The organism is Acinetobacter sp. 161(2023) (genome assembly GCF_037027805.1).
GTDB lineage: Bacteria > Pseudomonadota > Gammaproteobacteria > Pseudomonadales > Moraxellaceae > Acinetobacter.
In genome coordinates, this window is record NZ_JAZEYD010000007.1 from 173014 (window position 1) to 227197 (window position 54184).

At 34.9% G+C, this 54184-nt stretch carries 54 protein-coding genes and 4 pseudogenes (1 of these 58 cut by a window edge); 18 read left to right on the forward strand and 40 right to left on the reverse strand.

Annotated elements, in window-relative coordinates; all coding sequences use genetic code 11:
• On the forward strand, window positions 1-793 hold the 3' portion of the coding sequence (locus WA249_RS08795) for a DMT family transporter (protein WP_336167952.1). The gene continues 104 nt to the left of window position 1, outside the view; the window shows 793 of its 897 coding nt (coding positions 105-897); its start codon lies off the left edge, out of view; the stop codon is at window positions 791-793.
• A gap of 15 nt (window positions 794-808) precedes the next feature.
• Here WA249_RS08795 and WA249_RS18945 read toward each other — a convergent pair.
• The 3 genes and pseudogenes from WA249_RS18945 to WA249_RS08805 form a co-directional block, all read right to left on the reverse strand.
• Window positions 809-883: pseudogene (locus tag WA249_RS18945) on the reverse strand (hypothetical protein); the annotation flags it as partial.
• 17 nt (window positions 884-900) lie between these two features.
• Window positions 901-1341 carry a hypothetical protein gene (locus WA249_RS08800; protein WP_336167954.1) on the reverse strand — a complete coding sequence of 147 codons (441 nt, stop codon included), beginning with the start codon at window positions 1339-1341 and terminating at the stop codon, window positions 901-903.
• Between the two features lie 65 nt (window positions 1342-1406).
• Window positions 1407-2477 carry an AraC family transcriptional regulator gene (locus tag WA249_RS08805; RefSeq protein WP_336167956.1) on the reverse strand — a complete coding sequence of 357 codons (1071 nt, stop codon included), beginning with the start codon at window positions 2475-2477 and terminating at the stop codon, window positions 1407-1409.
• Between the two features lie 129 nt (window positions 2478-2606).
• Between WA249_RS08805 and WA249_RS08810 the strand changes: the two genes are divergently transcribed.
• The gene (locus tag WA249_RS08810) at window positions 2607-4067 is read left to right on the forward strand and encodes a coniferyl aldehyde dehydrogenase (protein ID WP_336167959.1); all 1461 of its coding nucleotides are present in this window, start codon (window positions 2607-2609) and stop codon (window positions 4065-4067) included.
• A gap of 80 nt (window positions 4068-4147) precedes the next feature.
• Here WA249_RS08810 and WA249_RS08815 read toward each other — a convergent pair whose 3' ends face one another.
• From WA249_RS08815 to WA249_RS08890, 16 genes are all read right to left on the reverse strand, one after another.
• A complete protein-coding gene (locus WA249_RS08815) occupies window positions 4148-7060 on the reverse strand; it encodes a calcium-binding protein (RefSeq protein WP_336167962.1) in 2913 nt (970 codons plus the stop codon).
• 22 nt (window positions 7061-7082) lie between these two features.
• Window positions 7083-7607, reverse strand: coding sequence for a hypothetical protein (locus WA249_RS08820; protein WP_336167963.1), 525 nt, complete (start codon window positions 7605-7607; stop codon window positions 7083-7085).
• Between the two features lie 266 nt (window positions 7608-7873).
• Window positions 7874-8443: a hypothetical protein gene (locus WA249_RS08825; RefSeq protein WP_336167965.1), complete on the reverse strand. Its 570-nt coding sequence runs from the start codon at window positions 8441-8443 to the stop codon at window positions 7874-7876.
• A 93-nt stretch (window positions 8444-8536) separates the two neighbouring features.
• On the reverse strand, window positions 8537-8692 hold the full coding sequence (locus WA249_RS08830) for a hypothetical protein (protein ID WP_336167966.1): 156 nt from the start codon (window positions 8690-8692) through the stop codon (window positions 8537-8539).
• Window positions 8693-8716: 24 nt separating this feature from the next.
• Window positions 8717-9286 carry a hypothetical protein gene (locus tag WA249_RS08835; protein ID WP_336167969.1) on the reverse strand — a complete coding sequence of 190 codons (570 nt, stop codon included), beginning with the start codon at window positions 9284-9286 and terminating at the stop codon, window positions 8717-8719.
• A 618-nt stretch (window positions 9287-9904) separates the two neighbouring features.
• Complete coding sequence (locus tag WA249_RS08840; RefSeq protein WP_336167971.1) at window positions 9905-10252, reverse strand: DUF192 domain-containing protein; 348 nt, start codon at window positions 10250-10252, stop codon at window positions 9905-9907.
• Window positions 10239-11114 (reverse strand): type II secretion system F family protein, encoded by an 876-nt coding sequence (locus WA249_RS08845; protein WP_336167973.1) that lies wholly within the window; start codon window positions 11112-11114, stop codon window positions 10239-10241. The genes WA249_RS08840 and WA249_RS08845 overlap by 14 nt, the downstream gene beginning before the upstream one ends.
• Before the next feature lies 1 nt (window position 11115).
• Entirely contained in the window at window positions 11116-11952 is an 837-nt protein-coding gene (locus WA249_RS08850; protein WP_336167975.1) for a type II secretion system F family protein, read from the reverse strand.
• Window positions 11953-13662 carry an ATPase, T2SS/T4P/T4SS family gene (locus WA249_RS08855; RefSeq protein WP_336167977.1) on the reverse strand — a complete coding sequence of 570 codons (1710 nt, stop codon included), beginning with the start codon at window positions 13660-13662 and terminating at the stop codon, window positions 11953-11955.
• On the reverse strand, window positions 13640-14989 hold the full coding sequence (locus WA249_RS08860; protein WP_336167979.1) for a type II and III secretion system protein family protein: 1350 nt from the start codon (window positions 14987-14989) through the stop codon (window positions 13640-13642). Before WA249_RS08860 ends, WA249_RS08855 begins: the two co-directional genes overlap by 23 nt.
• Window positions 14982-15824, reverse strand: a complete 843-nt coding sequence (cpaB, locus tag WA249_RS08865; RefSeq protein ID WP_336167981.1) for a Flp pilus assembly protein CpaB — start codon at window positions 15822-15824, stop codon at window positions 14982-14984. The genes WA249_RS08860 and cpaB overlap by 8 nt, the downstream gene beginning before the upstream one ends.
• On the reverse strand, window positions 15824-16012 hold the full coding sequence (locus WA249_RS08870; protein ID WP_336167983.1) for a hypothetical protein: 189 nt from the start codon (window positions 16010-16012) through the stop codon (window positions 15824-15826). Before WA249_RS08870 ends, cpaB begins: the two co-directional genes overlap by 1 nt.
• Window positions 16005-16640, reverse strand: coding sequence for a hypothetical protein (locus tag WA249_RS08875; protein WP_336167984.1), 636 nt, complete (start codon window positions 16638-16640; stop codon window positions 16005-16007). The genes WA249_RS08870 and WA249_RS08875 overlap by 8 nt, the downstream gene beginning before the upstream one ends.
• Entirely contained in the window at window positions 16637-17368 is a 732-nt protein-coding gene (locus tag WA249_RS08880; RefSeq protein ID WP_336167986.1) for a hypothetical protein, read from the reverse strand. Before WA249_RS08880 ends, WA249_RS08875 begins: the two co-directional genes overlap by 4 nt.
• A gap of 8 nt (window positions 17369-17376) precedes the next feature.
• Complete coding sequence (locus WA249_RS08885) at window positions 17377-18741, reverse strand: Tad domain-containing protein (RefSeq protein WP_336167988.1); 1365 nt, start codon at window positions 18739-18741, stop codon at window positions 17377-17379.
• A gap of 58 nt (window positions 18742-18799) precedes the next feature.
• A complete protein-coding gene (locus tag WA249_RS08890; RefSeq protein WP_336167990.1) occupies window positions 18800-19081 on the reverse strand; it encodes a Flp family type IVb pilin in 282 nt (93 codons plus the stop codon).
• A gap of 124 nt (window positions 19082-19205) precedes the next feature.
• Here WA249_RS08890 and WA249_RS08895 point away from each other — a divergent pair, with 124 nt between their 5' ends.
• From WA249_RS08895 to WA249_RS08915, 5 genes are all read left to right on the forward strand, one after another.
• Complete coding sequence (locus tag WA249_RS08895; RefSeq protein WP_336167992.1) at window positions 19206-20288, forward strand: TadE family protein; 1083 nt, start codon at window positions 19206-19208, stop codon at window positions 20286-20288.
• Between the two features lie 25 nt (window positions 20289-20313).
• Window positions 20314-25893, forward strand: a complete 5580-nt coding sequence (locus WA249_RS08900) for a DUF6765 family protein (protein ID WP_336167994.1) — start codon at window positions 20314-20316, stop codon at window positions 25891-25893.
• 11 nt (window positions 25894-25904) lie between these two features.
• Window positions 25905-26993 carry a hypothetical protein gene (locus WA249_RS08905; RefSeq protein WP_336167996.1) on the forward strand — a complete coding sequence of 363 codons (1089 nt, stop codon included), beginning with the start codon at window positions 25905-25907 and terminating at the stop codon, window positions 26991-26993.
• A gap of 33 nt (window positions 26994-27026) precedes the next feature.
• Window positions 27027-27497 (forward strand): hypothetical protein, encoded by a 471-nt coding sequence (locus tag WA249_RS08910; RefSeq protein ID WP_336167998.1) that lies wholly within the window; start codon window positions 27027-27029, stop codon window positions 27495-27497.
• A gap of 452 nt (window positions 27498-27949) precedes the next feature.
• Window positions 27950-28093 (forward strand): hypothetical protein, encoded by a 144-nt coding sequence (locus WA249_RS08915; protein WP_336168000.1) that lies wholly within the window; start codon window positions 27950-27952, stop codon window positions 28091-28093.
• Window positions 28094-28256: 163 nt separating this feature from the next.
• On the opposite strand, the gene WA249_RS08920 is transcribed toward WA249_RS08915, so the two are convergent.
• From WA249_RS08920 to WA249_RS08930, 3 genes are all read right to left on the reverse strand, one after another.
• Window positions 28257-29720 (reverse strand): amino acid permease, encoded by a 1464-nt coding sequence (locus WA249_RS08920; RefSeq protein ID WP_336168002.1) that lies wholly within the window; start codon window positions 29718-29720, stop codon window positions 28257-28259.
• A 400-nt stretch (window positions 29721-30120) separates the two neighbouring features.
• On the reverse strand, window positions 30121-31215 hold the full coding sequence (astA, locus tag WA249_RS08925) for an arginine N-succinyltransferase (RefSeq protein WP_336168004.1): 1095 nt from the start codon (window positions 31213-31215) through the stop codon (window positions 30121-30123).
• Window positions 31212-32447, reverse strand: coding sequence for an aspartate aminotransferase family protein (locus WA249_RS08930; RefSeq protein ID WP_336168005.1), 1236 nt, complete (start codon window positions 32445-32447; stop codon window positions 31212-31214). Before WA249_RS08930 ends, astA begins: the two co-directional genes overlap by 4 nt.
• 136 nt (window positions 32448-32583) lie before the next feature.
• Here WA249_RS08930 and WA249_RS08935 point away from each other — a divergent pair, with 136 nt between their 5' ends.
• From WA249_RS08935 to WA249_RS08975, 9 genes are all read left to right on the forward strand, one after another.
• On the forward strand, window positions 32584-33006 hold the full coding sequence (locus tag WA249_RS08935) for an Lrp/AsnC family transcriptional regulator (protein WP_035366510.1): 423 nt from the start codon (window positions 32584-32586) through the stop codon (window positions 33004-33006).
• Between the two features lie 329 nt (window positions 33007-33335).
• Complete coding sequence (locus WA249_RS08940; RefSeq protein WP_336168009.1) at window positions 33336-34766, forward strand: gamma-aminobutyraldehyde dehydrogenase; 1431 nt, start codon at window positions 33336-33338, stop codon at window positions 34764-34766.
• A gap of 28 nt (window positions 34767-34794) precedes the next feature.
• Window positions 34795-35565 carry a nuclear transport factor 2 family protein gene (locus tag WA249_RS08945; RefSeq protein ID WP_336168011.1) on the forward strand — a complete coding sequence of 257 codons (771 nt, stop codon included), beginning with the start codon at window positions 34795-34797 and terminating at the stop codon, window positions 35563-35565.
• A 55-nt stretch (window positions 35566-35620) separates the two neighbouring features.
• On the forward strand, window positions 35621-36340 hold the full coding sequence (locus WA249_RS08950; protein WP_005303556.1) for a FadR/GntR family transcriptional regulator: 720 nt from the start codon (window positions 35621-35623) through the stop codon (window positions 36338-36340).
• A gap of 65 nt (window positions 36341-36405) precedes the next feature.
• Window positions 36406-37113 (forward strand): cache domain-containing protein, encoded by a 708-nt coding sequence (locus tag WA249_RS08955; protein ID WP_336168014.1) that lies wholly within the window; start codon window positions 36406-36408, stop codon window positions 37111-37113.
• Between the two features lie 188 nt (window positions 37114-37301).
• A complete protein-coding gene (locus tag WA249_RS08960) occupies window positions 37302-38633 on the forward strand; it encodes an APC family permease (RefSeq protein ID WP_336168017.1) in 1332 nt (443 codons plus the stop codon).
• Between the two features lie 18 nt (window positions 38634-38651).
• The gene (locus WA249_RS08965; protein ID WP_336168019.1) at window positions 38652-40097 is read left to right on the forward strand and encodes an NAD(P)/FAD-dependent oxidoreductase; all 1446 of its coding nucleotides are present in this window, start codon (window positions 38652-38654) and stop codon (window positions 40095-40097) included.
• 147 nt (window positions 40098-40244) lie between these two features.
• A complete protein-coding gene (locus WA249_RS08970; RefSeq protein WP_336168021.1) occupies window positions 40245-41603 on the forward strand; it encodes an amino acid permease in 1359 nt (452 codons plus the stop codon).
• Window positions 41604-41980: 377 nt separating this feature from the next.
• Window positions 41981-42340 (forward strand): hypothetical protein, encoded by a 360-nt coding sequence (locus WA249_RS08975; protein ID WP_336168023.1) that lies wholly within the window; start codon window positions 41981-41983, stop codon window positions 42338-42340.
• Between the two features lie 157 nt (window positions 42341-42497).
• On the opposite strand, the pseudogene WA249_RS08980 reads toward WA249_RS08975, so the two are convergent.
• The 5 genes and pseudogenes from WA249_RS08980 to WA249_RS09000 all read right to left on the reverse strand — a co-directional run.
• A pseudogene (locus WA249_RS08980) lies at window positions 42498-42700 on the reverse strand (hypothetical protein); the annotation flags it as partial.
• Window positions 42700-43461: a 4,5-DOPA dioxygenase extradiol gene (ygiD, locus tag WA249_RS08985; RefSeq protein WP_336168025.1), complete on the reverse strand. Its 762-nt coding sequence runs from the start codon at window positions 43459-43461 to the stop codon at window positions 42700-42702. The pseudogene WA249_RS08980 and the gene ygiD, both read right to left, overlap by 1 nt.
• Window positions 43462-43644: 183 nt before the next feature.
• Complete coding sequence (locus WA249_RS08990) at window positions 43645-44211, reverse strand: ester cyclase (protein ID WP_336168027.1); 567 nt, start codon at window positions 44209-44211, stop codon at window positions 43645-43647.
• 250 nt (window positions 44212-44461) lie between these two features.
• Entirely contained in the window at window positions 44462-44818 is a 357-nt protein-coding gene (locus WA249_RS08995) for a winged helix-turn-helix transcriptional regulator (protein WP_336168028.1), read from the reverse strand.
• 304 nt (window positions 44819-45122) lie between these two features.
• Window positions 45123-45677, reverse strand: coding sequence for a TetR/AcrR family transcriptional regulator (locus tag WA249_RS09000; RefSeq protein ID WP_336168030.1), 555 nt, complete (start codon window positions 45675-45677; stop codon window positions 45123-45125).
• A 50-nt stretch (window positions 45678-45727) separates the two neighbouring features.
• On the opposite strand from WA249_RS09000, the gene WA249_RS09005 reads away from it, so the two are divergent.
• Complete coding sequence (locus tag WA249_RS09005) at window positions 45728-45868, forward strand: hypothetical protein (protein ID WP_336168032.1); 141 nt, start codon at window positions 45728-45730, stop codon at window positions 45866-45868.
• Between the two features lie 591 nt (window positions 45869-46459).
• Here WA249_RS09005 and WA249_RS09010 read toward each other — a convergent pair.
• From WA249_RS09010 to WA249_RS09055, 11 genes and pseudogenes are all read right to left on the reverse strand, one after another.
• Window positions 46460-47719 (reverse strand): ParB/Srx family N-terminal domain-containing protein, encoded by a 1260-nt coding sequence (locus WA249_RS09010; RefSeq protein ID WP_336168033.1) that lies wholly within the window; start codon window positions 47717-47719, stop codon window positions 46460-46462.
• A gap of 95 nt (window positions 47720-47814) precedes the next feature.
• On the reverse strand, window positions 47815-48090 hold the full coding sequence (locus WA249_RS09015; RefSeq protein WP_336168035.1) for a hypothetical protein: 276 nt from the start codon (window positions 48088-48090) through the stop codon (window positions 47815-47817).
• Window positions 48091-48129: 39 nt separating this feature from the next.
• Window positions 48130-48462 carry a hypothetical protein gene (locus WA249_RS09020; RefSeq protein ID WP_336168037.1) on the reverse strand — a complete coding sequence of 111 codons (333 nt, stop codon included), beginning with the start codon at window positions 48460-48462 and terminating at the stop codon, window positions 48130-48132.
• A gap of 232 nt (window positions 48463-48694) precedes the next feature.
• On the reverse strand, window positions 48695-49159 hold the full coding sequence (locus WA249_RS09025) for a DUF6334 family protein (protein ID WP_336168039.1): 465 nt from the start codon (window positions 49157-49159) through the stop codon (window positions 48695-48697).
• Window positions 49160-49317: 158 nt separating this feature from the next.
• On the reverse strand, window positions 49318-49623 hold the full coding sequence (locus tag WA249_RS09030) for a hypothetical protein (protein ID WP_336168041.1): 306 nt from the start codon (window positions 49621-49623) through the stop codon (window positions 49318-49320).
• Window positions 49624-49835: 212 nt separating this feature from the next.
• Window positions 49836-50213: a hypothetical protein gene (locus WA249_RS09035; protein WP_336168043.1), complete on the reverse strand. Its 378-nt coding sequence runs from the start codon at window positions 50211-50213 to the stop codon at window positions 49836-49838.
• A 27-nt stretch (window positions 50214-50240) separates the two neighbouring features.
• On the reverse strand, window positions 50241-50993 hold the full coding sequence (locus tag WA249_RS09040; protein WP_336168044.1) for a barstar family protein: 753 nt from the start codon (window positions 50991-50993) through the stop codon (window positions 50241-50243).
• A gap of 48 nt (window positions 50994-51041) precedes the next feature.
• The gene (locus WA249_RS09045) at window positions 51042-51812 is read right to left on the reverse strand and encodes a hypothetical protein (protein ID WP_336168046.1); all 771 of its coding nucleotides are present in this window, start codon (window positions 51810-51812) and stop codon (window positions 51042-51044) included.
• A 90-nt stretch (window positions 51813-51902) separates the two neighbouring features.
• Window positions 51903-52079, reverse strand: a complete 177-nt coding sequence (locus WA249_RS18950; protein WP_442891956.1) for a hypothetical protein — start codon at window positions 52077-52079, stop codon at window positions 51903-51905.
• Between the two features lie 6 nt (window positions 52080-52085).
• Window positions 52086-52208: pseudogene (locus tag WA249_RS18955) on the reverse strand (DUF6334 family protein); the annotation flags it as partial.
• Complete coding sequence (locus WA249_RS09055; RefSeq protein WP_336168051.1) at window positions 52166-52348, reverse strand: hypothetical protein; 183 nt, start codon at window positions 52346-52348, stop codon at window positions 52166-52168. The pseudogene WA249_RS18955 and the gene WA249_RS09055, both read right to left, overlap by 43 nt.
• 278 nt (window positions 52349-52626) lie before the next feature.
• Between WA249_RS09055 and WA249_RS09060 the strand changes: the two genes are divergently transcribed.
• Complete coding sequence (locus WA249_RS09060) at window positions 52627-53238, forward strand: hypothetical protein (protein WP_336168052.1); 612 nt, start codon at window positions 52627-52629, stop codon at window positions 53236-53238.
• Window positions 53239-53284: 46 nt separating this feature from the next.
• Here WA249_RS09060 and WA249_RS09065 read toward each other — a convergent pair whose 3' ends face one another.
• A complete protein-coding gene (locus tag WA249_RS09065) occupies window positions 53285-53665 on the reverse strand; it encodes a hypothetical protein (protein ID WP_336168060.1) in 381 nt (126 codons plus the stop codon).
• 191 nt (window positions 53666-53856) lie between these two features.
• A pseudogene (locus WA249_RS09070) lies at window positions 53857-54060 on the reverse strand (MetQ/NlpA family ABC transporter substrate-binding protein); the annotation flags it as partial.
• Window positions 54061-54184 lie beyond the last annotated feature (124 nt).

Consider the following 54184-nt stretch of genomic DNA (forward strand, 5'->3'; position numbering starts at 1 on the left):
TCGTTTTGCTTCACAAACGGTAGATAATGCGACCGTCGTATTTTTTAGAAATGCAGTAGGTTTATTTATTTTTATTCCTATGCTTTTAAAGCAGGGCTTAGATTTCGTTAAAACCGATAAACTCTGGATGCACACTTGGCGAAGCTTAGTGGGTCTTGCTGCAATGTATGGTTTTTTCTATGCAATTGCGAACTTAAAACTATCAAATGCGATGGTTTTTAGCTACTCATCACCTATCTTTATCCCACTGATTGCATGGCTTTTCTTAAAAGAAAAAATTACCAAATCGATGATTTTTGCTGCTGTCATTGGTCTAGTTGGGGTTTTATTTGTCGCTAAACCCGACCAAGGTTTATTTAATGCACTATCTTTTATTGGCTTGGGTGCATGCTTTTTATCAGCAATGGCTTTTGTGACTGTAAGAGCTTTAACCAGTACAGAACCGCCTGAGCGTATCGTTTTTTATTTCTGTATTTTTGGTAGTTTGATTTCTTCTATTCCGATGTTCTGGCATTGGCGCATTTTTACTTGGCACGAATTAAGCCTACTGATTGCCGCAGGACTTTTAGCAAACATTAGCCAACTTTTTATGTCTTATGCTTATAGCTTAGCGCCAGCAGGACAAATTGGCCCAATGAATTATATTGCTATTATTTTTGCAGGAATTTGGGGATTTGTTTTTTGGCATGAATTACCCGATCTATTCAGCATTATTGGCATATTTATTATTTTATTTGCCATATTGCTCTGCAATCCATTTTTGCAGAAAAAGTTACTCTCTCGATTTAAATAGCAGACAAACCCGATTCTAATTTAGGTACTGTATTCGATACTCATTTGGTGAAGTGCCTGTCCAGTGACGATAGGCTTTTCTAAAATTAGTTTTTATTCAATTGAAAACTAATCAATTGTTATAAAAATCTCACCATATTCAATCTCTTCATAAACTCTAGCTCTACCGTGTGCATTTAACCCCTCATATTTAATTTTTGCATTCCAAGAATCAACGATTTTCTTCGCGATTAATAAAGCCTGCTCCGCTGTCATCTCGTCATGTAAACTTGTCAACTCTATGAGATTCATCCAAAACTGAGTTCTATTTGTCTCTTCTACCTTTTGCAAATCATTAAATTTGTCTTGATCAAACTCACTCGCTAAAAAAATATGATTTCCAATTATAAGGAAATCAGGAGAAACCAAATTTAGAATCTTAAAAAGTAAATCTATGGGTAGTTCTTTAATTTTAAAAATTGAGTAAATATACTCAATATCCCCAAAGAAGTTTGGTTTATTTATATTTTTAAAACTCTCAAAATTTAAATCACTATTCTTTTCATACATACAATTCAACTCATTAGGCCAATCATCATTTCTTAAATTAATTAAATTATTTTCAGCTATTTAAATTATAAAATTAATTTCTCACGATACTCATTTGGTGAAATGCCTGTCCAGTGACGATAGGCTTTTCTAAAATTAGAAGTATCTGAAAAGCCTATTCTCTCCGCAATTTCATCTATGATTAAAGTCGTCTCTCGCAAATACTCATCAGCAAGACGGCGCCGAGTTTCATCTAACAGTTCTTGATAGGTTAAATCAAAACCCGCCAAGCGCCGATGTAAAGTACGCTTTGACATATGTAAGCGTTCAGCCATTTCTTGAGCTGATGGAAAAAGCCCTGTTCCATCCAATAATATTAAACGAATTGTTTTTACTAACTCAGGCTCTTCGGCTACTGCCGCACCTAACATCCGCTCACAAAAGGACTTACACATGTCCGCGGTAATCGGGTTGGCATTTGGGCAAGGTACGTCGAGCCATTTTAAATCAAAGTGCCATTGCATCACCCCAGCATTAAACTGAACGGGGCAATGAAAAACTTTTTCATATTCTTCTGCGTACTCAGGTGCTGGATAAGGCAATAAAAGCTTCTTTGCTTGAAATGGTCCTTCCAGCACACGTTCAATTAAGGTTTGCATTGAGCTAAACCAAAATTCGCACACCAAAGGCAAAAGCTTACCTAGTGCAATAATATCTTGCCCTTCAAAAACAGCAGCATCATCTCGAATATAAAAAGACTTCTTTAAAATAGGCCCTGCAAGCTTAATGTGTCGAATGCCGAGCTCTACCGCTTGCCTAAAATTACGCGAAGAATAGAGTGCGTAACCATACACTCCAAAATCTGACAGCCGCTGCTTTTGTCCTGCACGTAATCCAATTAACGGATCATGAGATAAACGTTGAATATTTTGAAATAACTGGATTTTTTGAACTTGAGAAATATATAAAGAGGATTGATTCATCGTATCTGGTGAAATATTTGCACCAGATAGAACATCTGATATTGAATGACCTTGCGAACCCATTTCATCAAATAAACTGGTCAAACCTAGCAAATATGTATTCGAACCCAGAGATGTATTATCATAATTTCCTTCGATAACACTATTTGCATTTTTATAAATATTTTTAGGCATTTAACTCACACCATCCCTAGAGTGACGTGCATAATGGCACTAAACTACCTCTTGTTGTCTCAATTTAACATCGACCATACGACGCTTCAAGCATAAAGTATGATAAGCAAAAGTATGGAAGGAACAATAATGGAAAGCTCCACTTTAAAAGAATATAGCGGCTCTGCCACCGAACATATGGAACTTATTTTTTCCAAACAACGTGCCAATTTCGACGCAGATCCCTACCCAAGTCTTGAGGCACGTCGCACAAAGCTGCATCAACTCAAAAAACAAATTATTCGTTATCAAGATGCTTTAGCTGCTGCGATTAATTCCGATTTTAGTTCAAGATCACTGGATGAATCTAAACTATTAGATTTACTTGGCTCTGTGTTGGAAGCCGATCATGCGATTCATCATTTACGTCGTTGGATGCGTCCAAGTAAACGCCGTACCGAGCTTTTATTTTTATCAAACCGTTTAAGTGTGCAATATCAGCCTAAAGGCGTAGTTGGTGTGATTGTGCCTTGGAACTTCCCCGTTTATTTAGCACTCGGGCCACTCATTGCCGCCTTAGCTGCGGGCAATCGAGTCATGATTAAACTCCCTGAAATTACCCCCAATACCAATGCAATGCTTCGACGCATGCTTGCTGAAGTCTTTAATGAAGATGAAGTCGCAGTTTTTGGTGAAGAAATTACAGACCCAGCAAGATTTACCTCTTTGCCATTTAACCATATTGTCTTTACTGGCTCTCCTGCGATTGGCAAAGTCGTCATGCGAGCTGCTGCTGAAAATCTAACACCTGTTACACTCGAATTAGGTGGTAAATCACCTGCAATTGTAAGCCGCAACTACCCGCTTGCCGATGCAGCAAAACGTATTACACATGGTAAAGCAACAAATAGTGGTCAAATCTGTGTAGCACCTGATTATGCGTTGGTTCCCAAAGAAAGTATTGATGAATTTGTGGATGCTGCAAAATCAAGCTTTGTAAAAATGTTTGGTCAAAACATTGAAAATAATGAGAATTACACATCCATTGTCAATGACCGCCATTTAAAACGTATTCAAGATATTTTGACCGATGCGCAAGAAAAAGGTGCCCGCATTATTCCTTGCGACACTTACAGCTTTGACCAACAAGGTCGCAGAATGCCTGTACAGATTGTGCTGAACTGCACGCCAGACATGCGCATTATGAAAGAAGAACTCTTTGGCCCTATTTTACCTGTGGTGGCTTATGATTCTTTAGATGATGCGATTACCTATGTGAAATCGGACGAACGACCTTTAGCACTTTACTTCTTTACACATAGCTCGGTAGAACGTGATCGTATTTTACGTGAAACTCATTCGGGTGGTGTGACCATCAATGACTGGGGTTGGCATGTAGTCAACCATGATGCTCCTTTCGGTGGTATCGGAAACTCAGGCATGGGGTCATATCATGGAGAAGAAGGTTTCCGCGAACTTTCACATGCAAAAACTGTATTTATACGTCATCGGTTTTTCCCGACTCAGCTTTTCCACCCACCTTATGGAACATTCCTACAAAAGTTAGCAATTCGCTTTTTCTTAAAAAAAGGTGATCCAAATATTAAATAAAGATTATAAAAAAAGCCTCGTAATGAGGCTTTTTTTTATGGGTTAAATAAACAAGTTATTTCAAGATAATAATAAAAAAATCAGGCTATAAACTGTTGATTAAATGATGTATTCCATAAACCAATGTTATTTGGCATTGAAAATGAAGTGTTATCAAATACGATTTGATCATCAACTTCATCAAGCTGATATTTTTGAGTCAAACTATTTTTAACATTTTGAGTATCTTCACTTTCACTATTCGCATTGGCACTTCTCAATAATTTATCAACATCAATATTAAACTTTTGCATATCTTCAATTGTTAAAAGATTAAATGGATAGTCAACGTCAGAACTTTCTTCTAATATCAAAGAGTCTGTCAGCACTTGCGTATTATTTCCTTCAAGTTGTCCAACTAATGATTGGTTATCGGACAATTCATCAAACAAATAACCGTACTCTTCGTAGTTAGAATTGTCAGCTAAACCATTCAATAAATCTGTTAATGATTCATCCTGATTACTGTCTATTGAAGCGGAATTCTGTAAATCTTGAATAGTCCATACAGTTTGATCTGCAAAAGTAATCGTTTTAAAAGCTGATGACTCCTGAAATACTCCAAGAATTTCCAAGAAATCGCCAGTATCATCAATACTAACAAAAACATTCGTATATGAAATTTCAACCGAAATATCGCTTGGTAATACATCCATTAAAATATAGGTTTCTGTTGGAAGTGAGTTTGCACCAACCGCAGAACTAACTATATCATCACCATAGCCACGGTTAAAAACATAAGTATTGACTCCATCGCCACCATCTAAATAATCATCACCTATACCGCCATCTAAATAATCATTACCTGTGCCGCCATCTAAATAGTCATTACCGATAGAACCATACAAATGATCATTTCCAGCAAGACCATAGATTGTTGCATCATAGGCATTCATATTAACTAAATAGTCATCATCTTCGGTGCCTAACAAGGGGTGAGCTAAAATATCGGTAATGGTCCAGACAGTTTGATCTGCAAAAGTTATAGTTTTTAAACCAATATTAGCATTCCATGGATCTTTGATATAAAGCTGATCAGTTGTATCTTTAATTCTTAAAAAAACATAGTCTGCCGATGCATTTACCCAAATATCATCGGGTAAAACATCAAGAATAATATGTGTCTCAGCGATATACTGAGATTTACCTTCATAAAAATCATAACTTCGGATCTCATCTACACCATCTCCTTTATTGAAGATATAAGTATTTATACCTGAGCCACCCTCCAGCTCATCACTCCCTCGCCCACCAATAAGCGTATCATCTCCATCCTCCCCAAATAAATAATCCTCTCCATCCCCACCTTCTAGTAGATCATTGCCATAGTCACCCTTTAAATAATCATTACCACTCCCACCAACTAAATAATCGTTACCTGTATCCCCATGAATCAATTTATCCCCAATATCAGTAGATATAATATTATTTCTATTTTCCTCTACTATTGGGACAGTTTCAGCACCAAAGTTATTTTTAGCAAGGTCACCTTCAGATAACCCTGTATCTGTACTTGCGTGTGTGTTTGTTTCTATATGGTCCAACATAATCGATGAACTTTTAAATGGGACTCTGGTGCCTAATCCACCATGGTTTAAATATAATGAAAGTGAATCACCTCTATCAATTTCTTGAACCAAGTCTAAATCAGCACTTTCTTCAAAGTTACCCATTCCTGTATCACTGAGTAATTTTTCCCATAACAACCACCACGTTTTAATGTCATCCAATAAAGCATTTACGCCATTTTTAATATAGTCATAGACCGTGTCACCACCCACAATCGAACCAACTATTCCACCCACAATCGCTAAAGCTAAAGTCACAGGTGCAGATACTGCTGTAAATGCTGCCACACCTCCTACCACCAACGCACTACCAATTGATCCTGCAATCCACTCTGCCGTGGTATGAGCCACCCAATCGTCTATAATTTGTTGTTTTTGTTCTGACGTTTCGGCTGCTTGGACTTGAGAACTTAAAGCAATTAATCCCAATACCGTTAAAGCTGATCCCAAAACCCCTCCAGTTTTTCCTGCTACCTCCAAAAAGTGTGATTTTTGTATGTCTGTTAAATAAGGGCTATTTTGTATATGTGTTTCCCTAATTAAACCTAACTGAGAATTATAGATCTCTGAATATCCATAGGCTTCATATTGAGGCCGAATTTCATAAGTCGGATTTTGTATTGTAATAAATGGGTCTATCGTGACATCTTCCACACCAAAATATTTGGATAAAACCTGACCGGTATCCACAGCGGCAATACGCCCCGTGCTAGTATCTCGAACATATTGGAATTCAGACATTATCAACACAGACTGTGTTTTTATATCCTCAAAAACCTGGTTATATCCATTACTTTGTAAATTGGTACGCAACTCATCTATTGGTATACCATTAATACTGGTTACATTTGGATTATCCAATAATGTTGGTAATTCCGTTTGTGCCCAAATACGGTTATCATCAGCAAAGGGAACTAAAGCTAGAACATCTCCTTTGGTATCTCTGGCATACACTTCTGAAATCGTGTTCCATATACTTGGTACATGTTCCCCTGTACTCGGGTCTATGCCACCAGAACCATTCCAAAACTCATAGGCTGCCGTACCTTCTTTATTAAATTGATAAGAATCAATAACCCCCATAGAGTCCAAAGTGTTTTCTAAAGCATCACGAAAAGATTGTTCCCGAGATAAATAAGAAACTTCAGTTTGTCCAATGCGACCTATATCACCATAAGAATTTGTACTAATAGGCTCTTGATACAATCCGGTACTTACATCTTGATCTAAAAATGCGCTACCTGAATAATAGGATGTGAGTGTTGTATTCTCGCTCAAACTTCCTGATGCTTGTCTCACCAAATCATGCAGTTCATTTAAACTATAAATATAGCCTGAAGCATTAGCATTGCTAAGCTCTGTAATTATTTCATTATAAGTTTTCATGATTTATTTCTTTTTTAATAAGTTACCAAGCATAATGTTCAAATGGATGATTTAAAAATAATTGTACGTCTACAAATTGCTGATTTATTAATCTGCGATTTTTTAATTTTGCTAAAAAAGCCTCTCTTATTAACTCTATTAAAATATCCTCTCGACCAATGAATTTAGGTGGCATGACAAAAGGAGTTAAATAAATTTTTCTGCCATATATTTTTTTTTCTATATCAATTGGATAACTAAGCATATCCGATACTTGTAACAATACGAGCTCATCTTCTGCATAGAACACATAGGCAGCTGGAGCATGTTCTACTCCCGCAGCAATAAAATCATGAATCAAAATTAAACCAATATGACGCTCATCATCAGCATAAATATAAAGGTCTCTATTAAAAATTCGATCATTTTTTCTATCTCTTTGCCAATGACCATAAAGGTAATTATGCTCTTTTAAAACCTCATGAGGTAGTTTCCAATAGCGTTCATATATAGCTACATGTTCGGGTTTACTTTCAGTAATTTTGTTTTGATATGCAATAAAACTCATTTCTTCTTAATCGCCTTTCACTACTTGTTAGTTCAAATTTTTCAAATATTATAATTTATATATACAATAAAATCACTTAATATATTCTCCACCACCTTTAATAAGATAAAATATATTAATTTACCAATTATATACATTTACTTTAAAATAAAATATCGATCTTACATTCCAAATTATCTATTCACCTTCTCAACAACAGCAAGTTGATTAATAATATTTTTGGTTTCTAATGATCTTACCATATCTCTATTTTCTTCTATTAATTATTAGTTTCTTAAGCCCTTGAGCATATCTACACCAAAGTTATAATAAAGCTGTGTAGTCACTGCCCATCTATCCATTATTTCTTTTTCATAAATATCTAAAACTTCAGCAATAAGATTATTTATGTCTTGAGGAACTTCAGTCTCTGAATGAATATGGATAATATTCGGGTTATTTAAAGATTTAACACTCAGTGAAGATACATAAAATTCACTATGTGATCTATGATCTTGAACTGTTGAAACTGAAAACTCAAAAGACGTAAACAATATCGCTTGTGTAGGGGTTACAATTGCCTCTACTGCGGGCCAATGAAATGGGGTTACAGGGTTATTTTCATAACCGTCAAAATAATACGGTCCCTCTTTTTCTAATATAATTTTTTCAGCAGGTGACAAATAACCACTACCTACAAAGAATGATAAATAATAAATATTCCGTTCATCATCAACCATCAAGCTGTCATCAATCCTAATAGGAAAGTCTAGATCCAAATCTTGTATGAGTGGTTCAACTAAACTCACAAGGTGATCTAATTTTTCACCTACTATATCAATTTTCTTAAAAGTCATAAATTTTACTCTTTTACATATCGCTATTCATTTAAACCATACAATCTATATTCATTAATTGTATGGGTTAAATCACTCTTAATTATATTCACATTAAAACAAAGTAGTTTTATTTACTAAATCTTCATAAACTATAGGCACAAGATTAATGAATGCCTGCCGTAAGTCCTGAATAGTAACTTGTCCATTTGTCTGCTCAATAGCAGCAAGTTGATTAATAATATTTTGGGTTTCTAATGATCTTGCCATGTTTCTGTTTTCTTCTTTTAATTATTAGTTTCTTAAGCCATTGAGCATATCTACGCCAAAGTTATAATAAAGCTGTGTAGTAACTGTCCATCTATCCATTATTTCTTTTTCATAAATATCTAAAACTTCACCAATAAGATTATTTATGTCTTGAGGAACTTCAGTCTCTGAATGAATATGGATAATATTCGGGTTATTTAAAGATTTAACACTCAGTGAAGATACATAAAATTCACTATGTGATCTATGATCTTGAACTGTTGAAACTGAAAACTCAAAAGACGTAAACAATATCGCTTGTGTTGGGGTTACAATTGCCTCTACTGCGGGCCAATGAAAGGGAGTTACAGGGTTATTTTCATAACCATCAAAATAATAAGGTCCCTCTTTTTCTAATATGATTTTTCTTGGGGGAGATAAAAATCCACTACCTGTGAAAAATGATAAATAATAAATATTCCGTTCTTCATCAACCAACAGGCTGTCATCAATCCTAATGGGGAAATCAAGATCCAGATCTTGTATGAGTGGTTCAACAAAACTCACAAGGTGATCTAATTTTTCACCTACTATATCCATTTTCTTAAAAGTCATAAATTTTACTCTTTTACATATCACTGTTCATTTAAACCATACAATCTATATTCATTAATTGTATGGGTTAAATCACTGCTATATTTAAAAACATTCTTTTAAAATATTTTAAAAACCTTTTTATCAAATAAAAAAGAACAATCAGTCCAATTATCACAGTTTCGCTGTAAGAATTGATACTAATCATCTCATATTTATTTTAGTACTAAGTATTTTTCTCTAAAGGTACGATCTGAACAATAGAAAGTTAATATTGTATTATCGCTCAAACTTCCTGATACTTAACGAACTAAATTATGTAGTTCCGTTAAACTATAAATATGCCATGAAGAATTCAGCACTATCAAGTTCTGTAATATATTCATTATAAATTTTCAAGATTTATTCTGCTAAAATTTTACATCTAATTTAAAATTCAACAAACACTTTGTTTATCTTCTTAATAAAATTATAATAATTGAATAATATCACATCAACTTATTTTAATAGAATAAATTTTACATATACTTTATTTACAAAAACCAATTCAACATCATTCAACACAAACATTATTAAATAAACTTAAAATATACATTAACTAAATATTTTAAATTTATTTAATAAATATTTTAATATACTTTACAATTTCTTAGTAAACAAATGATTATCATTTATTGATAAATCTTTTAATGTACCTCCTAAAAACTCAACCACTGAACAAGCTTGGCTTGAGCCAGATACAACTTTAAAAGGTTTAACATCATAATGAATATCAGTTACATAACCAAAAGCATCGATAAAAACAATATCTATATTATACCTCATACCAATCGTATGGATTGAGGTACATGGGCTAATCAATAAACACTGGTTTTCTTTTAATTTCTTTCGAAATAAAAGCCCAGCAGCTCTAGAAAAAAAACTTGTAGCAGAAAATACTTCAAACTTTATATTAAAATTATTTAAGTACATATTATCCAAATGCATCCTTCATCATGATATATATTGGAAATCCAATAACAATAAATGTACAAGGGAAAATAAAAACAACTAATGGAAATAGCATTTTTACTGGGGCTTCCAATGCTAATTTCTCAGCACGTAAAAAGCGCTCAACACGCCGCTGCTCAGCTTGACCTCGTAGAATTGGACCAAGATTCATACCCATATTTTCAGCCTGAATAATTGCAGATACTAAATTTTGTACGGATGGTTGTTCTACACGTTGCGCCATATTTCGTAGAGCTTCATTTTTTGGAATACCTTTGCGAATGTCTGCCAATACTCTAGAAAATTCGTATCGGGTAGGACTTTTAATTGACTTTGTTACAGCCTGATCCAATGCATTTACTAAGGTAAGACCTGCTTCCACACAGAGTACGATAATATCTAAAAAAAATGGAATTTCTTTGAGAATAATATTCTCTCTTTTCTTTTTTTCACTTTTTAACCATAACACTGGATATAACAATCCATATAGTGCAAATGCAATACTATAAAGAACATCTATATTGGATAAGTACAATAAAACCAATGCTAAGATAAAAAATATCCCCCCGAAAGTAATCTGTGAAGCAACAATCTCTTGTGGTTTAAAAACATATTCATAACCAGCATAAACAATTTTCTTGTTTAAACTTTCTTCAGCTTTCTTCGATATTAAAGGCTCAATATAAAAGGCAATAGTTTTGATAAGCACCCAATTTATATAAAATATAAAGGGAGGTTTATCTAAATACTCACGATTCTCATCCGGTACAGCATTGATAAAGCTAAAGAGCTGCCAAGATAAAAAAGAGATGACTGCTCCAAACCCAATGAAGCAGGTATATAAGATTATATTATTCATGCTATACATCAATATTAACAATTTTTCTGATAAAAATCATACCCATTACTTCAAATAAGGCGATTCCTGCTAGTGCAATCCAACCTGCTGGCGTAGACCATAATTTATCCATAGCTTCAGGTTCCATTTGGCATAACACTAAAATCAATCCAATTGGCATCAGACCAACCACCCATGCCTGCATTTTTCCTTGTGCCGTTAATGCCTTGATTTTCCCTTCTGATTGATTAATTTGACGTAGAGTCTCAGCCGCTTTGGTTAAAGTCTCAGCTAATTCTCCCCCCGTCTCTAAAGCAATTCGGATACTAGTTGTCATTAGCACGACCGAATTGATCGGCATACGTTTTTGGAAGTTGAGCAATGCATCATTTAAAGGTAGGCCAACCTTTTGTTCTTTAATAATTAAACCAATCTCATTTTTTAACGGAGGTAAACATTCATGTGTCAATTGAAACAAAGAAGTACTCAAACTGGCTCCTGATCTCAGCCCCCCAGAAATTAACATTAAAGCATCAGGTAATTGCTGTTCCATTTTTTCAACTTGCACTTTTTTAAATCTTTTAATTAAAAGAAAAGGTAAGATAGAAAAAAAGATAGCCACCAATATATAAATCACGCTAAATTTAAAAACTAACAGTATTGAACTTAAAGTTACTATCAGCAATACAAAATAAATAAAGAGAATTCTCTTTAAATTTAAAAATATATAGCTGAGATTTAACTGTTCTTCTAATTTGTTAGTCTTTTTTAAAAAAATCTGGCTTAAGCTTTCAGAAACGATTAGATAATAAGTTAATGCAACAATAACAGCAGCAATTAATATTAAATAAATATACATTTAGAACCCATTACTCTGAAATTTAGTAATATCTATCTTGAATCCAGATTCATTTAGCTCCTGTAAAAATGTTGGTATAAGCCCTGTTGCAGCAAATTGACCTTTAGTTTTTTGTGAATCTAGATCAATTCCTGTTTTATCAAACCTATAGATATCCTGAAGCTGGATTTTGCCGCTTTCAATACCAGTTACTTCAGTGATATAAGTGATTTTTCTAGAGCCACATGAAAATCTTGACTGTTGTATTAAGACATCAACTGCTGATGCAATTTGTTCCCGGATGGCAGTCAGTGGCAAATCCATACCCGCCATCATAATCATGGTTTCAAGACGAGCTATCGCATCTCGCGGAGTATTTGCATGTAGTGTACTAAGCGAACCTTCGTGACCTGTATTCATGGCTTGGAGCATATCTAGAGCTTCGGCTCCTCGACATTCCCCGATTACGATACGGTCAGGTCGCATACGTAATGAGTTTTTAACTAAATCACGTATATTTATCGTTCCTTTACCTTCATTATTACCAGGTCGAGCTTCCAAAGAAATCAAATGATCATGATCCAGCTTTAGCTCTGCTGCATCTTCAATTGTAATTACGCGCTCACCATTCGGAATGAAACCTGCAAGTACATTTAATAAAGTGGTTTTCCCTGAGCCTGTTCCACCAGATATCAAAATGTTCTTTTTTGCTGCAACACACAGCTGAAGAAAATCTGCCATGTCATCATTCAAACTGAAAAAGCTAACTAGATCTTCAATTAATATTCTTTTTTCTGGAAATTTACGAATGGTTATGGTCGGTCCCTTAATTGCTAACGGCGGAATGATGGCATTTACCCGAGAACCATCTTTTAACCGTGCATCTACCATAGGGGAACTTTCATCAATTCTTCGCCCTAATGGCGTTACGATCCGTTCAATTACATCTAAAATTGCTTTATTACTGGTAAATTCCAAATCGCTTTTGATAATTTTTCCGGATTGTTCAATAAAAATTTCATCCCTAGCATTCACCATAATTTCAGTGACTTGAGGATTACTTAACAACTCCTCTAGTGGTCCCAGACCAATCGCTTCATTAATAATTTTTTGCTTTAATCGATCTACATTTAGGACTTGCGGAAGCTCTTCATCAACATCAAATAAAACTTGTTCTAAGCATGTTAAAGTTTCTACCCTTAACTCTTCTGGCGTCATGGTATTAATATCCTTGCGCCTTAGATCCATTTGCTTAACTAGCTTTTCTCTTAATATTTGAATCCATTCAACCTCTAAAACCTTATAGGTTTTAGAGTTATAAGGGATATTGGTAACTTGAGTACTATAGACAACCTCATCATCTTTTGTATCTTTCAAACCATCCAATACTATCGGATCAATCGCTTCAGAATTGATAACTTTTATAGATTGATCAATTGAATCATCCTCTAAAAGTTGAATTGTATATCCGCCAATAACAATAGTATCCACTTGTAAATTGATAGGTCCATAAAAATCAATTTTTCGGCCATTTACAACTGTCCCGTTGGCACCACGGTTTAAATCTTCAACAACATATCCTCCACTTAACTTTTTAAGTGAACAATGTTGTTCAGCTATAAACCATCCCTTTAGTTGTAAATCACATTTCTTTGACTTACCAATTAGAATTTCTGTGGTCTCAAACGTGAGTATTGATTCCTGATTTTTATTTGTTATTTTCAGTTTCATCAACATTCTCATCTTGCAAATTATAGTTTTTAGGAAGCATTAATCCAGAACCCAACTCAGCTTGAACAACACTATCTGAACTTTGACCTATACGCTGCATTTTGGATTCAAAATCTTTTTCATATACATAAGGTGTCACAAAAAAGACCAGTTCATTTTGTTTTAATCGATTTGATCTGGTTTTAAATAAATTACCCAATACCGGAATTTTTCCTAAACCAGGAACTGCACTTCCAGTACTATTTTTCTCAGCTCCGACCAAACCGCTTAATACAAGTGTCTGTCCTTGACCAACCACAAACTCTGTCTCTGTTCTTCTTGTTAAAAATCCAGGTACGCCAGATACTTGTACTGATGAATCAATAGTACTCACTTCAGCTAAAATTTTAGCAACAATCCCCTCATTAGAAATTGTAGGATGAATATCTAGCTTAATACCATAGTCTTTAAATTCGATCGAAGGTGTTCCTGTTGCTCCTGACGATTGGTAAGGAATTTGCCCACCAGATAAGAAAGTTGCATTACCACCATTTTTACAAGATAAAAGCGGTCGAGCAATAATCTTAGCCGTTCCATTCTCTTGTAAGAGATTAATCTTACTATCTATATAACTAGCTAAACCAAAATATGTTTGGAATGGATCAATCTTAGGTAATGGGAGAATATTATTAGCAAGGGGATTATTAGCTGAAGTAAAAGCGGCACTTCGTTTGAAGTCTCCGAGAATCCCAAATTTTGGACCATCAATAGAGGAAGTATTCCAATTAATTCCTATTTCTTTACTAGAGGAAGTTGAAATCTCTACAACACGAACATCCAAATAAATCATTTTTTGTTTTTCTTGGACATTATTTTCTTTAGTCTTAGCTAAATTGACCACATTCTTAAAAAGACTGGCATAGTTATCAATCTTTTCCTTATCATCTGCGCTAATATTCGCTCCCTGCAGAACAACATTATCACCAATAATATTAATACTCAGATTTGGAATAGTACCTAGAACTGAACGTAAATTTTCTAACGTCTTTTTTAAATTACTTGGAAAAACATGAACTTCAGATGAAATATACTGTTTACCATTCCAAATTTTAACCGTGGTATCTCCCGCAGTCACCCCTGTTAATGCTATACCTTTACGCCCCACATTTTTTGCTTTAACAATTTTGTCATTACCAATGACAACATCTGTGATAGCTGGATCATTCAGATAAAGTGTTTCCCCAATATACAACTCATCAGACATTGCGCTGACATGGCATACTGTAGTACTTGCCACAAAAGCTAAACATGTGCTCTGTATTGTTTTTGATAAAGTTGACTTATTCATCTTTATTTCCATAAATAATATTAAAACCTGAAGATTTTTGATTTTCTTGAATATGCGAATTAACCTCAGGTCTTACCATAGGCGTAGAAACTGGAACCGTTGGGGTCTTTACAACCGTATTTCGTTTTTGTGTATTCACTAATTGCATAAAACCAGAAGTATCACTCATCACCTGATCATCAGGATTTCGCAGCACGGCTGAAATTCGCCCCATACTTGCAGCCATGGTAATATTTTTAGCATCTTCAGCACTTACATCTAAAGTGATGTTGGTATAACCAGTAGCATCACCAGCCTCATGATTAACATCAGTTTGCTTACCAGTCGCTAAAATTTTAACGCCCTGCATTAAAGGTACAGTTGCTGTTTTCTCATTACTTTGCAAAGTCACCATGAGATCAATCAAATCACCAGGTTTCAGCATGGTGGAAATAGAACTTTCATCATCTACAGGAATTGTTAAAGCTCTTCTTCCTGGTGGAATAAGTTTTGAAATGTCTTTTTTCATCTCAACCATGGAATACATAATAATATCGCCAGGTTTTAAGTCGACCTTTAAAGGAAGGCCATCAATTGAGTTATAATCAGAAGCCAAGACTGCATTAGATTGCTGATATTCCGATGGAACATTTCTTTGTGAAACAATATTAGTTGATATCACATTTCCAGCACTTAGCTCTTTACTCGCCACAACATAGGCAACCTCTGGCCCTTTCTGAGTAAGAGTTTCAACTTTATGATCAAAAGCTTTTTTAAACCCCCAGATACTGAATAAACCGATTAAAATTGAAATAATAAAGGCAAAAACCTTTTTATTAATAGGAGGTAAATTCATTACGGTATCGCATCCAAATTCAAAACTGTTGCATTAAATCTATTCATAAATAAGTCGTAAGTATTTTTAAATATCCCAAAAAAGCTACCATCTCCAAAAATACCATTCCCAGCAACCAATATAGTCAGAACAAAAGCCATACATATTAAGTATTCGGTTGCGGTATTTCCTTTAATTGAATTACGCATGTGATGTGCTCTTTTTAATATAAACAATAACTAAATGATCAATTGATTTTCTCATATCAAAAACCAGATTTACTTCACTACCATCTCTTAATTCAAAATATGAAAATGAAGAATTTAAGTCGCTCGTTTTTGCTTGCTTTTGTATTTGATGAATTAAGTTCAGATAATCATTTTTATTAAAATTCTTAAACATCATGGTACGGCTAATTGAACCATTATCTTCACTTTGAAAATCGGTAGAGGGCTTATTTAGTTTTATATAACCAGGTAGTTGGATATATTTTGAGTTATTCTTGGATTGACAAATTACCCGACCAGTCATCGCATTATTAGAAATACTTAACAATTGCAAAGTAACTCCACCATTGACTGTAATATAAAACAAAGAACCTTGTTTAGTGAACCTTAAGTTTTTTTTATTTAAAATATTCATATAACACTCCAAACCACAACTTGGAGAAAATAGATCAAACATTTGAATTGATGACCCATTTAATAAGGAATTTTTACCAATTGGAATTAACCGCATATTCTTTTCTTTTAAATCACCGACCAAACATGCATTTACATCTGTAAAAATAAAAAGCATTAAAATCACAACTAGCATCAACTTTATTTTTTTCATCATTTTAGAGTAGCTTTTCGATCATTTGGAACAATATCCATTTTATAAATACCATCTTCTTGAATCTTTTTTTCAAACCCCATAGAAGCAACAGCAACGTTATATACTGTATTAATATTGGCTTGTATGAGCTCATAAGGAAGTAAATATGTGGATTTTTTTACAGTTTTTTTAATTTCATTCGAGTTATTTGCAGCCCAGTTATTTCTTAATGTTCCTGATGAACTTCTAATATTAAATGTATCTGGTACTCCAAAATCAGGGATACCGGTTACAAAATTAACGGGGATAGTAACCTCAACGTTATATTGACCATTAGATTTTAAGTTTCCAAACGGTTTAGCAGCCACTTTTAATGGATCGAAACCTAAGGTTTTACTATAATTTTCAACTTGTTGTCTGGTAGATACATCTATAGAGTCCCAATGTACTAATGACTGACCAGCCATATCTTTATCTGCTGTATCGTCACAATCAGCGTTCCGCGCACTTAAAACATCAGCACCCGTTCTAGCAAAAAACCGTTGTCCCACTTCCCTTGAAAGCGTAGCAGGATCATCCGTATTAATTCCTTTATTAACTCTCCAGGCCACATAATCTGCAGCTTGTTCCGATTTTAATTTTACGGTGGCTAACTTAGAAACCATAGGTATAGCAATTAACAACATGCTAAGTATTCCCGCACCAATGGCAAATTCAGCAATTGATTGACCTTTTTGATTGTTTTTCATTAATATTTTCAATCCAATAGAGCAGTTTCAGAGACAACTAAAGCACGTTTATTAACTCCCATATCATCGGATAATCGTACTTTCCAGTAAGGGCTAAATAATGAACCATATTCATGATTGATTTGATTTCCAGCCACTTCTAGTTCCCAAGGACGTTGAAAATAAACTTCAGCCTGAGTTATAGACTGCATATCGCCATTGCGGAGCATACCGCCTTCTAACTCATCATAATTATCAAGTACCGTAAAATTAGATGACATTCTTAAGTTAGAATTTCTATTCACGGTTTCCAATTTATTACGAGCTTTTCTAACCGAAATAACAAATGGAAAATTCATGTCTTTATTATTTAAATCGTTCAACTCATAAAACTTTGGAATTCCAACACCAGTGATTTTCCCACCATTATTCCGAACATCCCACTGCGGAGTATTATTTTCAGCATAACCTCGAGCACGTGGATTAGTTAAACTCGCCTCTCCATAGCTACCTGATTTTCTTGCATTATCTTTACCCAACTGACTCCCAAGTGCACTTCCCCAACCAATTGGGATTTCATCATGTCCTTTTTTCACTCTCCATCTTTTAAAGAATTTGTAGTAATGATGAATTGATAAAGTATCAACCCCCTTCCACTCATCAAGTTGCACTAATTCAGTACCACCAGCTTTATGTATATGATATTCATCCCACCCTCCAGGGGCTAAAACTAACTCAGGTACAATATCGTTTTTACTACGATTAGTAATAAAAGCATCCGCAGAGCTCAATACCACATCGGCCATACGTTGCCGTTCATTTGCAACATATTGCCTCATAATTTGGGCTGGAAACGTCGAAGCCGACATGACTAAACGGACATCATAATCAGAGCTATTACTTTTTGTTAATTCAGCAAATTCTGTTGGAGTATTTAATACAGTAGCATTACTCGCCAGATTTAAAGCAGCTTGTGCTGACTCTAAAGCTTTAACTTCAACCCCGTAAGCTTTAATATATGGCCCAATATAATCTGCGAAATAATCTAAGCCATTACCAATGTTGGCAAAAACAGCACTGACGGGCGGAAACCAGCGAGTAGCATTACTAATATTGGTGGATGTTTTAGCAGCATATTTAGCCCAAGAAGCTGTACTAACTCCTTGAGCAATAGCTAACTGATTAGCGATTTGAGTTCGATTAATATAAGCATTTATATTTAACAATCTTGCCTGACGTGTTGCTGTTGCATATGCAGCTTGATCGGCTAGCATTTTTGCTTGTTGCCGCTCAGATAATAATTGAGCTGTATTAAAAACAAAAACAACTGTCAACATTAATATTAAAGAGACAATAAGCATCAACATTGTTGATTGCCCTGACTGATGCTTCATATTATCGCCTTATTTAACCAACTTAAGCATGACCATTATAAATTGCTATATATTTATTTTATCGAGAGCCTTGTTGGAACGTATCTAAACGCTTATCAACCGTTCCTTCTGCTGTCGCAGCGTTAGCATTATCCGTTGCACTTTGTCTAGCTGCATCTGTATTCTGCCCCCCTAATGCAGCTGCTGCAACACTAACTTGAGAACGAGCTGTATTACCATAAAAACGAAATACCCCAATTGCAGCAACTGCGATTAAAGCCACGATAATAATATATTCCGTCATACCCTGACCGCGAACTTTATTCATTTTTACATTAAGTGTTAAATCTGTTTTTTTCATTTAAATACTCTATTTCAAAAAATTAAAATGTTTTGAATGTACAGTTTATTTTTGTACATTTTCGTGTATTATCCTGTAAATTCACTTAAGAAACAAATATTATTTTATTTTTATAGATATTTTTGTGATCAAAAGAAAGAAATATCAGCACGGTGTTTCTCTAACGGAGTTTATAATTATAGCTCCTCTTATTTTATTCCTTAGCTTAATTGGTATTCAGTATGGTCTTATTTATATTGCTCGTTTAAATATTACATATGCAGCATATGAAGCTGCTCGTGCTGGTGCAATTTATAATGCTGACCCGGTACGAATTCAAAATGCTTTTTTTAAAGGATTAGTACCTTATTTCGCTACACCAGGAATATATTTACCTGGTAATATGCATATTCAAAGTCCTTTTAATGTACCTACAAACAAACTCAATCCTAATCTTGTTGAAATTGCTGCAAAAGGTACTTTGTTAAAAGAGACTATTAAAAAAACTGAATCCGCCTTTATTAGCATGCATATGGTTAATCCGTCTAAGGCGTCATTTGATGATTGGAATGATCCTATTTTAGCGAAGGCCTACCAGATTAAAACTGGACAAATTGTACGCATTATTCCAAATGATAATTTAGATATACAACCTAACACAGTAAAAGATAAATCAAAGCAAAACATACAAGATGCCAATGTATTAAAACTTCGATTTACTTATGGATATGAACCACGAATTCCCATGATGAAAAATATTTTCAGCGCATTGACTTCATTTTTTACGAGTAACCGTGATGCTGTAAATTTGAGAATTTTAGCTGCTGGCAGAATACCTATTGTGGTCGATATTTCAGCTCAAATGCTAAGTCCTGCTATTGAGGGTGGACTTCCAACAAATACCGTAAATCGGAATGGCTATTTAGTAGGGGAAGGCTTACTTGATCGCCTTCAAGAAAATCAAGCAATGCAATGGCAAGTTGGTCATAAAGACAAAGATCTTTTAGAAGATATTCAAGATTCGGCTGAAAAATCTGCAATTTCAAGTTTTGAAAAAGATGCAACGAACTTTCAAGGTATTACGAATATCGGTTCTGAATTGGCAGGTGGTCTCATTGGTAACAACTCCCCTACAGGTAGTACAAGTTCATCTACCAATAGCATTATTGGTGATACGAACAATTTAATTGGTTGCAGCTCAGGTGCAACGAGAACAAATTTTTATTAATAATGACTTTAAAAGAATTTAGTATATGAAAAACCTAATTTTTACTATCGGCTCAGTCAGTTTAGGCTTAGCGACTAGTTTAAATTCATTACCCACTCATGCTGGTGTAGTTGACTTTAGTCAATGTAGTGCAAACTCTTCATTCGCAATAGTTACTCAAAGTGAAGGGCCAACTTATGCTTGTGGTGGTCTTGACACTGGGGTTGGGAATCCCATCAATGTCCTTAACGGTAATAAATTTGAGGCCATCAATGACTTTAAAGAGCTTCCAGCATTTAAAGGTCTTTCATTTTCTAGATTTTATAATAGTCAAAGTCATGCGGATACAGCACTAGGTTATGGTTGGTATAGCTCTTTTGATATTAAACTTTATGAACAACCAGATATCATACAAATACGTTTAGAGTCTGGACAGCGCATTAACTTCAAGAAAAATAAAATTCCTCTTGGCAATAATCAATTTATCATTCGAGCATTACCATTAAACCCAAATGATGGCTGGATTGAAAAAAAAATAGATGGTTCAGCATGGGTTTGGCATAAAACACAAACTGGACAGGAATACTTTTTTCAACATTTAGGCGGGCAGGATCCTAGTCTTGCACACATTACCAAAATTTCAGCTTTAACAAATAATGATAAAAACAACCCTACTCTAAATTTTTCTTTTGTTTATGATCAACAGCAACGTTTAGTTGCGGTTAAAAATGGTCAGGGACAACAACTTTCTATTCAGCATATAACAACACGGTTTGGTTTACCTCAAATTACTGTGATCACTCCTATTGGTAAGTATTATTATTTCCTCGATCGGAATCACAATCTGGCTCAAGTGATTTACCCTAATGGTCGTCGTTTTAAATATGCTTATGACCCTAAGTTTCAGGGTGGTGATATTCATAACTTGACCTCAAAATGGCAGTTTAATCAGTCTCAAAAAAAGTTTAAGTTAATTTCTCAATGGCAATATGACAATCAAGATCGGGCAATTTTAAGCCAACATGCCAATGGTGTGGAAAAGGTATCAATTCAATATGATGCTAGAACCCATCAAAATATGCCGGCAACTTATGCAGGAAACAAACCAGTCTTTAAAAATATTGTAACCAATAGTCTGGGGCAAAAAACAACTTATTCTTATCAGATTGATGGTACTCAATTTCATTTACTAGAAAGTTTTGGAGCTGGTTGTAGTAGTTGCGGTGAAGTCAATAAGCGATATCGTTTTAATGCTCAAGGACTCGTTAATTATGCTGCTGATCTCGATTCAACAGGTAAAGTTATTCGAGCGATTGACCTAAAATATAATGATCATGGTGCGGTCATCGCAAAAACTGTATCGGGTACTGGTTTAACTTCTCAGACCACAACCTATGAGTATGAATCATATCCAATACAGCAAGGAAATCAACACTCGTTCGTCAATCCTCTACTCAATCAATTTGATCAACAAGATTTCCGTCGTTTAAAAGCTGAGTCACATCCTAGTGTTGTTTCTGGAAAGCAGTATCGAAAAAGTTATACTTATAATCAAAACAATCAATTAATTGCAATTAAAGAAACCGGATTCTCGCCTTTAGGGGAAACTTTAGTTCGGGAAACTCGTTATGGTTATGATGCTCAAGGACGGCTCAGTTGGGAAGATGGTCCTCTGCCTAATGGAAAAACTAATTCGCCTAAAGATAGTGATGTTCGTATTTTTCAATATAACAATACTGGTCAGTTACAAAGTCTTGAATTACCGGGTCAGCAGAAAATTCAAGTCTTATCATTTGACCCTCTCAATCGTCCTAAAAATGTCAAGATTACTGACGGAAGTCGATCTGTTCAAATTGATCTAAGTTATTACAATTCAGGTTTAGAGGTGTCAAAATATGTTTATCATTCTGATAATCAAATTCATAGTATAGAAAACCATTTTGATGAATATGGGCAACTTATTTCAACAAAAAATGGTTTACAACAAACTAATTTCGATTATGACGTTATTGGTCGCCTGATTAAAACTCAAAATCCGAATGGTTTAACTCATACAAGACAATACAATTCTGAAAATATTGTAACAAATGAAATAACAACCGACCAATACGGAAAGTTAATTCAGAGTCTCGACCATAAATTTAATGTTAGTAATGACACTCTTTCTGTAGAGGCCACTGATACATTAGGTTTGCTCTCCAAAACTTTTCAATCTGGGATGTTTATAGAGCAACAAGATGCTTTAAAGCGCAGTTTCATTCAGCAAGTTGATGGTCTTGGTCGTATTGTCTCATCACAACTTCAAAGTCCAAATAACCAGCTTATTAGCTCAACAAACTCTTCTTTTAAACACGGACATGCATCACAGTACTCTGCTGGTTTGCAACAGAATAAATGGATGGATGACTTTGGAAGAACAATAGCAACTCAATCTCCTGGAACAGGAGTAAAATTATATCGCTTTAACGAGGTAGACTTAGCAGTAGAAATAATTGATGAGAAAGGTCTTATTCAAAAAAATAAGTATGATTATGCACATCGCCTAATTGAATCTTCAATTAAAAATCCTCAAACCCAAGCTGAAACTATAATTCAAAAAACTGAATTTGATGGTTCAAAACCAATTCGTAAGACTAGTCAGGATGAAGTACAACTTTGGCAATATGCACAAGATGGTAAGTTACTCCACCATACAACAGCTCAGCTCGATACATCTCTAGGTAACAAACATATTCAACCGATTAACTTTATTACTCAACCACAACTACTTAATAAAATTGATCATCTTTTATTTGAAAAAAGGGAAAATAAAGACTTACCAATAAGTTCATGGGCTGAAGATTATGAATATGATAAAAATGGTTTACTGAGTAAAGAAATACGTCGTGATTTAACTATTCACTATGACCGAGATACTTTAGGTAAAATTACGTCTTTACAGTTAACCAAAAATGGAAAGACAGCTTCTGTTGATCAAATTCAATGGAATATCACTGGACAATTGACCCACTACCGTTTGTCAACAAATCAACAGTTGTGGCGTACTTATGATAGCCGTGGTCGTTTGATTCAACAACGTTGGTATAGTCCTAAACCACAATCTTGGTGGGGACGTTTGATTGTAAAAATAAAATACCAATGGTTAGGCCACAGTTTACCTGAGTCAGAAATTCAAACTGCAAATTATGTGTATGATCAAGCTAATCGTTTAATTTATAGCAATGAATCCGGACATCAATTTTATCAATATGACGATAAAGATCAATTAATTGCTGTATGGAATAAGAACACCCAGACTAAGCGCGTAAGTTCATGGTATCCAGTCCAAGTTTATGCGTATGATGCTCAAGGCAATCGTCATCTACAATGGCAAAAAGCTGAAAAACAAAACCCTGAAACCATTCACCTTTACCGTTATGGTAAAAACGGAGATGCATCAGTACAGTTATTAGGCGTTTCTCAGCATATTGTTCAGCAAGGTGAAATGAAGCCTGGTCAATTAACTCGTATAGCTGCTTACTCTCCTACTGGTCAAGCCCATATTTGGTGGCAAGCTGAGCCTCAAGAAGTAAATACTATTTTGGATTATGTTCCTTCTGCAAATAGCGGTGCCCCACTATGGGATACATCATCTACTTCTTGGCGTGGAACAAATGATCAGAATCATAATGTATCAATAGATCAGCAGTTCAATCAACAAGGTTTCATTTCTAAACGAGCTGTAGCGTTTAATACTCAAAATCAACAACGTGAGTTTTCTCAACGTAATGGTTATGTGAATGGTATTCGTATGTGGGAACAGCAGCGTTTACGTATGCCAAATGAAACAATCTCAGATATTCATGCCCCAGAAATTCAAGATGTTGTCGTTGATCGTGATTATGTAATACTCGCAGGTTTACCCGTGATGCAGTTTAGTCAAATTTCAACTCAAAAAAAGAATGAGCAATTAGATACAGCTTCTGCTTCTTTTAATGCAGTTCAATTCAATCATATTGGTGCACCAGTAAAAGTATACGATGAAAATAATACTACCCGTTGGCAAACAGACTATTCGCCATTTGGTGAACGTCTAAATACGGTTAGCACGCATAATAACGAAGCAAAGTTAATCCGTGTTGCAGATCATTTACCTATTTCCCAGTCTATAGATGATTTGCGTTATACGATATCAATTCGCTTACCAGGACAAAATGAAGACCCGATTACTGGATTGTATGACAATGGTCATCGTCAGTATGACCCAACTGTAGGACGATATTTAACACCAGACCCGATGGGTACAGTTGATGGTTTAAATCCTTATTTGTATGTAGGAAATAATCCGTTAAATAAAGTTGATCCTTATGGGCTATATCAAACTGATATGCACTATTACATGACTTACTTCTTAGCAATTACTGCTGGGATTGATTCGGATAATGCTAGAAGGATTGCTTTGGCTACTCAGTTTGTAGATACCAATGATAATACAAGCCCTTTTGATGATGAGGCAGGAGCAGGAAAAAGCCTTTACAACAATTTTACGACACAAAGATTAGAATACTATCATTTTACAAATAATAGATTTGCAAAAATTCAACCCTTCCAAGGAATGGAACTTGGTAGTTGGGATTTAGAGAAACCTAAAGGTATGTCAGATGCCGATTATCTAAAATGGCGTCTGACATCAAATTTAAATAATATCCCACAACTTATAGCATTAACTACAAACTACAATAAAGCAGCGAAATGTGGAAATCTAAACTTAAGCATGCAGTTCTTTGGAGAATATTTACATGCATTTGAGGATACATTTGCACATCGTGATCAGAATAATGATCCATTTGGTGTAAATGCTGGTGTTGGTCATGGAGCATATGGTTCAAATCCTGACTTTACTTTCAATCATTATGCACAATTTAATATTCCTGGGAATATAGTTGGCTATGGAGATTGGACAGTTAATGAAACTCGATCGCTGCTTGAACAAGAACAAGTCTATGACAAATTGGTTAAATACCGAAATACGGTTTTAAACACACCTGATAGTGAGGTTAAAGTAGTACCTTGGAATGAGCTAAAAAGCTATTTAGCCATTTATAATGCAATACCAGAAAAGTTAGATTATGAAGCTGAAGTTGGATCTTTAGACAAGCTGAGTGAAAAAATAACTTATTTACAGGCCCTACTTAATGGCTCACCTATCAGTCAAAAAATTTATGCTTATAATTCTGTAAAAAAGGAAAATGAACTTATTCAGACTCAATCTATTAAAACCAATTGGGGATATAAGCCGAAGAAAAGTGAAAAATTTGAATTAATTAAATTTATAGATAAAGATGATAAACAACTTTTCGATAAAAATAAAAATGCTGTCAGTGGTTATATAGCAAATAAGGATGGTTATTCTGTTCCTCAAGCTATTACCAACCGAATTGAGGTATTTAAAACCTTAAGCAAGGCAGATAAAGAAAAATATACCAACTTGGTATGGGATACATCTGTACAGAAATATAACACTAGAGATGTAGAAGGTGAAGCAATACAACTAGCTGTTCAAAATTACCGTTTATCTACAAAATCGATATCTAGCTTACAATCTAGCCCATTCACTATTACAGGTACACCGCCTGCCTCACCATAAGGCATATCTTAATGAAAAAATTAATCCCTATTTCCGGTCTTTTAATGTTATCAAGTTGTTCTTTTGCGGCACAGGAAAGACCCTCTCTAGAATATAACTTTCCAGTATGTGGACAAAGTATATTAAATGAAAAAAATATAACTAAAGTCTGTGCAACTCGTGATTTTATCGCCTTAGAACCAAGAAAGCGAAAGAGAAATTGGTTGGCATTTATGGCTGCCGAAGGGAGTGGTAAATACTATGGACCAATAGACCGAGTGGGGGGAATTTTAGAGTTCAAAAACCAAGAGCTTGACATGCAAGGGCATGTTTGGGATTTCTCTAAACAGAGGGGTTCAGGATTAACCTTAAGAGGACATGATAGTATTATTAGAAATGGGATTATTTTAAATACCTCTGCAACTTTAGGGGGAGGTTATATTCCACCAAATTTTTCAACAGGTGAGCAAAAAAACAATGATGTAACAAAATATGGATTTTTATATGCAAAAGAATATAGTTCTGTGGCATATCAAGGATCTATTGAAAATTTTTATTTTAAAGATATGAAAATTATATCGTATAATTTTAACCTTCGGTCATATGGAGGGGGAGTATTTAGTTCACAATTTATTGTAAAAAATAGAATGAATGTTTATGGTTCAAAAGCCACAATTCTAAATAATAAAATTATATCAGATGCTGGACTAGGAACGGATACTTCACTATTTCCTTTAATAAAGCTTAACAAATCTAATTTTATAGCTCACTCACAACAAGTATTTCCCGATGCAAATGATGATAGCACTAGTATTCCGAGTGCTCTTTACGTCAAATTCTCCCCTGGCACAGTTATTGATGGAAATACTTTTACTCTTACCCAAAAAAATGATCAAGCCTACGCCATTGTACTAGACCACTCCCCTCGTGTCCGAATCACAAATAACACTTTCAATGGTTTTAAAGTTCCAATTCTGATGGATCAATGGAGTTCTATTGTCGATGAAAAAGGCAAGGAAATTAAGCCAGAACAATTTACGGGTTATGGAAATATTATCAATCCTAACAAATTCACAGGTTATGTGACTATGAATCGTAAAGGTGAGATTGTTAAAGAATAATTCGCTTAGTTCAACATCACAAGAAACTGCAAAATGGAAAAATATTTAATCGCCATTAGTTGTTTAAGCATTTCTGCTTATTCTATAGCAAAAGAAAGACCAGAATTGGAATATCAATTTCCCAATTGCGGTATTAGTCTACTGAACGAGAAAACAATCAACAAAGTTTGTGCAACAAGAGATTTTATAGCTACGGAACCTAGGAAAAGAAAACGTGACTGGTTGGCCTTTCTAGCTGCTGAAGGGAGTAGCGGCTATAAAGGTCCAAGAGACCCTATAGGAGGTATTCTACACTTTGAGAATAAAGAACTGGACATGCAAAATCATGTCTGGGATTTTTCTAAACAAGAGAATCCAAATTTGGTTTTAGAGGGTCATGACAGTGTTATTAAAAAAGGGGTCATTTTGAATGCCTATTTATCTTTAGGGTCAAATGAATATTTGTCACCAAATTTTTCAGATGAAATAAAAACAGCCAATCAGTCCAATTTATATGCAAAATAATAGGTTCAAATAATAGAATTGAAAATTTCACTATTAGCAACTTAAGAACGCAAAGTCGAGGAGTAACATTAAACTCTTGGGGAGGAGGCGTAAATAGTTCAGTTCTTATATTAAAAAATAACATCAATATTCAAGGCTCAAAGACGAATATAAAAAACAATGTATTTATTTCAGAAGCTAAGATTGCTCAGGCTAGATCCATATTTTCTCTAAATAAAATTAACAAAACTATTTCACTTGATAGCTCTCAACAAATCTTCCCAGATAGAAGTTATGACCGTACAGCTATCCCCAACGTTCTTTACGTCAAATTCTCCCCTGGCACAGTTATTGATGGAAATACTTTTACTCTTACCCAAAAAAATGATCAAGCCTATGCCATTGTACTAGACCACTCCCCTCATGTTCGAATCACAAATAACACTTTCAATGGTTTTAAAGTTCCAATTCTGATGGATCAATGGAGTTCTATTGTCGATGAAAAAGGCAAGGAAATTAAGCCAGAACAATTTACTGGTTATGGAAATATTATCAATCCTAACGAATTCGCAGGTCATGTGACCATGAATCGTAAAGGTGAGATTGTAGGAAAATAATACTATTGAGTATAAATATTATTGCATTCAGCAATGATATCATCACCATTGCTAACTCTTTACTTACTCAGTTCGATGAGCATAGATTATAAAAAAGCCTCTTAATGAGGCTTTTTCTTGGGTTTAAAATAATAAAATTTCTAATAAAACCACTAAAATCTATTTAAATATAATCAACCTTCTGTGCTTTTAAAATATCGAGCTGCAACATCTTTTTCTTTTTATATTTATAGGCAATAAACAAACCAATAAACCATACTGGTGAAAACTCTAAAGCAATCAGCGTATCATGATCTAAAGCTAAAATAACGATAGTAAAAACTAAAAATAACATGGTCACCCATGACATAAATAAACCACCGGGCATTTTATATTTTGACTGAATATGCAACTCAGGACTTTTCTTACGATAATAAATATATGAAAGCACAATTAGCATAAATGTAAAAATACATAAAATTGAAGTGAGTGCTGAAATAATTGTAAATGCCGTCATAACGTTTGGAACAATAAATAAAATTGATGTTCCAAGCGTCACACAAGCCATTGAAAATACGAGTCCTCTAATTGGAACTTTTCTTTTAGACAGCTTACTAAAGCTTTTAGGTGCGTCATTATCTAAAGCTAAACCGTATAACATACGACTGGTCGCAAAGATTCCACTGTTTGCCGAAGATAAAGCAGAAGTCGCAACAACAAAGTTGATTAAACCTGCCGCAATTGGTAACCCAACCAATGTAAACATTTCTACAAACGGGCTTTTATCTGGCGATACTTTAGCCCAAGAAGTGACTGCAATAATACAAACCAATGCGCCTACATAGAATAATAAAATACGTAAAGGAATAGAGTTAATTGCTTTTGGAAGTGAGGTATGCGGGTCTTTGGTTTCAGCAGCAGTTGTACCGACAAGCTCAATACCCACAAATGCAAATATGGCGATTTGGAAACCAGCCAAGAAACCTGTCACGCCATACGGAAACATAGATTGTGTTTCAAACAAATGGCTCACTGAAGCTTTAACACCATTTGGAGAAGTAAATCCCGTACTAATTAAATAAATACCAGCCAGAATAAACAAAATAATTGCTGAAATTTTGATGAGTGAGAACCAAAATTCCAGTTCACCAAATAGCCGAACGGCTACAAAATTGAGTATGGTCAAGACAGCCAATGAAGTAAATGCAGGAATCCAGACAGGTAAATCGGGATACCAAAACTGCATGTACCCTCCGATCACAATCACGTCTGCAATAGCAGTAATAATCCAGTTACACCAATAGGACCAGCCCAGAAAAAAACCTGCCCACGGACCTAAATAAGCCGTTGCAAAATCGGCGAATGTTTTAAAATTAGTATTCGCCAGCAGCAACTCACCCATTGCTCGCATTACGAAGAAAAAGAAAAAACCAATAATTAAATAGGTTAATACAATTGAAGTACCTGAAATACTTAATGTTTTACCGGAACCCATAAATAATCCAGTACCAATTGCACCGCCAATCGCAATCATCTGAATATGACGATTGGTTAATGAGCGTTGCAATTTCTCTTCTTCTTGTTCAGTCATATGTTGACTACCAAGAAGATCTCCTTCCAGGAATTGCTTTCCGTTATTCTTACTCATGTAATATTTACTCCAATTTATAGCAACCGTCGTAAATGCTTTAATAATATATAAATTATATGATTATTAATTTAGTCCATTAAATCATGTTAAAAATATTATTAAATCACTTAAAACCTTATAAATTCCTTTTTAAAAGCTATTACCTATAACAATAAAAATTAATCATCAATCCTTTCCTTCATTATTATATTAGCCTACCCTCTATCAATATAATTTCAGCAGACAATTAAAATATATGAATGAATTAAATATTTTAATTGTCTATCTCTTATAGAATAGAAGCAGGCTAATTAATTCCAGCTCAGCGAGCAAGATTGTGTTTATCCATGTACCAATCTTGCGTTAGCGATAATATAGTATTCCTTCTTAAATTTGGTGAAATGTATAGTATTTCTGCTTAATTAACAGCCATTCGAAAATGTTCAGTCGCTTTGAGTTTATTGACCGCTTCTGGACTCGAAACATGTTTAGCTTGAACACTTAGCACCCGAACTAAAGAGCCATTTTCAACATTCAATTGTTTTACTTGTTCGTGTGTTAACTGCAATATGTTTTGGTGCGGTTTGCTATACACAAGAATCGAGCGATAATTTTCATAATCATCATTGGCCACAATGTAAGCTTCATCCCCTACCGCAATATTTTCAGGTTGTTCAATTTGGACCGCTACAGACTGACTTTCTTTAATCGCCCGTAAATTTTCGATATCTGCTTGCAACGTCGCACCACCATCAAAAATATCGACATAACCTTTATAGCGCAGTCCCTCTTCAACTAAGAGGTTGTAAGCTGGTCGGGTATTCGGATGCACAATGCCAATCGCAGCTTTAGCGTCATCAGGTAACATGTCAACATAGAGTGGATGTCTTGGCATCAGCTCGGCAATAAAGGCCTTTTGCCCGACTCCACTCAAATAATCGGCCTTGGTAAATTCAATATTAAAAAACTTATGGCCTACCGCATTCCAAAATGGTGATTGTCCATTTGCATCAGAATAACCACGCATTTCGGCAACAATGGTTTCTTCAAAGTATTGACGAAATGCAGACAGAAATAAGAAACGAACTTTAGATAAGAACTTGCCATTTTTATTTAAGCGGTAGTCTGGATCTAAAAATAAAGTGCAAAGCTCACTACAGTTAGTATGGTCATTACTCAAATACAAAGTCGGTAAAGCGTTATAAACACTTAAGGGTTCAGACGCATGAACCTGAGTGCCCACATGGAAGTTGTACCAAGGCTCTTTTAAACCAAGTGCGACTTCAATACCGCAAACACCCACGACTTTATTCAGTTCAGTATCTTCTAAAACAAATAAATAGACCTGATCTGCCTTTGGTAATTCGCCTGCGACTGTTTTACAAGCCCGCTCAATACGAGCAGCAAGTTTTTCCATATTTGGCTGCAAAGATGTCAAACCAAAACCCGCTTTTTGAGCCAAAAGGTAAAGATCATTAACATCCTTAGGTTCAATGTAGCGAATAATCATCATGCTGCTTGTTCATCCTTTTGAATTGCCACAAAGCGAGCAAGCGCACGTTCAAAGCGTTTTAAGCCTTCATCAATATCAGCAAATGGAATAATCAAAGACGGTGTAAAACGTATAACGTTTGGACCAGCTATAAGACTCAGTAAACCTTCTTCACCAGCAAGATTATTAATATCTTTTGCTTTACCAGCAAGTTTGTCTTTTAAAGCACAGCCAATCAATAAACCTTCACCGCGAATCGTTTCAAAGATTTCATATTTTTCATTTAATTGATTTAAAGCTTTTTTATAATAATCATGACGCTCTTTAACGCCATTAAGCACTTCAAGTGTATTAATAAATTCGAATACTGCACCTGCAACTGCACTTGCTAATGGGTTACCGCCATAAGTCGTACCGTGTGTACCGACTGAAAAATGCGGAGCAAATTTATCAGTTGTTAGCATTGCACCAACTGGAAAACCACCGCCTAGTGCTTTTGCAGTCGTTAACACATCTGGAATAACACCAGAGTTCATGTAGGCATACAGTGCACCTGTACGACCAACACCAGTTTGCACTTCATCAAAAATAAGTAAGGCACCAAACTCATCACACAGTGCACGTAAACCTTTTAAAAATTCGATATCAGCAGGAATAACGCCGCCTTCACCTTGGATCGGTTCAACAATGACTGCACATGTTTGCTCATTAATTACCGCTTTTGCAGCTTCTAAATCATTAAAAGCAACGTGGTTAATACCATTTGGAAGTGGCGCAAAGTCTTGTGAATATTTAGGTTGACCACCTGCTGAAACGGTAAATAAAGTACGACCATGGAAAGCATTATTAAATGCCACAATGCCGCTTTTTCCAGCAACGCCACTGTCTAGACCAACTTTACGAGCTAGTTTGAGTGCTGCTTCATTGGCTTCTGCACCTGAGTTACAGAAGAAAACCTTGTCTGCAAATGTATTTTCAGTGAGTTGTTTTGCAAGGCGTAGAACGGGTTCATTTGTATAACCATTGCCTACATGCCAAAGTTTTGTCGCTTGTTCTGTTAAAGCATTCACTGCCACTGGATGCGCATGACCTAATGCGTTTACTGCAATCCCGCCTGCAAAATCAATATATTCTTTATTTTCTTGATCCCAAATACGTGAACCTTCGCCACGTACCGGAATGAAATTTGCTGGTGCAAAAACTGGAACCATCCACTCGTTAAAGTCACTACGTGAAACTGCAAAATTATTCATTTTATCTAGTCCATTAAATTAAAATTATGAGGGTTAGCTGATGACCCTATTATTCAAAATCAAATTGATTCACAAAATTTGTAATTCAGTCAAAAATGAATTATTTTTTACCAATCTGATAATTGACAATTACAACATGGATAACATTGATCAAATTATTTTAGGTTTACTTAAAGATAACGCACGGATGTCTGTTACCGAGTTAGCCGAAAAAGTTCACGTTTCAAGAGCAACGGTTAAAAAGAAAATCGAGTATTTGGAGTCCTCGGGCATCATTACCGGATATACGGTACGGTTTAAACCCAATGCTGAACGGAATGTCATCCGTGCATGGATGAGCATTATGGTCGAAGGAACCAAAGCACAATCTGTAATTAAAGAATTACGCCTAGAAAGTGCCGTGGAATGTTTGCATAAAACTAACGGCAAATGGGACATTTTGGTTGAGCTACGCTCTGACACCTTAGAGAACTTCGACAAAGTTTTAGAAAGAATTAGAAATATTTCAGGTATTTATAACAGTGAAACCAGCATCTTGCTTGCGAGTCATAAAACCTGATAAAGCACTTTAATTTCAAATCATAAGAACGAAAAATTGATGAGCTAAACATAAGATTTGGCTTGTCAAGCTGCTCTCGATTAGAAAAATTCCTCTATTGTCTTTCATCAAATCTACTGAACGAGTACGACAATCAATCTGTTCTAAAAATCTTCAATAAATTTTTAATTTTTTTAAACAATCAAATCAAAAACTTAAAATCTAATTTTATTTAAATTCCAACTTTTTTCACTCATTCCCCTCATCAAAGCATTTGACAGAAAATTTAAAACATAATACATATAGTATTATATGTTATATGTTAAAAACCTAAGGACAAGGTATAAAAAATGGCTAAAACTCAACTAAAACACTTTATTAACGGCGAATATGTTGCTAGCAAAGGAAATGATTACTTCGACTTAGTGAGCCCAGTGACTGGTGAAGTTTATGCACATTCACCAAATGCAACCGAGGCAGAAGTTGATGCTGCTTACGCTGCTGCAAAAGAAGCATTTAAAATTTGGGGACGCAGTACACCTTCGACTCGTCAAAAAGCATTATTGAATTTGGCAGATGCTATTGAAGCAAATGCGGAGCGTTTAATTGAGGCGCAGAGTCGTAATACGGGTCAGTTAAAACACTTAATTGCATCTGAAGAAGTAGGTGCATCAGCAGATCAGGTTCGTTTCTTTGCAGGTGCTGCCCGCCTGCTTAATGGCACAGCTTCAGGTGAATATTTAGAAGGTTTAACCTCTTCTATCCGCCGCGAACCAGTCGGTGTGGTTGGTCAAGTTACACCTTGGAACTATCCACTTATGATGGCTGTTTGGAAAATTGCTCCTGCTTTGGCTGCGGGTAACACGGTGGTACTTAAACCAAGTGACACAACACCAGAAAGTACCCTTTTACTTGCAGAAATTGCTGCACCATTTTTCCCTAAGGGCGCATTTAACGTGGTGTTAGGCCAAGCTCAGGTGGGTTCAAAAGTTGTATCACATAAAACTCCAGCACTCGTTTCTATTACAGGTTCTGTTCGTGCTGGATTACAGGTTGCAGCTTCTGCCGCAGCAAATTTAGCAAAAGCTCATCTTGAGCTTGGTGGTAAAGCACCTGTCGTAGTTTTTGAAGATGCCGACATCGATAAAGCAGTTGAAATGATTGCTTTAACGGGTTACTTCAATGCAGGACAAGACTGTACTGCTGCAACGCGTGTGATTGTTGCTGAAGCAGTTCACGATGAATTTTTAGGTAAATTAATTGAAGCCGCAAAAAATACACGCTTTGGTGAACCAGATGATCAAGACGCACTTTATGGTCCACTCAACAATGCTAATCAATTAAAGAATGTTAAAACCTTTATTGACAACTTACCTGCTCACGCCAAAGTTGAAATAGGCGGAAAACAAGCAGACCGTCCAGGCTTCTATTTTGAACCGACCGTCATTAGTGGTTTAAAACAACACGATGAAGCCATTCAAAATGAAATTTTTGGACCAGTCATCACTGTTCAAAAATTTACAGATGAAAATGATGCCATTGAAAAAGCCAACGATATTGAATATGGCCTAGCTTCAAGTGTTTGGACTAAAGATCATGCCCGCGCGACTCGTCTGTCACGTGAACTCGATTTCGGTACAGTTTGGATCAACACCCATATTCCTTTAACCGCAGAAATGCCACACGGCGGTTTCAAAAAATCAGGTTATGGTAAAGATTTATCTGGCTACGGTTTTGAAGAATATACCCGCGTTAAACATGTAATGAGTTCAAACGAATAATAAAAATGGACTTTGAAAGGAGATCAAAATGAATAAACAAGAAATGAAAGACTTGGTGAGCAAAGCCCATCACGAGTTATTTAATTTACATGACACTACTGCTCTAGACCGTTATTTTTCTGAAGACTTTATAGAGCACTCTCCGCTGGTTGCAAATGGTATTTCAGGATTGCGTCAACTGGTAGAAGACTGCCCCGACATGCAACATGAAGCTGTGCGTGTATTGGCAGATGGCGACTTGGTTGCGATTCATGGGCGCTTTCAAGGATTAGATGAAAACACGTTAGTTGGTTTTGATATTTACCGAGTGAAAGATAGCAAAATTGTGGAACATTGGGATGGACTGGTCACTGAGGCAGCGCCGAATGTGAGTGGTAGAACGCAATTAGATGGACCAACCGAAATCGTGACTCACCATGACCCAGAGAAAAATCGTGAGATTGTGACCTCCTTCTTTAAAAAGTCCTTAATCGATGGAAATTACGAAGCATTTAAAGAATACACCCACAATGATCAGTTTATTCAACATAGCCCAGATATTGGGGATGGCGTTAAGGCAGTAATTGATTTTTTGAACAATATCCGTAATGAAGGACAAGGTTTGGTATACTCCAAAACTCATCGCTCCATTGCTGATGGTCAATTTGTATTGACACATTCCGAAGGAAATATTGCTGGAAATCGACATGCTTATTTTGAATTGTGGCGTGTAGATAATGGCAAAATTGTTGAACTTTGGGATGCAATACCAGCCGTGCCTGAAGATGAACAGGCAGTCCATCAATATGGCGTGTTTTAATCATTTATCCGTTTCATTAAGCTAAGTCACTGACTTAGCTTTTAGAGAATTCGCCATGTCAGCATATACGATAATTTTTGCACCTATCGCTCAGGCAACTCGCTCGGAACAAGTTGTAGAACGCTTAGAAAATGCAATTATCTCTGGATTGCTCAAAAGCAATGAACAACTTCCTAACGAGGCGGATTTAGCTCGCTTAATGGGAGTGTCACCGATTACCGTTCGTGAAGCGTTAAATACTTTACGGGTAAAAGGTCTGATTGATACACGACGCGGGCGAAACGGCGGAAGTTTTGTTTGTGAGTTACCTTCCGATTTACTCTTAAACAAACATCCTTTGCGTCAAGCTTCAAATGAATATCTGGCTGATCTAGGCGAGTTTCATAGTGCAATTTTAAGCCATGGTGCATATTTAGCAGCACAAAGAACTACTGAATATGAACTGAACAAAATCAAAGAGCTTATTGAACAATTTGAACAGGCCGTTGAAGCAGACACACGTGCCCAACTTGATTTACGTTGTTTGCTGACACTTACCTCTTTTGCTCAATCAGCTCGACTGGCAAATCAAGAGTTAACCATACAAGCCGAATGGGCACCGCTCATTGCTGTGCTTTACCAAGATGATCAATTTCATCAATTGGTCGTTGCGCAATACCACCAACTTTTATCATCTTTTGTTCAAGCCAATGAAGATGATGCTGTTATTCAAGCACGAAAAATAATTTCGATGCTAACGGATCAAATGCTTCGATATAAGTTATCTATCGAATAAAAATAATAAAACAGAGCACTTATCAAATATCGAGTGAGAAATATGGAATTTTAGGAGTTATAGGAATGACCCAACATTTAGATATAGAAGAGCTTCAAAATTTGTTAAAGACGGTGGTTGAAGAAACGACAGCCATTACAGAAAAGCTGGCAACTAAAGCGAGCAAAATTCTGTCAAAACATGAACCTGAAAAAACAAAAGACGTTAAGCTTTCAGGTTCAGAACGTTCAGCTTTGCAAAAAGAAATAAAAAAGGCATTACAGGAAAGCCATTACAGTCAAGGTATCGGCTTTGCAAGTTATAGTCCTGCAACACAAGAAGAACAAGATTATTGGACACTCGAATGGTGGTATAAAAAAGAAGATCAGTTACAACAAGCGAAACTTGAAAACTATCAAAATGCTCAGCGCTTTTTAGATTTTCGCTCTTTTGAATGGTTCCATAAACCTGCTCAAAATAAAAGTCCGTGCATCCATGGACCATATGTCGACTATATCTGCAATGGTGCATATACCATTACCCTTGCCCATCCGGTCATGATTCGTGATCAATTTATCGGTGTAATTGCCACCGACATTTTAGTTTCAGCACTTGAAAAACTACTCATGCCGAAGCTGAAAAACATCAAACAAAAAGCAATCGTCATCAACGATTCTTCTCGAGTCATTACTTCAAATGACGTCACTATCAGAACAGGCACATTATTTAGAGGACAAAGTCCTCAGCAGGTTCTGTCACGACCGTGTCAATCTTTTCAACTGGTCGTGATCTAGAGCGAAGTCGAAAAATATAAATATTTGACTTTGCTTTAGGGCATCACCAAGGCGAAATAGCTCCTAGCTTTTGTACAAACTTTCTTCAAACAGACTTGTTTATTCAGGTCTAGGGGAAGTTTTGGCTCAAAAATAGCATCGCTTTTCCGGATGAAAAGCAAAACAACGAAATTTGAGGTTGAAATGACATGGAAAATAAAACGTCTTCCTTAAAAAAACTGTCTCTTTGGCAAGTCACGATTATTGGTATTGCCTACATGACTCCCATGACGGTGTTTGATACTTTCGGTATTGTCTCTGGCATTACCAATGGACATGTACCACTCGCATATTTACTCGCACTTGGTGCCATGTTACTTACCGCTTGGAGCTATGCGAGATTTAGTAAAAATTCAGAAAAATCAGGCTCGGCATATAGCTATACCGCTGAAAGTTTAGGGCCTAAAAGCGGTTTCTTTGTCGGCTGGTGTTCTCTACTCGACTATTTGTTATTACCCCTCATTAATGTTTTGTTAGCTGCAATTTATCTCACAGCCCTTATTCCAAGTTTGCCTTATTGGTTTTGGGTGTTTGTGTCGGCGGGCCTAGTCACTTTAGTGAATTGTTTCCGCATTCGGTTACTGGCTAACTTAAGCCTCGTGTTTGTATTTGCACCCATCATACTTATGGTCATTTTTGTTTATTTAGTGATTCAGGGTATTGGCTCTACTCAAAGTTATGAGCATGTGCTTACTTTGGCCCCACTCTGGCATGAGCAGCAATCTATACTACCGCTCGTTGCGGGTGCCTCAGTTTTGTGCTTTTCATTTTTGGGCTTTGATGCGGTTACCACGCTTTCAAATGAAACCAAACAACCCACTAAAAATATTCCCCGAGCAGTCATGTTAACAACACTGGTTGGTGGGTTCATTTTCTTTACAGCCGCTTGGTTTATTCAGCTTTATTTTCCAAATAATCTACGCTTTCAGCACCCTACTGAAGCACTTCCTGAAATTGTACTTTACGTGGGTGGTGCTTTTTTCCAATCCGTATTCTTATGCGGGCAAATTATGAACACTGTCGCCTCTGGTCTTGCCTCACATGCCAGTGCTTCGCGTTTACTGTATATAATGGGCACCGATAATATTTTCCCTAAAAAGTATTTTGGGACAATTCACATCTCCTTAGGTACACCATTTTTTTCGGTTTTATTTGTTGGTCTTATTTCAATGTCTGCGGTTTTTCTAGATTTAGCACAAGTCGTAAGCTTGATCAGCTTTGGTGCGCTAGTCGCTTTTACAGCCGTAAATTTCTCAGTTTTTATGAAATTTTATATTAAAGATAAACAGCGCTCTGGGTTTAAAAATAAATTTCTAAACCTCTTTTTACCGCTTTTATCCGTCATCAGCATTATTTGCCTGTGGCTTAACCTTGATTCATCTTCACTCACTTTCGGATGTTTCTGGTTATCGTTAGGCATTCTTTTATTTATCTATAAAACGATTAAAAAACAAAGTATTGCTATTAGTAATGCTTATTAATTTTTAAGGAACTTCGTCATGAATATTATTTCTAAACCTCAACTTTTAAAAGACGTGCAATATAAACCCAGTAAATCTCTACAAGTGGGCAAAGAGTGGAGCTGGTTAAATCCAAAACATGCAAAATTTGACACAACAAATGTAGAAAGTGCAGCGGTAGATAATCCAGCGAACTACTATGAAAGCTCGCTTTCTGATTGGCATACATTTGACAGTTTACAAGCTGATATTGAATGCGATGTGGTGGTTATTGGCGGTGGTTTATTAGGTTCATCAAGTGCATTACATTTAGCTGAACAAGGCGTAGATACCGTTTTATTAGAAAAAAATAGAATTGGTAGTGCAGCTTCTGGTAGAAATGGCGGACAACTCACCCCCGGTTTAGCTCGCTGGGAAGCTCAAGAAATGGCCGATCGATTAGGTTATGAAGATGCAAAAAAACTGTGGCATTTTACCTCTACAGAAGCCATGCAACTGATTGATGACATCTCAGAAAAATACCAGCTCAACTTTGACCGAAAATACGGTCATATTACTGCCGCTGTTCATGAAGGACATTTAGTTGGTTTAACACAAGGTGCCGATGCACGAAAATATTTAGGTGAAGACCATACGCGCATTGTAGGTAAACACGAACTCATGGACTTTATTAAGTCTGACTACTATACGGGTGGTTTAATTGATGAGTTAGGTGGACAAATCCATCCTTTAGCTTTGAACCGTGGTTTAATTTATGGCTTTTGCCAGAATGGCGGTTCTGTTTATGAGCAAACAGAAGTCATTTCAATAGAAGAAAAAGCAGATGGTATTTATGTGCAAACAGCAAATGCTGTCGTGAAAGCTAAAAAATCTGTGGTGTTAGCGGTACACCATGCTTCATTTAAACTTTTATCAGAGCAAAACAATACCACTATTCCTTTTTACACCTATGTTGCGACGACTGCCCCACTAGAGCTTGATACAAAAGAGCTTCTGCCATTTGGGCATCCAGTTTATGACACTCAGTTCCAGATTGATTACTACCGTCCTGTGTTTAATAACCGCTTATTGTTTGGTGGCCAAGGCACAGGAACGTGTTGGGGACCAGAGAAAACTTTAAATTATCTAGAACATCGAATTCATACGGTTTTCCCTCAAATTAAAAATCTAGAAATGGATTTTGTCTGGAGTGGAACAACTGATTTAACCGTAAATGGTGCAGTCGATAGCCGTAAGTTTGGTAATAAATTCCCAATCTATGCTGTTCACGGCTGGAGTGGTCACGGCGTTGCACAGACGGTACGTATTGGTAAAGCCATTGCAAATGACTTTGTTGGGCAATCTAATGACTTCGAGATGTTATCTAAAATTGACCATCAAAATATTATGTTTGGTCGTACCCTTGCCCCTGTTGTTATTCCACTTGCCAAAAGTATGTATGGCATCGGCGCAATGATTAATCCGGGCAAGATGGTGTCTTTTTAATTTATAAAAATATCATTTTTCTAAAAAAGGATCCGTATAGCTTTATATGGATCCTTTTTATTTAACTGAGCAAAATCCTTCTCAAATTAGGTTATCACTAGCCAATCTATTACAATAGCATCAGCTTTTTTATTCAGCGCATATATTTTGAGCAACTCATCTTCCCAATTAAAACGCGGACTTAAAAATCGCCACATCCAGCTAATCGCTATGGGTGGTGCTGTCGGGACAGGTTTATTTTTAGGCTCTGCACAAGTCATCCAGTCTGCTGGTCCTTCTATTATTTTAGGTTATGCTATTGTCGGTTTGGTCGCATTTTTAATTATGCGCCAAATGGGTGAAATGATCGTAGAAGAACCTGTGGTCGGTTCCTTTAGTTACTTTGCACAAAAATATTGGGGAAGATTCCCTGGTTTTTTATCGGGCTGGAACTATTGGGTAGTTTACATTCTGGTCGCAATGACCGAACTGACAGCCGTTGCTAAATATGTGCATTACTGGTGGCCTCATATTCCTGCTTGGATATCAGCCTTATTTTTCTTTGTTTTGGTCACGTGTTTGAACTTAGGCAACGTTAAATTTTATGGTGAATCTGAGTTTTGGTTAGCCATTATTAAAGTCGCGGCGGTCATTGCAATGATCGTGTTTGGCTTATATTTATTGCTCACCGCAGGTAATGACTCTATCGCGAGTTTCTCAAACTTATGGCAGCATGGCGGATTTTTCCCGCATGGATTCTCGGGCCTGTTTTATATGCTCGCTTTCTTAATGTTTGCTTTTGGCGGTATTGAACTGATTGGGATGACTGCTGCTGAAGCCGAAAATCCAGAAAAAAGCATTCCACAAGCCATTAACCAAGTCATCTTTCGAATCTTAGTTTTCTATGTAGCTTCGCTTGCTATCATCATGTCGCTCATTCCTTGGAATCAGCTTGACCTTGGTGGTTTAGATAAAAGTCCATTTGTCATGATTTTCAGCCAACTTGGTATTGGTTGGGCAGCGCATTTGCTTAACTTTATTATTTTAACGGCTGCACTGTCGGTCTATAACAGCGGTATGTACGCAAACAGTCGTATGTTATATGGGCTTGCAGTACAGGGCCATGCTCCAAAAGTTTTTGCACAAGTGAGCAAACAAGGTGTTCCTAAAGCTGCTGTTATCTTCTCTTCTATTCTGATTTTTGGTTGTGTATTGCTTAACTATTTCGTACCAGAAGAAGCGCTAAGCTATCTCATGTACATGGCCGTAGCCGCTTTGGTTTTAAACTGGGCAATTATTAGCTTTACCCATTTAAAGTTTAAACGTGCAATGGAACTTGAAGGTAAAGCTGTCAAATTTCCTGCGCTATTTTCGCCTTTGAGTAACTATATTGTTTTAATTTTCATTGGCATGATTTTATATATTATGTGGACTCAAGGATTTGAAAAATCGGTGATTTTACTTCCGATCTGGATCACTTTCATGTTTGGGCTATATAAATTTTTAAGTTGGAAAAAAGCACTCTAATTTTCAAAAAAGGCTTATTCAAACAGGATAAGCCTTTTATCCGTGAATAGCTCGTCTCCCTAAGTAACTTCAGAAAATCTACTCAAAAAACCATTCACATTCTATTCATCATTATTAAATTGTTCTCTGCTAGACACATGGATATGTAACCCTAAGTCATTCTAAAGTTTGGTTTTTAATGGGATAATTATTAAAGTACAAGTGTTTACATGATCTATAAATATTTGTGTCAATGTTCAGCTAAAATCGAAACAGACCAGTTATCGTTACGATCACTCAATAGGAAAAAGACACTTCATCGAAAGATAGGTTCTTTACCCACTTTACTGATTTACGCCGTCAACTGTGTCACTCAATGATGAAAGACAGGAAATTTTATGGAAAAAGCTCTGCAATGTCCTAAGTGTGGTTCTACAGAAGTTGAAGCACGTGACCATGACAAATTACTTAGAACAACTGGCGGTGTTTTACTCACAGCTGCGGGAACAACAGCGGGTACAGTAGGCGGTGCTGCAACAGGTGCTTCAATAGGAGCAGCGATTGGTACTGTGGCTGGACCATTAGGTGTGATTGTTGGTGGTACGGTAGGAACATTTGTCGGTGCAATTAGTGCAGGAATCACTGGCGGTGTGGTTGGTAATATTTTTGGTAAAAAAGCGGGTGTGATGATCGATAAAAATATTTTTCAGGATTATCGCTGTCTAAAGTGTAAATACCGCTTTAAGCAAAAGAAGTAAAAAGAATTAAGTAGGAGAACTAGTTGCTCTAGCTCTCCTGCCTAACCAAAAATTTAATAAACCATCTGGAATAATAATTTTTTATATAGCACTCCATATAATTAATATATGAAGCAGCCTATTTTTAATAAAGTAACACTTTAGCTAAGACTTTAATTTACTTAGCTACTACTCCATCTTTTTGATACTTTGGTGAACGTGGACCATAACAATCCCATACCCGGATTATAAGTCATCGGGGTAAAATTGAGTATTACCATACTCGCTAATGGATAAGCCCGATCATTAAAGCCGCCAGCAATCTGTTCAAACTAAAGCACCGACGACCATTCCGATTAAACCCGCATTGCCATCATTACTTAACCAATTTGTACCGAAAACATACTTATCGATTTCCCTTGTAGACCATCCACTAAAATATGAATTGGATCCTCTTCCTCCATTAATGCTGCAATATATAAAAATGGTAAATAATGTTCAGCTGTTGGCACACTCATATCTGCACCTGGCAAGCGCATATAATCAGCAAGCCTATCTATATTACGTTCAAGTAGATATTCTTTCACACTTTCATTAAATTGTGTCGCCCACTTATAATATGGGGCATCACTCTGCCAATTCATTTTATAGAGGTTATGAACAACATTACCACTACCTAAAATTAATATGCCTTGTTTTCGTAATTCACTTAGTTTGCGAGCTAACTTCACATGTTCGGGACCAGAAAGTCTTGAATCAATACTTAATTGCACCACTGGTATATCTGCCTTTGGATAGACATGGGCTAATACAGACCAAGTACCATGATCAAGCCCCCAACCTTGATCCAATATGACCTGCTCAGGGGACAATAGGTCTGTAATTTGCTGAGCTAACTCAGCATCCCCTCGAGCAGGATATTCAAAATCAAATAGAGCTTGGGGAAAACCACCAAAATCATGGATCGTCTTTGGATGCTGCATTGCTGTTACCCCAATCCCTTTGGTGTACCAATGTGCTGAAATTGCTAAAATTGCCTTAGGCTTTGGTAGATTTAAACCCAGTTCTTGCCACACCAAACTATATTTATTCGTCTCAATAGCATTCATTGGCGTGCCATGTCCAAGAAAAACAACTGGCATTTTATAAGGTACTGAATTTTTTGTTATAAATAAATCCATAAAATCATTTAACTCTATTTCAAAGTCTAAATCATCTATATGAGTGAAATTTGAATAGTGATAACTTCAATGGATCAGAAAATATAAAAAGTTATCACTAATAACAGATTACGCTTCAACAAGAAGTTGAATATTCACAAAGACTTATTGTCCTAAACCAATTTGCTGCATGAATGATTGGTTATCCCAAAATAAATACTCTTCATCCATAGTGCCATTCTTCCAATGGCCTACTGTTACCATTTTCAATTTAAATGCTTTACCCGTAGGTGGAATTGTTTTGCCATTAGCAATTGGCATTGGTTGACTAAATGTACCTTCCATTTCACCAATAACACTGGTCCACTCTCCAGAAGCAATGCGTACAGGATGTGTTTTGATTTTGGTATTAGGTGCAAACACGAACATTTTTTTCAATTCAACAATATGATCTGGAATTCCAACTGTTGTACTTCCATCTGGATAATGCACACGAATGTTAGCTGCATGGCTTTCTTTAAAACGATCCCATTTTTGATTGCTATAAACATCAAAATCTAAGGTATCAAATTTAACCAGATGTTCCTTACCGATACGTTCTGCTTCTCTATATTGAGCCAGCTCTTTTGTATCATTTTTTGACAATGCAGAAGCTGCTTGGCTGGCAGCAGAACCTAATGTTATGACTAGGCCTAAAGCGATATGCGTAAATACATTTAATCTTTTCATCATATATTTTCCTAGCAGCAATTTGAGTGACTTTGTAGCTAAACAATTTTTACACTCTTTTAATTATCAGTTCATCATTTGCAAGCATCACCAAGCCTATTAAAGAATGGATAGCCTTTTAGATTATGCTTGAGATGATTTAAGCCGTAAATTACATACAAATTTGTAACTACTACTAAGAATCAAATTTAGAAAATAAATATTTTATTAAAATTAATGAACTCCAATAAAAATAAATTCAAGATTTAGTTTCCTAACTGTCTTGATGAGATATTTTCATCGTCATTTGAGGAGCTTGCCATCGTCTAGCTAACTCATCCAGAGTATCTAACACAACACATAACTCTCGTCCTTGTTCTGTAAAAGAATAGATGACTTCTTGCCGAGGATTGTTTGTAGGAACGCGTTGTAAAACACCTGCAACCGTTAAATAGCCAAGTTGCTCATTTAAAACTTTCGTAGAAATCCCAGAAATACTTCGATGCAGGCTATTAAAATTTAATGCACCTTGTAATCTCAAAGTGTACAAAATATGTATAGACCATTTACCCCTAAGCATATTCGTAATAATTTCCGCAAAGCAAACAGGTTCAGGAGTTTTCAAAACCATCTTGTTATTCCTTTTTATCTAAAAACAATCATATGATACAAAAATAATTGATTTAAACGCTTTTAGACATTGTTACTCAAACGTGACTAAAGACTTGATAGTTATAGGAAGGCTACCCAACAACTGTAGCCAATGATATTTCTAAAAAAAGCTTATACAGACTATCACTATTTTATTAAATAGACTTACTTAAATCGTATTCTGATCGCGTACAATAAGTGCTTCTTTTGATGCAGCTATTGGTACTATTGCTAGCTTTAGGTAGGATTTTTGGTATTTTTCCTTACCTATGTTTTCCTCTAATTTATCCTAAAGTAATGAAAAAATAATCTAATAATTTTTCTCTTTCATCTGGCTTGTTTGGATCTAAAAGCTGAATAATTGCACCCTCAATCATATATAAAAATAGTTTGGCATCATGAAAGGTAGCATCAGGTTTTAGTTTTATAAGCTGGCTATAGATTTCATTTATTAACCATGTCCGATATTTAATTGCGACTTGGTAAGCGTTTGGATAGGTCAGTTTCGTTTCAAAAATTGCTTTAAATAATAGGTAATACAGCCCTTCTACATCGGTATGTAAGAAATAAAGTTTTTTGAGTTTATCAATCGCACCCGCATCGTGACTGTACTCAGAAATTGAAATTACTTTTTCTTTTAAACGTTCTTTTTGCACAATTAGACAGATTTCAATGAAGCGTTCTTTTGAGTGAAAGTAGTTATAAAACGTCATTTTTGCCACTCCAGCTTCTCGCATAATTTTGTCGATGCCCACCATGGGAAATCCATCGTGATGAAACAGATCAATTGCTTTATTTACAACTTTTAAGGCACGTGTTGAGAGAATTAAATTTTGCATAGTTTTTCCGTTTTAAATTCTTGTTGTTTCTAAATGAGATAAAAAAGCCTGTGTCCTTTCTGGGAGAAAAAAAGGCACAGCAAAGCCGTAAAGACTGTGCTTGGCACATCTCAAGTTTTATTGTGGATGCAAGTTTTTTGAGCCGTAATGACTTAAAGTCTGAAAAACTTATAGGCCTTCAAACTGTTTAAAGATGATTTAAGTTGTGTCGTTATAGCTTTTGGCAAAGGCTGCCAAGAAATAATGAATGTGCAAAGCCAACTCCTTTTTATTGGGAGTTCTGCCAAAACATTAAAATTATGGTGGCAGAACGAAAGAGGGTTGACGAACTGGTCACACGAGGCCAGCACACCCGAAGGTGTCCCCCTTCCGTCCTACCGCTACGAGAGGGAGACGAAGAGCTGCACAAAACTATTCCTCAGAAGGAATAATTCTGATACTCGTGTGAGAACGGTTCGTCAAAACCGACTGGCAATGTGGCCAGCAGGCAAAGAATAGTACCCAACCCTCTTACAGTCAAGCACGCAAAATGACATTTGCTTTAAATTAGATCATTAAAAAGTAAGGATAAATAATTAACAAGTTATTGTTAAATTAGGGTTTATAAAGAGGGTGTAAATCTTAATAGCATGTTTATGATGAGATGTTTAGGATTTAGGTCACAGCAAGTCATGCTTTTTAATTCTTAAATAATCGATTTGACTCTGACCAAATGCTAAAGATTTATTCATATCAAAAAAGGAGTGATTTTACCCACTCCTTTCTTTTTTACCGCCAATAAATTACCAACCCCAACATGTTCCTGTAGCGGGTTTACCACATGCCTTGTAATTTACGGCATACCAGATACTGCCACCTGTACGCGGCGTTTTATCTTTCTTAATTTCATCACGGGTCAAATCTGTAAGATTTGAAATTGAAGTCGCAGTAACAGAACCTTTAGCTGCATTTTTCACAAGCTGTAATGCGCCTAAATCTACGGCAGTTGAGGTGCCATAAATAATATCAGTCGGTTTGGTGCTTCCCATCAGTAAGGAATAATCAGCAACCGCTGCCTGATAGCCTGTTGCACTGCCCGACACAGTTAAGTCAGTTTTTATTTCTGTAGATGCCAACACATCTGCAACACCATACACACTCGCATCGGTATGATAAAAACTTAAAGGATGTACCAAGTTCTTGTCGATTTGCTTATTAAACCAATCTTCCCATAAAAATTCAGTATAGTCCGTTGCGTTGGCAACTTTGCTATAACCAATATCACGCGTGAAATAGACCAATGAACGATATGGATTATTTTGCATACCATCAGGATTTGTTGTGGATTTGAGGCCTAAGTTTTTAGGTAATTGTTGATATGAAATCGGTTGATTTTTCCCATCTCTTAACCATGCTCGGCCATTCGCAAGCATTTTCGTCCAAAAATCATCCGCTGTTTTACTATCACTATAGTTCCCAACAACTTTTACCCATACTTTAAGTTGCCCGCCACCATCTGGCAGTTCACGGAATTCCGTCATCGTATGATGACCATCCGTTAAGTAAAGTCGCCCATCATAGCCAACAACAACTGTTTTCAAATCAGCCGCTTCAGTGCCCGGCTGTTCTTGACAGTTAAATGTCTCTAATTGTTTTAAATTCGCTTTTTGCAGGTCTTGCAGACTTGTAAAATCATCACGACCTTTTGCCCCAATCGCTTCACAATAATCACTAAACTTCTTGCCAATGGTTTTATTTAAATAGACTAATTGATTGACTGGATCTGCTTGCCAAGTTGGGCGCTGTACATCACCTTGCCAACGTCCTAATTTATAATAAATTTGATCATAACCAATTGCACCCTGCGTTGGGATTAAATCACCAATCGTAACTTGAATTACGTCATTAGTTTTTACCGTTAGAAAACGCTGGTCACGAGTATCTGTAGGTGTTGGCGAAACTGCTGTAGATTGTTGATCTTTGCTATCATTACAGGCAGTTAAACCCATCGTGCTCGCAATAAGAAATGCCAAACTTAGAATTTTATAAGATTTTTTCTGCATGACTGGAATCGACCCCGATAAATTGATTTATTTTTAACCAATAGGATTTCATCCAGATGACTAATCGATGTCATTTTGATGAATATAGTTATAGATCAATCCATTAGAGTAACGAAAAAATCATCAATAATATTATAGTCCATATCAAGAATGTTCTTGTAATATGCTATTTTTAAATTATGCACCGATAAAATATCTATCTTACAAACATAGACCAATACTTCATATAGATCAGTTTCTAGGATAATACTATCTAATTTAAAAACTAGAGAGTTAACATCTTCAAATATATCTAAATCATGAGCATTATTTTCATTAAAAAGCTTTCTTAACTTTTCTAATAAAATTCTTTCTATTAAAATATTATTCATTTCATATTTTCTGATAAAAATAATTTATTTACTCTAATTTCAAGTATCACAATTGATTTTATAAAACATATCATCAAGAGTATCTAGTGTCTTATCTTTAACAATATCTAATAATGCATCACGCAAAAAATAAAACGACATCTCCTCTAAAATTAGCATGTTAGATTGCCAAAAATAACGACCAAAATGACAATCACCAGTTGCTCCAAATTTACTCATTAAATATTCAATATTTTTAAGCGTTACTGCTGTTCCAGCATATTTAATATTATCTACAGTAATATTAAAGTCTATATTTTGCTCAACCACATTAAAACTATCCAATTCATGCATAACCAATAGTTTAAATTCAGAACATTCATAAGTAAGCATTTTATAACCCTAATGTTGTATTATTAAAATAACAATAAAGATCACATTTCAACCATAAAGAAAATAAATTATTTTTACTTTACTACTTTCAAAATCCAACTTATAAAAAATATTTATGCGAATCTTATATTACTCTTACTATAATCACATCACTTACAACAAGCATACCCATAAAAATTTATTAAATAAGATAAATTCCTACTTTTAAAACAGAAGTTATTTCCATCTCGTTTTAAAAATAACGGTCTATTCCGCAGTCTCTAAACTCATATATTAATCCTGAATGACTTGAAAAAAATGTGAGCGCAGAAAAAAAATATCCACTTCGAGTAATTAAAGGATCATAAAAGGTTATTTTGAGGCCATCAGAAAAACCATTTGTATTTACAATATCATAGAAAGAACCTAAAGCATAACCTTTCAAATCCATGAAATCCTTAATAAATACAGACGCCAGTTCACCTTTTTTTAAATCATTCATAACCTCAACTGCCATTGCATTATCATCATAATTAACAGAAAAGACTATATAAAAATCTTTCACTTTGAATATAACCTTTTCAATTTCACCAACATTATCTAATTTATTAATAGATTGATCATTACTCTCATTATCGATGAATACATACACCTCATCTATAATCAAATTTAAATCATCTAAGCTATTGATAAAATCAAAAAAATTTTTAACTTCCAAAATAAACCTCATACTATCGATATTACAACTACTTTCTTTTACCTGTTTTCTATCCTAAGTGTTCTACTTACTCTAGTATCTTAAAATTCTTTTAAAATTCTCATTAGGAATTTTACCTTTCATCTGTAAAACTCTCTGACTGAAATCTGTTGTACGTTTTAAGGAATCATACGGAAATTTTGTCCTGCTCCCCCATTTCTTCTTACTATACTTGCTACAGAATCAATAATAACAGGCTCAATTTCTCTATATTCTTGTTGCTGTCTTTTAGAAAACATTTCGAATATACAATTTGCTTTAGGCACCCATATGTATGCATCACCTGCAAAATATGTATGATATCCAGCAACCTCTAAATTATAGGTAGTTTCAACTCGACCTGTTTCCGTTATAGAAATATAAAAAGCCCCTACTTTTAACAGGAACTTTTCCAATTGAGAGAAAGCAAAGAGACTTAGACTCACGAAAATACTTTTGAATAAATTCTATTAACATTTATTTTTTGATGATCAATTAATTCAAACTAAGTGTTGATGACATAGCATCGTACAACTCTTCATCCGCTGCTTCAATTTTGTTGCTTTGTCATCTTTAAAATTAAACCTATAAAGTATATTTATGTGAATTTCAAATACCCTTCACTTTGATCATAGATTTAGAAACTGATGTATTTTACTCATTTTTTTAAATATAAATTGGTTAAAATTTGAAGTTTATCATCACTAACTCCATAATTTTTCATTAAGGTTACAAACCAAGAAACATGCTCATTGAAGTCTTCAACTTGGTCTATATCTTTAGCTAGCAAACAAATACCCAATCTTACTCTTAAGATATCTTTATTATAGAATTCCATAGGAGCTTTTCGTTCATCAATATAATTCCAATACCAATCTAAAGCATCTTCTCTATCTTTACTAACTATACAACCTTTTAATCTTCTTTTAGTAATATCAATAGCATCATAATCGAAATCTTTGAATGTTATATCACACTCACTTAAGAGAGTAACTGCAGAATTCAAATAGCTATTAATTAATGTTTTAGCGTCCATATTATATCCAATACCTTCAATCTAGCTTTACGTAATATTTAAAGTAGCTTTCTCATTTAAAAGCTCAATCAAGTATTCAAAATCATCAGGGTTATCATAGTTATTAAAAGAATACTTGGTTTCTTCAAAGTACTTCCAAGTAATGTTCAAAGGTATAGTTATACAACCAATCCCACCAGTGAGACTATCAGACAAACCACCAAAACTAGAACCAAAGTAGCCCATCAATCCATTCACTTCCTCACCTATACAGCATAAGAAATCATTAAAGGACTTAATATTTCTACCATCTATAACTATTGAACTTACTAAGTCTAGAGGCTTGTACTGTTGAATCCAATACGAAACTTCTATCCACTTCTTTTTCTGTTCTTCATTTAAACTGCACCAATCTTGTAATTTAAGCTGATTTTTCCGATATTTTTTAATTAAATCAATTTTAAAGTCATCAAAACTAGTCTGCTCTTCGCATAAATTTAATATCAATTTATTATCTTTCACTTCAAAAGATTCAATACTAGACCTTATAACCCCGAAATATTCGTTATTTCCTTTTAAGAAGAATATATTAATACCATAGATATCATACTTATATTTTTTACTTTTTTTATCTTTATTTATTTCACCCTCACAAAAAAAACCATGAAAAACAACGTGAGTATCAGTGATTACACAATTTTCTGAAAGATATCCGCTCCAAATAGTTACATTATCATCAAACTCACTAAATTCACTTATTTCAATATAAAAAATATACTCTTCTGTAAGTTCAGAAATCATATAGTATTTTCCTCAATCTCTGCTTTATTTTTCAATTTTGACGGGTTACTAATATGAAATTTCTAATGACGAGTATTTTTTTAAGACTTCAATAAAATCATCTAAATGATGATAATCTTCTTTTGACTCAAAATTATCTTCAGAGTATTGAAAATTTATCCATTTAACTTTTAAAGGAAAATCGCACAGTACATCAGCAAATGCATTAAAGTTATAACCTAAGTATCCTAATACTCCATAAACCTCCTCTCCAAAATAACAATACACATCTTCTTCACACAATAGGTATTTACCATCAACAGTTATATTTAATGATAAAGGTTCCCCTCTCTCGTTCATTCTAAAATAAGCAAAATCTAACCACCATCTTTTTTCAAGCGTCGTAAAATTAAACCATATCTTTTTACCTATAATTTCATTTGAAAGACGAATCAATAGCTCTTCTTTCTTTTTAAATTTTTCAAAATCTTCTAAGTTATTTTTCCCTATAAGATCAGAATCTTGATCAAATTCAATAGAGAATTCTTCACCATTAAAAGTAAAATTTTCAGAAAGAAATAAGCGATTTTCTATATAATTTTCTTTCAATTCTGTAGTGAGCTTATGCCGAGATTCAATAATTATAGAACAGTAGCAATAGTTATTTTTTCCAAGATAACTACTAAAAAGCTCCAAAGATTTTTCAACCCGCTGCAAATCATTAAAATTACTGATTACAACTTTATTATTATCAACCCATATTTTTTCAAAATAAATTCCATCAATAATTTCATTTTTTTCTTCTTCATAAATGTATTTACATAATTTTAGCTCAAACAATTTTCGATTATCCTAACTCTCAGATATATTTGTTAAATATCTTATCATACATATCTAATATTGAATATTTTACATAGATACATGTATGAACTAAATTAGATATGTATCAACTCCTGTTTTTCTTAATTCATATTGCAACCCAGAAGCTAGAGCAACAATCGTTAAGACAGCACAAAATGGATTCGTCTTAGATTCTTTCAACGAATGATCATAAAGCATGAGCTTAATACCATCTGTATATCCTCTTTCATTGACTATAGCGAACATTGTTCCAATTTCTAATCCTTTTAGACTTAATAAATTATTCGAACATCGCTGTTGAATAGTCTTTTCTGGCAAGCAAGAGTAGACCTTTAATTCAATTTCATCAAAATCATAATTAACCGTAATAGCCAAAACTTTTTATTAATTTCAAATATTATACTTTCGACTGGGCCTTCAGAATTAGACTGCCCATCTACAACTAAATAGAGGTCATCTATTTTCCGAACTTCATCAATATTTTCAATTGCATCAAAAATATCGCTTTGCACCATATTCTTACCTTATTATCAAATTCCAATGCCAAAAATTACATATTTTTAAAATACCGCTATATAAGTAATTTAATTTCTCAGACTGCTACTATTAGCACAATAGCTTACTTTAAAATATGTTTTTCTTATTTTCTACAATTATTTCCACTTCTTATCTTCACAAATTACCTTAAATAAATTTAATGCTAATAATTTTTGATTAATTTTAATACTTTTATATAGTTATAACTCATGCCATAATTCAGATTTTAAAAAATAGATAAAACCGACTAAAGCCTATGTTGAATACGATTAAAAAGCTATTTTTCTTATGGTCTAATGGTAAAAGTGAAACAAAAAATGAAAAATATGTTCAAATTGCAATGTCATTTTTTTTCTTATCTGGTCTTATTTTACATGATGGTTATATAGACTATAATACAATTTCAGGGGATCTTCCCCCTCATAGTCCAATCATTGTTATAAAAGGAAATTTCACAAAGCATAAGTCAAAAGCAACAATATATATTAAGCTTTCAGGTGATGTCATATATCCTGATAAAGCTGTAACCTATTACAATGTACCTTATATATTTTATAAAAAAGAAGACGTATATATTAGTAGATCTGCTTTCTCATTTACATATAATTTCTTGAAAGATCACCCTAATGAACCTGTCATTGTATATGGTTTCATATTAGAAAATGGAAGTGGAAATTTTTATCCACTTAAAATTATGAATCTACAAGGTATGGTTTACCCTTCAAATTTTCTTAATGATCTACTCTCTGAACGTAAATATTATTTAAGAACACTCAGTTATAAAATTTTCTTTTTTTCCTTAAGCATGTTCGTATTTATGTATTTAAGCTTTAAAGCCATTAGAGAAAATCAAACTAACAATGTATAAGGTTAAATTACTAAGAACAAATATAATAAATTCTCCTTATTTTGAATTATAAGTATTGATAAATGAGATCTGAAGAATAGGCAAATATTTCTCCCTCACTTACGCTCTCCATACTATAATATAAAATTAAATTCCCTAATTTTGAATCAACTGTACCTGTAGCTTTATCAACAAAACAATCACCTAATGTTAAATAAATACGAACTGTGCTATACCCCAATAATACATTATACTGATATACAATTGCTTCAATTTTAAAGGTGATATCTTCTAAACTGGAAAAACTATCTAAATTTTTTTCGCCAATATCATCATAAATTAATACTAGATTATCAGCATTCTTAACAAAAGACCGTAAATGACTCTTTGCGTCATTAAATACAATCTCTTCTTTAAAAATTATTTTAAGTTCTTCATCTATTTGCATCACAAATGTTTACCTCTTTTAGTAAAATGAATCCAACTGAGAAAATATAACTTGTAACCTAGATTAATTATACATTTTCCTCATTATACTTTTAGTGACTATTAAACTTATTAAGAGAATATTTTCTGCCATAAAATATACGTTATAAAAAAGCTAAGCCCCGATAACGGAGCTTAGCTTTGAAAAATAATTTTAATTACATTGAGACCACCCTCTAGTGCCAATGTATTACCAAGTACAATTGCATCTACATCGTTTTTAACACGAACTGCTGTAGTCATTTGAATTGGTTTTAATTGCAAGTTTTTAGAGTTTTCAGCAATGTCAGTGATAGTCCCTTTTACTGGATCAAAGTTCGGTTTAAGTTTAATCAGTTTAGCAGACTGCAATAATGTTTACGCTTCTGATCGACAAAGAATAGTTCATTTGCATGTATTAAACGTATGACCTAGGTAGAGCCAGACCTAAGATATTAGCAATACTTTTCAACTATATTTATCAAATAAATTTTGATCATAC

What these genes read in the sequence shown, in the direction of transcription:
- WA249_RS18950 (WP_442891956.1), bottom strand. Translation starts at nt 52,079, where the DNA reads ATGTTCGCTATAGTCAATGAAAGAGGATATACAGATGGTATTAAGCTC.
- WA249_RS08805 (WP_336167956.1), bottom strand. Translation starts at nt 2,477, where the DNA reads ATGCCTAAAAATATTTATAAAAATGCAAATAGTGTTATCGAAGGAAAT.
- WA249_RS08920 (WP_336168002.1), bottom strand. Translation starts at nt 29,720, where the DNA reads ATGAGTAAGAATAACGGAAAGCAATTCCTGGAAGGAGATCTTCTTGGT.
- WA249_RS08955 (WP_336168014.1), top strand. Translation starts at nt 36,406, where the DNA reads ATGACCCAACATTTAGATATAGAAGAGCTTCAAAATTTGTTAAAGACG.
- ygiD (WP_336168025.1), bottom strand. Translation starts at nt 43,461, where the DNA reads ATGCCAGTTGTTTTTCTTGGACATGGCACGCCAATGAATGCTATTGAG.
- WA249_RS08840 (WP_336167971.1), bottom strand. Translation starts at nt 10,252, where the DNA reads ATGCATTTGGATAATATGTACTTAAATAATTTTAATATAAAGTTTGAA.
- WA249_RS08990 (WP_336168027.1), bottom strand. Translation starts at nt 44,211, where the DNA reads ATGATGAAAAGATTAAATGTATTTACGCATATCGCTTTAGGCCTAGTC.
- WA249_RS09020 (WP_336168037.1), bottom strand. Translation starts at nt 48,462, where the DNA reads ATGCTTACTTATGAATGTTCTGAATTTAAACTATTGGTTATGCATGAA.
- WA249_RS08940 (WP_336168009.1), top strand. Translation starts at nt 33,336, where the DNA reads ATGGCTAAAACTCAACTAAAACACTTTATTAACGGCGAATATGTTGCT.
- WA249_RS08825 (WP_336167965.1), bottom strand. Translation starts at nt 8,443, where the DNA reads ATGACTTTTAAGAAAATTGATATAGTAGGTGAAAAATTAGATCACCTT.
- WA249_RS08930 (WP_336168005.1), bottom strand. Translation starts at nt 32,447, where the DNA reads ATGAATAATTTTGCAGTTTCACGTAGTGACTTTAACGAGTGGATGGTT.
- WA249_RS08885 (WP_336167988.1), bottom strand. Translation starts at nt 18,741, where the DNA reads ATGAAGCATCAGTCAGGGCAATCAACAATGTTGATGCTTATTGTCTCT.
- WA249_RS08960 (WP_336168017.1), top strand. Translation starts at nt 37,302, where the DNA reads ATGGAAAATAAAACGTCTTCCTTAAAAAAACTGTCTCTTTGGCAAGTC.
- WA249_RS08900 (WP_336167994.1), top strand. Translation starts at nt 20,314, where the DNA reads ATGAAAAACCTAATTTTTACTATCGGCTCAGTCAGTTTAGGCTTAGCG.
- WA249_RS08855 (WP_336167977.1), bottom strand. Translation starts at nt 13,662, where the DNA reads ATGAAACTGAAAATAACAAATAAAAATCAGGAATCAATACTCACGTTT.
- WA249_RS09010 (WP_336168033.1), bottom strand. Translation starts at nt 47,719, where the DNA reads ATGCAGAAAAAATCTTATAAAATTCTAAGTTTGGCATTTCTTATTGCG.
- WA249_RS08905 (WP_336167996.1), top strand. Translation starts at nt 25,905, where the DNA reads ATGAAAAAATTAATCCCTATTTCCGGTCTTTTAATGTTATCAAGTTGT.
- WA249_RS08830 (WP_336167966.1), bottom strand. Translation starts at nt 8,692, where the DNA reads ATGGCAAGATCATTAGAAACCCAAAATATTATTAATCAACTTGCTGCT.
- WA249_RS09015 (WP_336168035.1), bottom strand. Translation starts at nt 48,090, where the DNA reads ATGAATAATATTTTAATAGAAAGAATTTTATTAGAAAAGTTAAGAAAG.
- WA249_RS08835 (WP_336167969.1), bottom strand. Translation starts at nt 9,286, where the DNA reads ATGACTTTTAAGAAAATGGATATAGTAGGTGAAAAATTAGATCACCTT.
- WA249_RS08860 (WP_336167979.1), bottom strand. Translation starts at nt 14,989, where the DNA reads ATGAATAAGTCAACTTTATCAAAAACAATACAGAGCACATGTTTAGCT.
- WA249_RS09035 (WP_336168043.1), bottom strand. Translation starts at nt 50,213, where the DNA reads ATGGACGCTAAAACATTAATTAATAGCTATTTGAATTCTGCAGTTACT.
- WA249_RS08815 (WP_336167962.1), bottom strand. Translation starts at nt 7,060, where the DNA reads ATGAAAACTTATAATGAAATAATTACAGAGCTTAGCAATGCTAATGCT.
- astA (WP_336168004.1), bottom strand. Translation starts at nt 31,215, where the DNA reads ATGATGATTATTCGCTACATTGAACCTAAGGATGTTAATGATCTTTAC.
- cpaB (WP_336167981.1), bottom strand. Translation starts at nt 15,824, where the DNA reads ATGAATTTACCTCCTATTAATAAAAAGGTTTTTGCCTTTATTATTTCA.
- WA249_RS09060 (WP_336168052.1), top strand. Translation starts at nt 52,627, where the DNA reads ATGTTGAATACGATTAAAAAGCTATTTTTCTTATGGTCTAATGGTAAA.
- WA249_RS08870 (WP_336167983.1), bottom strand. Translation starts at nt 16,012, where the DNA reads ATGCGTAATTCAATTAAAGGAAATACCGCAACCGAATACTTAATATGT.
- WA249_RS08950 (WP_005303556.1), top strand. Translation starts at nt 35,621, where the DNA reads ATGTCAGCATATACGATAATTTTTGCACCTATCGCTCAGGCAACTCGC.
- WA249_RS08820 (WP_336167963.1), bottom strand. Translation starts at nt 7,607, where the DNA reads ATGAGTTTTATTGCATATCAAAACAAAATTACTGAAAGTAAACCCGAA.
- WA249_RS08965 (WP_336168019.1), top strand. Translation starts at nt 38,652, where the DNA reads ATGAATATTATTTCTAAACCTCAACTTTTAAAAGACGTGCAATATAAA.
- WA249_RS08910 (WP_336167998.1), top strand. Translation starts at nt 27,027, where the DNA reads ATGGAAAAATATTTAATCGCCATTAGTTGTTTAAGCATTTCTGCTTAT.
- WA249_RS08810 (WP_336167959.1), top strand. Translation starts at nt 2,607, where the DNA reads ATGGAAAGCTCCACTTTAAAAGAATATAGCGGCTCTGCCACCGAACAT.
- WA249_RS08995 (WP_336168028.1), bottom strand. Translation starts at nt 44,818, where the DNA reads ATGGTTTTGAAAACTCCTGAACCTGTTTGCTTTGCGGAAATTATTACG.
- WA249_RS09000 (WP_336168030.1), bottom strand. Translation starts at nt 45,677, where the DNA reads ATGCAAAATTTAATTCTCTCAACACGTGCCTTAAAAGTTGTAAATAAA.
- WA249_RS08845 (WP_336167973.1), bottom strand. Translation starts at nt 11,114, where the DNA reads ATGAATAATATAATCTTATATACCTGCTTCATTGGGTTTGGAGCAGTC.
- WA249_RS09065 (WP_336168060.1), bottom strand. Translation starts at nt 53,665, where the DNA reads ATGCAAATAGATGAAGAACTTAAAATAATTTTTAAAGAAGAGATTGTA.
- WA249_RS08975 (WP_336168023.1), top strand. Translation starts at nt 41,981, where the DNA reads ATGGAAAAAGCTCTGCAATGTCCTAAGTGTGGTTCTACAGAAGTTGAA.
- WA249_RS08850 (WP_336167975.1), bottom strand. Translation starts at nt 11,952, where the DNA reads ATGTATATTTATTTAATATTAATTGCTGCTGTTATTGTTGCATTAACT.
- WA249_RS08935 (WP_035366510.1), top strand. Translation starts at nt 32,584, where the DNA reads ATGGATAACATTGATCAAATTATTTTAGGTTTACTTAAAGATAACGCA.
- WA249_RS09055 (WP_336168051.1), bottom strand. Translation starts at nt 52,348, where the DNA reads ATGGTGCAAAGCGATATTTTTGATGCAATTGAAAATATTGATGAAGTT.
- WA249_RS08800 (WP_336167954.1), bottom strand. Translation starts at nt 1,341, where the DNA reads ATGTATGAAAAGAATAGTGATTTAAATTTTGAGAGTTTTAAAAATATA.
- WA249_RS08915 (WP_336168000.1), top strand. Translation starts at nt 27,950, where the DNA reads ATGGATCAATGGAGTTCTATTGTCGATGAAAAAGGCAAGGAAATTAAG.
- WA249_RS09040 (WP_336168044.1), bottom strand. Translation starts at nt 50,993, where the DNA reads ATGATTTCTGAACTTACAGAAGAGTATATTTTTTATATTGAAATAAGT.
- WA249_RS08890 (WP_336167990.1), bottom strand. Translation starts at nt 19,081, where the DNA reads ATGAAAAAAACAGATTTAACACTTAATGTAAAAATGAATAAAGTTCGC.
- WA249_RS08945 (WP_336168011.1), top strand. Translation starts at nt 34,795, where the DNA reads ATGAATAAACAAGAAATGAAAGACTTGGTGAGCAAAGCCCATCACGAG.
- WA249_RS08880 (WP_336167986.1), bottom strand. Translation starts at nt 17,368, where the DNA reads ATGAAAAACAATCAAAAAGGTCAATCAATTGCTGAATTTGCCATTGGT.
- WA249_RS08875 (WP_336167984.1), bottom strand. Translation starts at nt 16,640, where the DNA reads ATGATGAAAAAAATAAAGTTGATGCTAGTTGTGATTTTAATGCTTTTT.